The organism is Pseudarthrobacter sp. W1I19 (assembly GCF_030817835.1).
GTDB lineage: Bacteria > Actinomycetota > Actinomycetes > Actinomycetales > Micrococcaceae > Arthrobacter.
In genome coordinates, this window is record NZ_JAUSZR010000001.1 from 1,198,234 (window position 1) to 1,255,904 (window position 57,671).

Sequence of the window (57,671 nt, forward strand, 5' to 3'; positions counted from 1 at the left end):
AGGATCCCGGCAGGCCCGCCAGATCCGTGGAGAGGCCTACATCCACATCCGCCGAGACTTCGGCTTTGGAAGAGCTCCATGCATCACGAAGGGCGTGACCGCGCCCCTTAACGTCCAGACGTCGATAAGTAACGTTGGGGACAAGCGCAGCCAGACGTGCGGCATTAGCTGGTTTGTGTTACCTGTGCTGGCGTTGTCGGCGATGGTAATCTGCCACGTGTTGGCATTTCCAGTTTCAAATAATTCGCGAGATCTCTGATGCTCTTATCGAGTACAGATTCCTCATTGAAGACCGGTACAACAATTTTAAGCCCCAGGCCCCCATGGCTTGGATTCATGCTATATATGCTTTAGATGCCAGTGGAGGGCATACTAGGGATGCGCGGAAACCTGTGGGATTCTTATGAATTCCTTAAGGAATCCTTGATGAATTGGGGAAATCCTTGATGAATTGGCTTGCTGCACTGCCGGGTCTAGCAGGGGCAATCGCAGTGCTCATGATTCCCGGGCTGCTCTTGGGCTGGGCGCTAGGATTTCGGCACATATGGGTGATTTCATTTGCACCCGTCCTGACGGCGTCAGTTGTTGCAGTGTCCACGCTGGCCTGTTGGTGGTTGCAGATCGACTGGCACATCGGCATCTTCGGTGTCGCCACCGTGCTGATTGCTGGAATAGTTCTCTCGGTGGTCCGTTTGGCGGGCAGACGATGGCCGGAGAGCTTTGCATGGAAACCGGTGGGTCACTCAGCGGGGAGAGCGTACTGGATCGCTCTCTTGACGGGCGGGGTCTTGCTGACATTGCGTTATGCCCAGATTGTTGAGCACCCAGGCAACATCAATCAGGGCATTGATACACCGTTCCACCTTAATTTGGCGCAGCAAATTATAGATTCTGGCGATGGATCGCCCTTCTCTGTGCAGGAGCTTATGGGCGGCTCGGATGAATTTTATCCACAGGTTTGGCACGCGCTCGCAGCTTTGATCGCTGAAGCGACGCGATTGCCAGTGGTTGAATCCTCGAACGCCCTCAACCTAGCGATAGTGGCGGTCGCTTGGCCGCTGGGCGTCCTTCTTTTTGTCTATGTGGTTATCGGGCCCAAAATTATTGCCCTTCTATGTGCCGCTGTTGCAAGCACGGGCTTTTTCGCCTTTCCTTTCACAGTCATGCAGAGCCAAAAGAGCGACTTCGGACCACTCTTTCCCTACATGCTGGCGGTGACGTTTTTGCCGTCGCTCATTACGGTCCTGGCGGCGGTATTGAAGTTCGGCAAGACCACACACTTACCATGGCCTTTGGCCGCAATTACGCTGGCCATCGGGCTGCCGGGACTTGTCTGCACGCATATGTCGGGCCTGGTGGCTCTTGTTGGCCTTTCATCGATTTTTTCGGCCATGGCTGCATGGCGATCGTTCCGGGAGCTCACGCAACGTCGGTCCGGACTCTTCAAATATCTGCAGTGGACAGCCCTGTGGATCAGTCTGTGCCTCTGTAATTTGCTAATTTGGGCAGTCGTACGCCCTTGGACCTACTCGTGGGATCCCATTGATTCGCTTCCTGCCGCAGTCGGGAGTGTGCTCCTGACCGCACCTACGCACGGTGACGTTGCTTGGGGCCTGGCTGCGCTCGTCGCAGCGGGAACGGGCTTGCTGATTCGCAGGTCAACCGAACGGTGGTTTCTGGCGTCCTACCTGGGTGCAGTTGCGCTGTACATAGTGGCGGCGGCGGTTCCTCATTCACTTCTCAGAGCGCTTGTTATTGGCGCCTGGTATGGTGATCCACCTCGCCTTGCTGCTCTCCTGCCAATGTTCTGGGCCGTATTTGCCGGTGCAGCTGGCGTATGGATTTTCGAGAGCGTCTCCCGGTACCGAATCAAATGCATTGTTCCGATGGGCATCGCAGTGTTGGCCGCGTCCGTCATCATTTGGCCGACGAATTCCGACACGACGCCTGGCCGAGAACGCACGTACGCTCTCAATGAGTCTTCACCTCTGTTGACTCCGGACGAGCTCGAATTGTTGAAGCGGCTCCCTGTCGATGTACCAGAGGGTGCCGTCATGGCAAATAACCCATGGGACGGAAGTTCCACGGCGTATGCCATAGCCGATCGACGGGTTCTTTTTGTCCACGCAGCTACGGGTTCCAACGCAGACAAGCTGCTGGTGTCAAAGGAGCTGAATCAAGCCACCCGCGGGTCCGAGGTCTGCGCGGCAGCCAAGCGGGAAAACATTCAATTCCTCCTGGATTTCGGGGGTCGCTATATAGATCCGAAACGAAAGGAAGTAAATGACTTCCCAGGTTTGGACGGCGCCGAGAGCTCATCAGCATTCCAGAAAGTTGACCAGCAGGGCTCGGCGGTTCTCTATAAATTCATCGGTTGCGATAGCTAGAAACTCTCAGCCTCGGCACCGTGAGCTTGTGAGCTTAGGCCAACGCCCTCACGCCGCTCATCCTCTACACTTGACCGGTGTCTAGATTATTTGGAACTGATGGTGTCCGGGGCCTGGCGAACGGTCTGTTGACTGCGGAGCTGGCCATGCAGCTGGCCCAGGCGGCCGCCGTCGTACTCGGCCACGACCGCAACTCCAACGGGTCGCGGCCGCGCGCCGTGGTGGCTCGCGACCCGCGTGCCAGCGGCGAGTTCATCGCCGCCGCCGTGGAAGCAGGGCTCTCCAGCTCAGGTGTTGACGTCTACGATGCCGGCGTCCTTCCCACTCCTGCGGCGGCCTACCTGGTGGCCGATCTGGACGCCGACTTCGGTGTCATGATCTCGGCCTCGCACAACCCGGCGCCGGACAACGGCATCAAGTTCTTCGCCCGCGGCGGCCAGAAGCTCCCCGATGACGTGGAGGATGCCATCGAGGCGCAGATGACCAAGGAAGCTGTCCGCCCGGTCGGTGCCGACGTCGGACGCATCCAGCGCTTCTCCGACGCCGAGGACCGCTACATCGTCCACCTCCTCCAGACCCTGCCGCACAACCTCGAAGGACTCACCGTCGTCCTCGACTGCGCCCACGGCGCCGCGAGCGGCTGCTCGCCCCAGGTGTTCAAGGACGCCGGCGCGAATGTCATCGTCATCGGCGCCGATCCGGACGGCCACAACATCAATGACGGCGTCGGCTCCACCCACCTTGGTCCGCTCAAGGAAGCGGTGGTGAAGTACGGCGCCAACCTGGGCATCGCCCATGACGGCGACGCCGACCGCTGCCTCGCGGTGGACCACGAGGGTAATGAAGTGGACGGCGACCAGATCATGGCCATCCTCGCCGTCGCGCTGAAGAACTCAGGCAAACTCAAGGACGACGTCCTGGTTGCCACTGTGATGAGCAACCTTGGCCTCAAGATCGCCCTCCGCGAAGCCGGCATCAGCATCCGTGAAACCGCGGTGGGCGACCGGTACGTCCTCGAGGAAATGCGCGACGGCGGCTTCAACCTCGGCGGCGAACAGTCGGGCCACGTCATCTTCGCTGACCACGCCACCACGGGCGACGGCGTCCTCACCGGGCTGCAGCTCGCCGCCCAGATCGCCCTGACCGGGACCCCGCTCAAGGAACTCGCCACCGTGATGACCAAGCTTCCCCAGGTCCTCATCAACGTCAAGGGCGTGGACCGCACCAAGGTAGGCAGCAACGACGTCCTGGCCCAGGCAGTGGCATCGGCGGAAGCCGCTCTGGGCGACACGGGCCGCGTCCTGCTCCGCCCCTCCGGTACGGAGCCCGTGGTGCGCGTGATGGTGGAAGCCGCCGACGAAGAGACGGCGCAGTCCATCGCCGAGCACCTCGCCCAGGTTGTCCGGTCCGAGTTGGCCCTGGAGCAGCTCGTCAGCGAGTAACCAAGACAAAAACAGTGGCCCGCCTCCATTGAACTGGTCCCCGATAGTTGGACTGGCCAAATAAGATCCTAAGCCGCGAGGGCCTGGGCACGGTATTGCACCGGGCTCAGGCCCTCAAGCTTTGTCGAGATCCGTTCGGTGTTGTACCAGTGGATGTACTCGTGCAGAGCTGCTTCCAGTGCTTCAACGGTGAGGAACCGGACGTGATGGAAGAGTTCTTCCTTGAGGTGTCCGAAGAAGTTCTCCATCACGGCGTTGTCGTAGCAGTTGCCCTTGCGGGACATCGACTGGACCGCGCCGGCGCCGGTCAGCAGCCCGCGCCAAGAGGTGTGCTGATACTGAAATCCCTGGTCTGAATGCACGAGCGGGTTTTGGCCGTCGTCGAGCAACGCCAGGGCAGCACGGAGTGAACTGTTGGTCAGCTCCAGGTTTGGCGATAAGCCAACGGAGTAGGAGATGATTTGCCGGTCGAAGAGGTCCATGACCGGTGAGAGGTAGAGCTTCCGGTCACTGACGCTGAATTCCGTCAGGTCGGTGACCCACTTCTGGTTTGGGGCGGTGGCGTCGAACTCACGGTCCAGCAGGTTCGGGGCAATTCTGCCCTGTTCTCCCTTGTAGGAGTTGTAGCGCTTCTTCCGCCTGACTTTACAGAACAGCCGAAGGACGCCCATCAGCTTCAGCACGGTTTTCTTAGCAACCTTCCACCCCTTCTTGAGCAGTTCGCTGTGCACGCGGCGGTGCCCGTACCTACCATGACTCCACTTGAAGATGTCCAGGATGGAAGACTTGAGTTCTTCTTGCGGGTCAGGGGCCGCGAGCCGGGCCTGGTGATAGAAAAACGTGGATCGGGCAAGACCCGACACCTGAAGCAGAACCGAAAGAGGGAAATCAGCCTTGAGGGCGATGAGAGCCTGAACCTTCACCGTTGTTTTTGAGCCCTCAAGGCCCGTAATTTTCCCAGATAAGCCACTTCCGCCCGCAACCGCTCGTTCTCCCGCCGCAAGCGCTCCAGCTCGGATATCTCCACCGGAGGTGGGGCGTCGGGTTTCCGAGGTCTACCTTTAGGCTTCGGGCGCAAGGCTTCCGCGCCTTCGCGACGATAGACCTGCGCCCACGTCCTCAGGAGCACCGGCGAGGACAAACCAGCCTCCACTGCCAGGTCCGTCGCGCTCTCACCCGCGAGGAACCGTTCCACCAACGCGAGCTTGAAATCGAACGAGTACGACCGTTTCGTCGGTTTGGTCACCAGCGCTCCTTCACCATGGATCTTCCACCGCCGATGAAGCCTCTTGACGGGCCAGCGGGACACGCCCAGCAAGGTGGCTGTCGCCGTATCCGCAAAGCCTCTCTCAAACCACGCTACAGCGGCCTGGCGCTGATCCTCGGTTAACGAACTGTTTGCACGCAAAACTGCTCCCCAGCGTTGTAACTGAATTTCTCAGTCCAACTTCTGGGGAGCAGTTCACATCAGGAGACGGGCCACGGTTATCAGAGAAAATTACGGCGTGCGCTCCTTCAGCGCATCACGGATCTCGGTGAGCAGCGCCACCTGCGGATCCTCTGCCGCATCCTCTTTAACGTCTTTGTTAATCCCCAGCCGGCGGTTCCGGCGCTCGATCATCAGGTTCATCGGCATCACCACCACAAAGTAGATGGCCGCCGAGATCAGCAGGAAATTAACGATCGCCGTCAGCAGGACGCCAAACTCGATGGCGTTGCCATTGAGCTCAACCTTGGCGAAGCTGTCGAAGTTGGGGGAACCCACAATGGCCGCGACGAAGGGCATCAGTACCTTGTTCACCAAGGCAGTGACCACCGCCCCGAAGGCGGTGCCGATCACGACGGCAACGGCAAGGTCAACAACGTTGCCCTTCATAATAAAGTTCTTGAATCCAGTCAGCATAGGAACCAAGCTAGCGCATGTCCCACGGCCTGGATTTCAGTTCTTCCGGGTCCAAGGGCCGTCACGCGGTTTTGCAAGACACGACAGAACGTTTCAGGCAGCGGCTGCAGGATTCTTTTGCGCCTGGAAGGTTAGGTCCAGAGCCCAGTCTTGGGGAGCTGAGGGGCCAAGCTGCCAAACGTACTCGTTTTTGAGTTTCGCCCCATCAGATTTGAACGGGCCGGTGCGCATCGCATAGAACGCAACTGTGGGCAGGCTTGAGTCCGCCGATGTCAGGATTGCATTGTTGAAATCACCGTTCATTGCTCTCAGTTGCTTGAGGATGTAGTTCCTGTACGCAACCTCGTCCAAGGTGCGCTCGTGGGTGGCTTTGGCAGTAAGCTGCAACGCGATGTGCAGTTGCCGGTTGCCCTGCTCATCTTCGAAACTGACGAGTCGATGGTTTTCTACTGCAGCGAGAAGGCTCCGGTCGCCGCTGAGGACGTCGCGCAGCGCATCCGGCGCGACGACGGCCCCGTTGAAGTCGACGGACATGTCGCTCCTCCCGTAGTGGAAGAGCAGGGGGAGATCGAGGAACTGTTGACGAATGATGTGTGCGAGCCCGAATTCCTTGAGCACGGCGTTGAGGTCGCGCACCCGCAGCACGTGCCCGCGGTCATGGATGTTGTAACGGATCCGCGGATTGACGTTCTCCTTGCGCACGATCGTGACGACGAGTTCGCCGTTCTCGTTCGTTTCCATCAGGTAGTCGTACGGATTGAACTGGAAAATCATCGGGAGCACACCGTACTCTGCCTGCTTGGTGAGCCTCACGGACAGTTCAGCGTTAGAAGCGATGGCCTGCCGGAGCGCCACCGTGTAGTCAGTTTCGATTGCGATGTTGATTTCAAGGTCAGAGGCCCCGTAGGAGCCGAAGGCGCTGTGGGCGTACTTCGTGATGTGCGCGCGCATGTTTTCGCTGATGCCCTCGCCGCCGAAGGCCGCCACGATGTCGTAGTCTTCCCAATTGATGCGCTCATCTTCGAACAAAGCCTTCAGGAAGGGCGGGTAACTCAGGATGATGTACGTGTAGTCCACGCCAAACTCGAGCATCGTGGCGATTACCTTGTTGCGGTCCGGGCCTATGGACTTGATCATTGTGACATCCGTGAGGGAGGTGCTGACGTTCATCCCGGTCGCCCACGCTCCGAGCGAGAAGCAGTTGAGCACGAACGGCTGCTTCTTGAGGGTTTCCGCAGTCCGGGAAAAGCCAACTTGGAGCAACTGCCGTGTGGCGAGGCGTTCCTCCAGGCCTCGAACCCAGCTGGTGGGAACGCCTGAACTCCCAGAGGATTCGTCGACTACCACGCCGTGGCGGGGAAGTACGCCGTCGACGCTGCGGGCGGGAATGGTCCAGCGCTTGATATAGCTGTCTTTGTCCATCTCTGGCAGCGCTGCGAAGGCCTGGGTAAGTGTTTTGCCCCCGAGGGAAAGCTTGCCAGGTACTCCCTGTTCGGCGAGAAACTCGCGGTAGGCAGGGACGCGTTTGGCTGCCCTTTCAAAGGTCCGCCATGCCCTCCAGCGTCCGGCGGTCCACCGGAACGGTTCGATGCCCGGCATCAGCAGTATCCGGTGCGTGGAAATTCTCGGGGTGAACAGTCCAACAAACCTGTCCATCAGAAACACGAATACGAATATGAACCTTTTATTCACGGAGGGGCTCCTGTAGTGACGTGTCCTCGGGCAATGGACTAAGCAAGGTTGAGGTGGCGGGTCGGCGGTGTGCGGCTGGAGGGCGTGCGCTGTAGCCGAATCTGAAGAGCATCCAAGCCATTCTGTCCGCGTCTTCGTGAATTCCCGCCGCCCGAACGAATTCGGCGTGAGAAGCCGGGTTGGTGATGACCGTGCCGAAGGGATGAAGGCACACGCCTTTTTCAGTGAAGAAAAGCCAGACCCGCATGAACGTACGTCCGGCTTCCAGATAATCGGCGGGCCCGGCGAACGAGCCTTCCAGCCACCCGAGCTGCCGCACCCCGCGCATCGTCCGCAAGTAGATGGCTCTAATTAAGCCGCCGATCAAGGGGAATGACCACAAGCCCCGGTGCCTCATCGCGAAACGAAGCACCGGACCCGGCATGATCATGGTTTCTGCGCTGAGGCCGTCCGCCAGTGCGGCCGCTTCATCTTTTGAGAACCGCAACCAGTGCATAATTTCGGCGTAAACGGCATCATTGCGCAAGTCCGAAAATAGAGTCTTCTGGTTGATTTGCACGAGTAAAGAAACAATGTGGGCATCAGTGGTGGAGCGAAATTCGTATCCTTGCGCGGCGGCGATCGAAGAAGCTGACGCAAGTAACTCATTGCCCACAATCTTGCTGTCATAGGGCAGGCGGGACGTTCGCCTGGACCGGAATGCGGCAAGCCGCTGTTGGGCCGTAGACTGCACCTCGTCGTCCCCGGCGGTGGGTTCCAATCGCACCGTGCCAATAAGATGCAACCGGTCCGCGGCTGCGAAATCCATGTCCGAATGTTCAAGGGTTTCTATTATCCGGTAGCCGCGGGCAGCGGCGACCACGGACAACGACTCCAAAAAGACGCCCGCACAAACATGGCCGAAAGGGATACCAAACGATTCGGCGGGCAGTCCGAGGTCAAGATCGTAATAGACAACTGCCGCCGTGTCACTGATGGCCCTCAGCTTGATCGGCTGGGAGTTATGGGGTGAGGGATACCAGCGAACGTCATCAACGAGATCGAGCCAAAGGGCTCCAGTATCCATAACCATGTGGTCAATCTATGAGACGCAGATAACAATATCCGTCTAGGTGCGCATATCCTTCGCAAGACTTGAGGAAACAACGGCGTACGGCGCTTTCTGACCTGGCGGGACAGTGAGTATCCTTGTCACGGATACCCCGGCGCCGCCTCCACGCCAAAGTACTCCTCCAGCGTGTTGATGCCGCGGTTCAGCATGTCCGTAGCCGCCTCCACGCCGACGTACCGCAGGTGCCACGGCTCGTAGTAGTACCCCGTGATCGGGTGGAACATCCACGGATACCGCACCACAAACCCGAAGCGGTGCCCGTTCGCCTTCGCCCACACAGCCGCGGGCTGGTCTGCGAAGCACGGCTGGAAACTGCATGCGCCCCCGCCGTCCGCGATATCGAATGCCCAGCCGGTCTGGTGTTCCGAGTAGCCCGGCCGGGCGCTGGCCGTGTCAGCGTCGGCCTGGCCGCGCGAGGCGACGTACCCGTTGTAAGTCGCCACCTGCGTCGAATAGGAGCGGTACCCACTCGCCAGGACCATCGCGACGCCATCCTGCGCCGCAGCCGCGAACATCGCCTCGGCGGCGGCCGCCGCCGTGCTGTTCAGCAGCGCCGCTTCACCGGACGCGGTAGTCGCGACGGCGGGTGGCACCAGGTCAGCCGGCACGTAGTCCGCGGGCACCAGCGGCCGGTGCTTGTTGACCACCAGCCACGGACTCGCGGGATCCGTGAGGGAGAACTGCCGCGGCAGCGCCGAGGAGGGCGACGGCGTGGGGGACGCCTCCGAAGGCGGGGGAGCCGCCGTCGCGCCCTCCGCCGTCGTGATTGTCGCGGAGACGGAAGGCGACGGTGGCGCAGTGGGGGAGGCCGACGACGGCGCCACCGCCTCAGGTGCCGCCGGCGTGCAGGCAGCCAGGACGGTGAGCCCTGCTCCCGCCGCGAGGAAGCGGGTGAAGCTGCGCCGGCTGGGCGCCGTCCCTGCAGGTCCGGCAGCAGGAGCGCAGTCGTAGCACACCTGTGCTAGACCTTCCGCAGCAGCATGCGGCGGATCGAGTGGTCCGCATCCTTGGTGAGCACCAGCTGCGCCCGGCCGCGCGTGGGGAGGACGTTCTCCTCCAGGTTGGGCTCATTGATGCGCTTCCAGATGTCCCGCGCGGTGCTCTCGGCCTCGTCATCGGACAGGCTCGCATACCGGTGGAAGTAGGACTCGGGCTGGGCGAAGGCTGTGCTGCGCAGCTTGCGGAACCTGTCCACGTACCACTCTTCGATGTAGGAGGTCTTGGCGTCCACATAGATGGAGAAGTCAAAGAAATCGCTCAGCGCCAGCCCCTGCTTGCCGTCATGCCGCGGCCGGGCCGGGGCCAGGACGTTGAGCCCCTCCACGATCAGCACGTCCGGGCGGCGGACCACCACTTCCTTGCCCGGAACAATGTCGTACGTGACGTGGGAGTACCAGGGCGCCCGGACTTCCTCGGCGCCACTCTTGATTTCGCTCACAAAACGCAGCAGCGCCCGGCGGTCGTAGGACTCCGGGAAGCCCTTGCGTTCCAGCAGCTGCCGGCGTTTCAACTCTGCCAGCGGGTACAGGAAACCGTCCGTGGTGATCAGTTCAACGTTCGGGGTGCCGGGCCAGCGCCGCAGCATTTCGCGAAGCACGCGGGCAATGGTGGACTTGCCAACCGCCACTGAGCCCGCCACGCCGATCACAAACGGGGTGCGCTGGGTCTGCTCGCCCAGGAAGGTGGTGGTGGCGGCGTGCAGTTGGCCGGCTGCCTCAACATACAGGTGCAGGAGCCTGGAGAGCGGCAGGTAGACCTCCCGGACTTCCTTCAGGTCCAGGGGATCGCCAAGGCCGCGGAGACGGAAGATATCCTCCTCGTTAAGAGGCTGTTCCATCTCGTCTGCGAGCCGGGACCAGGTCTGCCGGTCCAGCTCGACGAACGGGGAGACACCCTCTCCGTTCGCTTCGTTGCGTTGCACAGTCACTTTAGAGATTCTGCCCCCAGCCCGGCTGAGAGCGAAATGCATGTGCGCTGGAGCACACTCTCCTGCGCAACAGAAGCGGCCGGTGCGCCGCGTCCCGGTTTAAGTCCCGGGCACCCCTGCCGATAGTCTTGAGGCTATGTGTGGAATCGTAGGATACGTGGGCCGTTCTGGTAACGGCGGAAGTCACAGTGCGCTGGATGTGGTCCTTGAAGGACTGCGCCGCCTGGAGTACCGGGGCTACGACTCCGCAGGGGTCGCTGTTGTGTCCCAGGGTTTGATTGAATCCCGGAAAAAGTCGGGCAAGCTGAGCAATTTGATTGCCGAGCTGGAAGCCCGTCCGCTGCCGGACACGGTCACCGGGATCGGCCACACTCGCTGGGCCACCCATGGTGGTCCCACCGACCGCAATGCGCACCCGCACCTGGCGGACGACGGCAAGCTCGCCGTCATCCACAACGGCATCATCGAAAACTTTGCCGAGCTCAAGCTTGAGCTGCTGGACAAGGGCGTGACGTTCCTTTCCGAGACGGACACCGAGGTGGCCGCGGCCCTGCTGGGTGACATCTTCCGGAACAAGCTCGGCGGCGACGTTTCCGACGGCGGCCTGACCCGGGCCATGGAGCTGGCCTGCCAGCGCCTGGAGGGCGCCTTCACCCTGCTCGCCGTCCACGCCGACCAGCCCGACGTGGTGGTGGCCGCCCGCCGCAACTCACCCCTGGTGGTGGGCCTGGGCGACGGTGAGAACTTCCTCGGCTCGGACGTATCCGGGTTCATCGACTACACCCGCCGCGCAGTGGAACTGGGCCAGGACCAGATCGTCACCATCACCGCGGACACCGTGCAGATCACGGACTTCTATGGCAAGCCGGCCGAGGGCAAGGAATACCACGTGGACTGGGACCCGGCGTCCGCGGAAAAGGGCGGGTTCAGCTCGTTCATGGAGAAGGAAATCCATGACCAGCCCGACGCCGTGGCGCAGACCCTGCTGGGCCGCTCGGACATCAACGGCAAACTGACGCTGGACGAGCTGCGGATCGATGTTGAGCGGCTGAAGCAGGTCAACAAGATCATCGTGCTGGCCTGCGGCACGGCCGCCTACGCCGGCACCGTGGCCAAGTACGCCATCGAGAACTGGTGCCGGATCCCCACCGAGGTGGAGCTCGCGCATGAGTTCCGCTACCGCGACCCCATCCTGGATGAGAACACCCTGGTGGTGTCCATCAGCCAGTCCGGCGAGACCATGGACACGTTGATGGCCGTCCGCTACGCCCGCGAACAGGGCGCGAAGACCATCTCCATCTGCAACACCAACGGCTCCACCATCCCGCGTGAGTCCGACGCCGTGCTGTACACCCACGCCGGCCCGGAAATCGCTGTGGCCTCCACCAAGGCATTCCTGGCCCAGATCACCGCCGCATACCTGCTGGGCCTGTACCTGGCACAGCTGCGCGGGAACATCTTCTCCGGCCAGATCAAGGACGTCCTCGCGGACCTGAACAAGATCCCGGCGAAGATCCAGAAGATCCTGGACAACGCCGGCCCGCTGCGCGAGCTCGCCCGGAGCATGGCCAACGAGAAGTCCGTGCTCTTCCTGGGCCGGCACGTGGGCTATCCGGTGGCCCTCGAGGGCGCTTTGAAGCTCAAGGAAATCGCGTACATCCACGCCGAAGGCTTCGCCGCCGGCGAGCTCAAGCACGGCCCCATCGCCCTGATCGACGAAGGCCAGCCGGTGTTCGTGGTGGTCCCGTCCCCCCGCGGCCGCGACTCCCTGCACGCCAAGGTGGTCTCCAACATCCAGGAAGTCCGGGCCCGCGGCGCCCGCACGCTGGTGATCGCCGAGGAAGGCGACGAAGCCGTGAAGGCCTACGCCGAGCACGTCTTCTACGTCCCCGAAACGCCCACCCTCCTGATGCCCCTGCTGACCACCGTTCCGCTGCAGATCTTCGCCGCGGAACTCGCCGCAGCCAAGGGCTACGACGTGGACCAGCCCCGCAACCTCGCCAAGAGCGTCACGGTCGAGTAGCAGGCCTGTTGTCTGACAGCGAAACCCCGGGTTCACCAACCCGGGGTTTCCGCTTTTAACTCCTCCTGCGCAGCGCCGTGGTCCGGCCAGTAACGTGCGTCACCGTAGAATAAGCCGCATGATTGTTGGCATTGGCGTAGACGTTGTAGACATCGAGCGGTTCGGCCGCCAGCTTGAGCGCACCCCCGGCCTCCGGGACCGTTTGTTCGTTCCCGCCGAGCGCGAGCTGAACACCAGGTCCTTGGCCGCGCGGTTCGCCGCCAAGGAAGCTGTGGCTAAAGTCCTCGGCGCGCCGGCCGGCATGAACTGGCAGGACTGCTGGATCGGCCTGGACCACAACGGCCCCACGGTCCAGGTCAAGGGCACTGTGCTGGCCGTCGCCGAAGCCAAAGGCGTCAAGCGCTGGCACCTCTCCATCAGCCACGACGGCGGCATTGCCACCGCCACAGTCTTGGCCGAAGGCTGAACCGGCGTCCCGCGCCACTGACGCCGTGATCAGCGCCTACACCGGAAAACAGATCCGGCAGGCCGAGGAACCACTTCTCGCTGCCGGGCTCGGTGATGTCCTGATGCAGCGCGCCGCGCACGGGTTGGCGAACGCCGTGATCCGGGAACTGAGATTCCGCGGCCTCCGGACGTACGGTGCGGGCGTTGTGGTCCTCGCCGGTAAAGGAAACAACGGCGGCGACGGGCTGTATGCCGCAGCGTTCCTCGCCGCCCGCGGGATGCGTACGACGGCGATACTCACCTCCGATTCAGCCCATCCCCAGGCATCGGCTGCTTTTGAGCGGGCCGGCGGGCGGGTCCGTCACCTTAGTGAGGCGGCGCTCGGCGAGCTGGCAGCAGAAACGGCCCGCGCCGACGTCGTGATTGATGCGGTGCTGGGGACGGGGGCGAAAGGTGGGCTGCGGGGGAGTGCCGCCAGCTTGGTCGACGCCATAAACGAGGCCCGTGCTCAAGCCGACGCCGCGGGCTTTGTGGTCGCGTGCGACCTGCCCAGCGGCGTGGATGCGGATACCGGCGGGGTCTGCGAACCGGTCCTCTCCGCAGACCTCACGGTGACCTTCGGAGCAGCCAAAACGGGCCTGCTCGCCGACCCCGGCGCGGATCATGCCGGCAGGGTGGACGTGGTACCCATTGGCATCGATGAGCACCTCGGCAGGCCGGAGTTGCGCAGGCTCGAGGATGCTGACGTCGCCCGCCTCCTGCCGCATCCCGCGCGGCGGGCCCACAAATATTCACGTGGAGTGCTGGGAGTGGTGGCCGGCTCGGCAAACTATCCCGGCGCAGCCGTCCTTGCCTGCCGGGGCGCCCTGGCCGCTGGCGTGGGGATGGTCCGGTACCTGGGGCCGCCCGAGGTGGCGGATCTGGTCCGCCAGTCCTGCCCCGAAGTGGTTTGCAGTACCGGCGCGGTGGCGGACAACCGGGTCCAGGCCTGGCTGGTGGGCTCAGGAATGGGGCCGGATGACCATGACCAGCTGCAGCGCGCCAGGGACGCCGTCGGGTCCGGCCTGCCCGTGGTGGCCGACGCCGGGGCGCTGCCCGCCCTTCCCGACCTCCTGGCGCCGCACGTGGTCCTGACCCCGCACGCCGGTGAGCTTGCCGCACTGCTGAAGAGGCTGGGCGGCGACGAGGACCGTGCGGCAGTGGAAGCCGGAACCCTTGCCGCCGCCCGGCGGGCGGCCGCCCTGACCGGTGCAACGGTCCTGCTTAAGGGGGCCACCACGCTGGTGGCCGCGCCCAGCGGGGACGTGTTCAGCCAGGCCGACGGCACTCCGTGGCTCGCCACTGCAGGCAGCGGCGACGTCCTGGCCGGCGTCATCGGTGCACTGCTCGCCCAGTTGGGTCCCGACGTCGGACGCTACAGTGAGGCGGGCGTGGAACCTGAGGTGCGCTGGGCTGCCGTGGCCGCGCTGGGAGCGGCGCTGCACGGCAAAGCCGGGAGGGCGGCGTCGGACGCTATCAGCGGCGGCCCGATCGCTGCTGGCGGAATCGCGGCGGCCTTGCCTGGCGTATGGGGTAAAGTAAGCACGCTTAGTAACTCTGGGGTCCGGAAACGTAATAGTCACACCTTGCCGTTACGGTAGGCATTAGTTCGCACCTGCAGTAGGGGCCCTGGGTTTTTGCTGTGGAATCAAAAAGAGGAGCATTATGGAAGTCTGGCCTGGATCGGCTTATCCCCTTGGCGCCACGTACAACGGAACCGGCACCAACTTTGCCCTGTTCAGCGAACGAGCAGAAAAAGTCGAACTCTGCCTCTTCGACGACGACGGCAAGGAAACCCGCATCAACCTGGATGAGGTGGACGGGTACGTCTGGCACTGCTACATCCCGCAGATCCAGCCCGGCCAGAAGTACGGCTACCGGGTCCACGGCCCCTACGACCCCGCGTCCGGCAACCGTTTCAACCCCAACAAGCTCCTGTTGGACCCGTACGCCAAGGCCGTCCACGGCCAGGTGGACTGGGACCCGTCGCTGTTCACCTACAACCTGGGCGAGCCGGACTCCATCAACAACGAGGACTCCGCCAGCCACATGATGATGGGCGTGGTGATCAACCCGTTCTTCGACTGGGACGGTGACCAGAACCTTCGGATTCCTTACCACCAGTCCGTCATTTACGAAGCGCACGTCAAGGGCCTCACCCAGCTGCACCCGGAAATTCCCGAAGAGCAGCGTGGCACGTACGCCGGCGTGGCCCACCCGGCCGTTATCTCGCACCTGCAAAAGCTCGGCGTCACTGCCATCGAGCTCATGCCCGTGCACCAGTTCGTCAATGACGGCACCCTGCAGGACAAGGGCCTGAACAACTACTGGGGCTACAACACCATCGGGTTCTTCGCCCCGCAGAACACCTACAGCTCCACCGGCGATACCGGCCAGCAGGTCCAGGACTTCAAGGCGATGGTCCGCTCGCTGCACAAGGCCGGGATCGAGGTCATCCTGGACGTCGTGTACAACCACACTGCCGAAGGCAACCACCTGGGCCCCACGCTGTCCTTCAAGGGCATCGACAACGCCGCCTACTACCGGTTGATGGAGGGCGACGAAAAGCACTACATGGACTACACCGGCACCGGCAACTCCCTGAACGTCCGCCAGCCGCACTCCCTGCAGCTGCTGATGGACTCGCTGCGCTACTGGGTTTCCGAAATGCACGTGGACGGCTTCCGCTTCGACCTCGCCTCCACCCTGGCCCGCGAGTTCTATGACGTGGACAAGCTCTCCACCTTCTTCGAACTCATCCAGCAGGACCCGGTTGTCTCCCAGGTCAAGCTCATCGCCGAGCCATGGGACGTGGGTCCCGGCGGTTACCAGGTGGGCAACTTCCCGCCGCAGTGGACAGAATGGAACGGCAAGTACCGCGACACCGTGCGCGACTTCTGGCGTGGCGAGCCTGCCACGCTGGGCGAGTTTGCCTCCCGCATCACCGGTTCTGCGGACCTGTACGAGCACTCCGGCCGCCGCCCCGTGGCGTCCATCAACTTCGTCACCGCGCACGACGGCTTCACCCTTTCTGACCTGGTGTCCTACAACGAGAAGCACAACGACGCCAACGGCGAGGGCAACAACGACGGCGAATCCCACAACCGTTCCTGGAACTGCGGCGTCGAAGGCCCCACGGATGATCCCGAGGTCCTGTCCTTGCGGGCCCGCCAGCAGCGGAACTTCATCGCCTCGCTGCTGCTGTCCCAGGGCGTGCCCATGCTCCTGCACGGCGACGAGCTGGGACGCACCCAGCAGGGCAACAACAACGGCTACTGCCAGGACTCCGAGCTGACCTGGATCAACTGGGAATCCATTGACCAGCCGCTGGTCGAGTTCACCGCCGCCGTCAACGCCCTCCGCGCCAAGCACCCCACCTTCCGTCGCAGCCGGTTCTTCGACGGCCGGCCCGTCCTGCGGGGCGAGGGCGAGCGGCTGCCGGACATCGTATGGCTCGATCCCGACGGTGAAACCATGAAGCCGGAGGCTTGGGAAGCCGGTTTTGGCCGTTCGGTGGGCGTCTTCTTGAACGGGGACGGCATCCAGGGCAAGGACGCGCGCGGGCGCAGGATTACCGACGTCAACTTCCTGCTGTACTTCAACGCCCACGACGACACCGTCAAATTCACCCTGCCTTCGGATGAGTACGCCCCGGCCTGGGACATCATTATCGACACTGCCGGGCAAAACGCTGATACCGAACCCGTTAATGCCGGACAGCCGCTGCCCGTGGAGGCCAAGTCCCTGGTGGTCCTGCGCGCGCACACTGTCGAGGAAGTTGAGCCGGACCACTCGGTCGCGGCATCCCTGGCTGCCCTGACCCAGACCTCCACCAGCGAGACTGAATCCCTCAGCACCCCCATGGTGGCAGAGCCAGGGAAGACCACCAAGATCGGAGCGCGGAAGGTAGGGGGAAAGTGAGGGTGCCTGCCTCCACCTACCGGCTGCAGATCCGCCGCAGCTTCACCCTGTTCGATGCTGCCGGGCAGGTTCCGTACCTGAAATCGCTTGGCGTGGACTGGGTGTACCTTTCGCCGATCCTCACTGCGGAGCAGGGCTCGGACCACGGCTATGACGTGACCGACCCCTCCGCTGTGGATCCGGAACGCGGCGGCCCGGAAGGACTGCTGGCCCTGTCCAAAGCTGCCCGCGAGCACGGCATGGGTGTCCTGGTGGATATCGTGCCCAACCACGTGGGCGTCGCAACTCCGGCGCAGAACCCCTGGTGGTGGTCCCTGCTCAGGGAAGGGCAAGGCTCGCCGTACGCCGAGGCGTTCGACGTCGAGTGGGACCTCGCCGGCGGAAAGATCCGGCTGCCCATGCTGGGTTCGGACCAGGACCTGGACAAGCTGGAGATCAAGGACGGCGAGCTCCGCTACTACGACCACCGCTTCCCGATCGCCGAAGGCACCTATGCCGACGGCGACACTCCCCAGGAGGTGCACAGCCGCCAGCACTATGAGCTGATTGGCTGGCGCCGGGCGGATGCCGAACTGAACTATCGGCGCTTTTTCGCGGTCACCACGCTGGCAGGGATCCGGGTGGAAACTCCCCGCGTTTTCGAGGAAGCCCATGCCGAGGTGGGCCGCTGGTTCCGCGAGGGACTGGTGGACGGGCTGCGCGTGGATCACCCGGACGGCCTCGCCGATCCGGGCGGCTACCTGCGCTGGCTCAAGGACCTCAGCGGCGGGGCCTATATCCTCGTCGAGAAGATCCTGGAGCCGGGCGAGACCCTGCCGCAGGATTTCGCCACCGAAGGAACCACGGGGTACGACGCCCTGGCTGACGTGGACCGGGTGTTTGTTGACCCCGCCGGAGAACAGGCGCTCAATGAGCTTGATGCCAAGCTCCGGGAGTCTGCAGCCCCCGCGGACTACGCCGAAATGATCCGTGGCACCAAGCGGATGATCGCCGACGGCATCCTCCGCTCCGAGGTGCTGCGCCTGGCCCGCCTGGTTCCCGAGTCCCACGGGCTTCCGGTGGATCAGGCGGCTGACGCCCTGGCGGAAATCATCGCGGCCTTCCCGGTGTACCGGAGCTATTTGCCCACTGGGGCGGAGATCCTCAAGGAAGCCTGCGAGTCCGCCGCGGCCTACCGGCCCGAGCTGCAGGTTGCGGTGGGAACGTTGCTGCCGCTGCTCCTGGACCCGGCCAACCCCATCGCGGTCCGGTTCCAGCAGACCTCGGGGATGGTCATGGCCAAGGGCGTGGAGGACACCGCTTTCTACCGCTACACCCGGCTTGGCACGCTGACGGAGGTGGGCGCCGAACCTACCGAATTCTCCGTGTCCACCGAGGAGTTCCACCAGCGGATGCTGCGCCGGCAGGAACACCTTCCGCTCTCCATGACCACGTTGTCCACGCATGACACCAAGCGCAGCGAGGACGCCAGGGCCCGGATTTCGGTCATCGCCGAACTGCCCCGGGAGTGGGCGGCCACCCTGAACACGCTCCGCGAGCTGGCGCCCATTCCGGACGGCCCGTACGAAAACCTGCTCTGGCAGGCCATCGTGGGAGCCTGGCCCGCGAGCAGGGAGCGGCTCCAGGGCTACGCCGAAAAGGCTGCCCGGGAAGCAGGCAACTCCACCAAGTGGACGGACCCCAACGAGGAGTTCGAGTCCAGCGTCAAGGCTGCGGTAGATGCGGTGTTCGACGAGCCCCGGGTCACCCAGGTGGTGGAGGATTTTGTTGCACGGATCGATTCCTTCGCCGCGTCCAACTCCGTGTCCGCCAAGCTGGTCCAGCTGACCATGCCCGGCGTCCCGGACGTGTACCAGGGCAGCGAGTTCTGGGAACGCTCGCTGACTGACCCCGACAACCGGCGTCCCGTGGATTTCGCGGCCCGGCAGCAGGAGCTGGCAAAGCTCGACGGCGGCCAGCTGCCCGAGGCGGGAACGGAAACCAGTAAGCTTCTGGTCACCTCCCGCGCACTCCGGCTGCGCCGCGACCGGCCGGAGCTGTTCCAGGGCTACACGCCGGTGGCCGTCACGGGCGCAGCGGCCGGGCACCTGCTCGCGTTCCACCGCGGGGCATCGGATGCTCCGGGAGCGCTGACGCTGGCCACCCGGCTGCCTGCAGGACTCGCGGCCGGCGGCGGCTGGCGGGACACCGCCGTCGAACTTTCCGCTGCCACGCGTGACGAGCTGACGGGCGCCGCATACGGTCCCGGCAGCGTTTCGGTGGCAGAGGTCCTGGGTACCTACCCGGTGGCTTTGCTGGTACCGGCGGATGGAGAAAAAGCATGACCCTCGTCAACAGCGGGCCCGGACGTTTCGACGTCTGGGCCCCGGAGGCGCAATCGGTGATCCTGCAGGCGAACGGCCGGCAGTATCCGATGCTGAAGAAGGAGACGGCGCCCGGGCACGAAGGGTGGTGGACCGCGCCGGACGCACCCGGTGAGGGCGAGGTGGACTACGGTTACCTGCTGGACGGAGACGGCCACCCGCTGCCCGATCCCCGGTCGCGGCGGCTGCCCGCCGGTGTCCACGAGCTCTCCCGTACCTTTGACCCGGCCGCCTACACCTGGCAGGACGCAGGCTGGAGGGGCAAGGACCTGCAGGGCTCGGTCATCTACGAGCTGCATGTGGGCACGTTCACTCCCGAAGGCACCCTGGACGCCGCCGCCGGAAAGCTGGGCTACCTGGTGGACCTGGGTATCGACTTCGTGGAGCTGCTCCCGGTCAACGGCTTCAACGGAACCCACAACTGGGGCTACGACGGCGTGCAGTGGTACGCGGTCCACGAGGGGTACGGCGGGCCAGAGGCCTACCAGCGGTTTGTGGACGCAGCCCACGCCGCCGGGCTCGGCGTCATCCAGGACGTGGTGTACAACCACCTCGGTCCCAGCGGCAACTACCTGCCAAAGTTCGGCCAGTACTTGAAACAGGGGGATGCCAACACCTGGGGCGACTCCGTGAACCTGGACGGCCCCGGCTCGGACGTGGTGCGCGAGTACATTCTGGACAATCTCGCGCTGTGGCTCCGGGATTACCACGTGGACGGGCTCCGGCTGGATGCCGTGCATGCCCTGCGCGATGAGCGGGCCGTGCACATTCTGGAGGACTTCGGTGCCTTGGGGGACTCGATCTCGGCGGAAACCGGGCTGCCTAAAACCCTGATCGCGGAGTCGGACCTGAACAACCCGCGCCTGATCTACCCGCGGGACGCCAACGGCTACGGCCTGGACGGACAGTGGAGCGACGACTTCCACCACGCCGTGCACGTCAATGTCAGCGGCGAGACCACCGGGTACTACTCCGACTTTGAGTCCCTGGCGGTCCTGGCGAAGGTCCTGAAGGACGGGTTCCTGCATGACGGCAGCTACTCCAGCTTCCGCGGCCGGCACCACGGCAGGCCCATCAACGCTGCCCTCGTGCACCCCGCGGCGCTGGTGGTGTGCAACCAGAACCACGACCAGATCGGCAACCGGGCCACCGGGGACCGGCTCTCGCAATCGCTCTCTTACGGGCAGTTGGCCGTGGCCGCCGTGCTCACGCTGACGTCACCGTTTACACCCATGCTGTTTATGGGCGAGGAATTCGCCGCGAGCACGCCGTGGCAGTTCTTCACCTCGCACCCGGAACCGGAGCTGGGCAAGGCCACCGCGGAAGGCCGCATCAAGGAGTTCGAACGCATGGGGTGGGATCCCGCCGTCGTGCCCGATCCCCAGGATCCGGAAACCTTCCGCCGGTCCAAGCTCAACTGGGACGAAGCGTCGGGCGGGGACAACGCGCGCCTCCTGGAGCTGTACCGCTCACTCACGGCGCTGCGCCGGAAGCATTCGGAGCTTGCCAGTCTTGGCTTCGGGGAGACGGACGTGACGTTCGACGACGACGCCGGCTGGCTGCGGTTCCGACGGGGAAGCGTCGAGGTGCTGTTGAACTTCTCCGACGCCAAGCTGCGGCTGGACGACGTTTCGGGGACAGTCCTGCTCGCCACCGACGAGGGAACCGGCCTTGACGGCGAAGCCCTCGCCCTGGCGCCGTGGAGTGCAGCAGTCCTGAAATCCTGATTCCTGCTGGAAAGTTACGCCGCCGGCTGCGCTCTGTCAGCCCGCGGCGTAACTTTTCCCGCCACCCTCTGTAGCGCCGGTCACAACTGGCAGGATGGAACGTATGACTTATTCCGCGGCGGAAAACCGCTACGAATCCATGCCCTACCGCCGGGTAGGCCGCAGCGGCCTGAAACTTCCGGCCATCTCGTTGGGGCTCTGGCACAACTTCGGCGACGACAAGCGCTTTGACGAACAGCGCGCCATCCTCCGGCGTGCCTTCGACCTGGGCGTCAACCACTTCGACCTCGCCAACAACTACGGCCCGCCGGACGGCTCAGCCGAAACCAACTTCGGCCGGCACCTCAAGGACGACTTCAAGCCGTACCGCGACGAGCTGGTCATTTCCACCAAGGCCGGCTACTACATGTGGCCCGGCCCCTACGGTGAATGGGGCTCCCGGAAGTACCTGATCTCAAGCCTGGACCAGTCGCTGCAGCGCATGGGGCTGGACTACGTGGACATTTTCTACAGCCACCGGCCGGATCCCGAAACTCCACTGGAAGAGACCATGGGTGCCTTGGATTACGCCGTGCGTTCGGGCAAGGCCCTGTACGCGGGGATCTCGTCCTACACCCCGGAACAGACCTTGGAGGCAGCCCGGATCCTGAAGGAACTCGGCACGCCGCTGCTGATCCACCAGCCCAGCTACTCCATGCTCAACAGGTGGACCGAGAACGGCAGCCCCAACCTGTACGAGGCACTGGACCAGGTGGGGGCCGGTTCCATCGCCTTCTCGCCGCTGGCCCAGGGCATGCTGACCAACCGCTACCTCAACGGCATCCCCGCTGACTCGCGCGCCGCCAAGGCCCGGTTCCTGTCCGAGGACGCCATCACGGACGAGAAACTGGAGCGGATCCGCGGCCTGCACACCATCGCCGAGGGCCGCGGCCAGACGCTGGCACAACTGGCCATCGCCTGGATCCTGCGGGACCAGCCGAAGGGCTCGCCGGTGACGTCAGCACTGGTTGGTGCGTCCAGCGTTGCCCAGCTGGAGGACACCCTGTCCGCCATCAACAACCTCGAATTCACTGCTGACGAGTTTACTGCCATCGACGAGTTTGCCGTGGAATCGGACATCAACCTCTGGAAACAGCCGGTCTGATTTCCGTCCTGCCATTCCAAAAGGCGGGACGAGGGAACAAGCCCCCGTCCCGCTGTGTTGGGTACTATGGAAAGGCGCCGCGCGGCGCCGAGCCTGCCGGCCGTCGTCGTACTTCCCTCGAAGCCGATCCGGCCGGCTGACGTTTGTCCTAAAGGAGTTCCGTGTCTTCACATCCGATTCGTGTTGCAATCGTCGGCGTAGGAAACTGCGCCGCTTCGCTGGTCCAGGGCGTCCACTACTACAAGGACGCTGACCCCAAGGCCACGATTCCGGGCCTGATGCACGTTGAGTTCGGCCAGTACCACGTGGGTGACGTTGAGTTCGTCGCCGCGTTTGACGTCGACGGCAAGAAGGTCGGCGTTGACCTGGCCGACGCCATCCTGGCAAGCGAAAACAACACCATCAAGATCGCTGACGTGCCGCCCACCGGCGTCACTGTCCAGCGCGGCCACACCCTCGACGGCCTCGGCAAGTACTACCTCGAGACCATCGAACAGTCCACCGAAGAGCCCGTGGACGTGGTCCAGGCCCTCAAGGACGCCGCTGTAGACGTCATGGTCTGCTACCTGCCCGTTGGCTCGCAGCAAGCTGCCGAGTTCTATGCCCAGGCCGCAATCGACGCCGGCGTAGCGTTTGTCAACGCGCTGCCTGTGTTCATCGCCGGCACCAAGGAATGGGCGGACAAGTTCACCGCCGCGGGCGTGCCGATCGTGGGCGACGACATCAAGAGCCAGATCGGCGCCACCATCACGCACCGCGTGATGGCCAAGCTGTTCGAAGACCGCGGTGTCACCCTGGACCGCACGTACCAGCTGAACGTCGGCGGCAACATGGACTTCAAGAACATGCTGGAGCGCGACCGCCTTGAGTCCAAGAAGATCTCCAAGACCCAGGCCGTCACCTCCAACGTCGAAGCCGAACTGGCTGCCAAGGACGTCCACATCGGCCCGTCCGACTACGTCCAGTGGCTCGATGACCGCAAGTGGGCCTTCGTCCGCCTCGAGGGCCGCAACTTCGGTGACGCCCCTGTCTCGCTCGAGTACAAGCTGGAAGTCTGGGATTCACCCAACTCTGCCGGCGTGATCATCGACGCCATCCGCGCCGCCAAGATCGGCCTGGACCGCGGCATCGGCGGCCCGCTGCTCTCCGCATCGAGCTACTTCATGAAGTCCCCGCCGGAGCAGTTCAACGACGACCTCGCCCGCGAAAAGGTGGAAGCCTTCATCCGCGGAGACCTGGACCGCTAAACTCCTTATTTCCTGCAGTTGCCCTATCACTTTTGGTCCTCAAACCCCCTGTTTGGGAACCAAAAGTGATAGGGCAACTGGCTTTTAAGCGGCCAGGAGTGCCAGCCGTACCTGGTTTGTGGCACGCCTGAAGTCCTGGGCCAGGTCATCCGCGTTGAACTTGAAGTACCTCCAGCCCGCCGAGTTAAAGGCTTCGTCCCGCCGATTGTCCCTGGACTGCTGTTCCCGCGTCAGGTGGTGGCCGCCGTCGTACTGAATGGCGATACGCTCCCGCCGGTATCCCATGTCAGCGGCGGGGGAGTAGGCATCATCGGGAACGATCTTTACTTGCAGTTCAGGTTCCGGAAGACCGGCCTCAGTAAGCGCAAGGCGCAGGAAAGTTTCAGGGGCAGAGTCAGCCCCGGCGCGCAGCAACAGCATTGCCTCGCGGGCTTTGACGATCCCTTTCATCTTCGGGTGCCGAATCAGCATGCAGCGCAACTGCTCCGGGGTGTTCCAGGGCTCCGTTCGTTCTTCCAAGCCGTATCGTGGTTGTCGCACCAATTGGTCGCCGACAGCCACCAACTCCTGCAGAGGCAACGAAGCGGCAAGATCCAGCCACGTCCGTGCGGGGGTGGATATGCGGATGCCATTCAAAACGGTGATTTCGTCGTCGAAGGCTAAGACGGTATGCCCGACAACACCTGCCCGCCGCACTTGGGGCAGTACTTTTGGCTTACTGAGGTGCAGACTTCTGGAGCCCTGCAGCCAGCTCGGAAGCCATAATCCCCACAACGCTGCTGCCGTTATGTGTGAGATCCATGCCCCCGGAGTTGCGGCCGAAAGCGCGCGGGCCAGCCCGGCAAGTTCGAATTGCCATCCTGCGGGCATATAGAGCAGGCGGCCGGCGGATGCCAGGTCAGACGAGCGTAGCCGAGCCGTGCTCAGGCTCGCTGCCTGTGCCTCATGGACTGTGAACGGAACCGAGGAAAGGTGGGCCGGCAAAGGCGCGGGAAGCTGCATGCGGACCATTGTTACCCGGCGGCCGGGTCGGCCGCAGAAGATATCCACAGCCCTCGTTTGCGCTATCAGTTTTGGTCCCCAATACCCCCGTATGACCGCTAAAACTGATAGGTCAACGCCGGCTTGGGGGTCAGGTGAGGCCGATGGGGTTGCCGGCGTCGTCCACGTCCATGCGCATCGCGGCCGGGGCGGGAGGCAGGCCGGGCATGGTCATCACCGCTCCGGTCAGCGCCACGATGAACCCTGCGCCGGTCTTGGGCAGCAGGTCCCGCACATGGATGGTGAAACCTTTGGGTGCGCCGAGGCGGGAGGCGTCGTCGGTGAAGGAGTACTGCGTCTTGGCCATGCATACCGGCAGCTGGGACCAGCCATTGCGTTCGATATCGGCCAGCCGCTTCAGGGCAGGCACGGAAAACTCGACGCCGTCCGCGCCGTAGATCTCTTGCGCGATGGTCCGGATCTTCTCCTCCACAGGCATGTCCAGGGGGTAGAGGTGCCGGAAAGTGTTGGGGCCCGCCACAACCTGTGCCACGAGGGCCGCGAGTTCGTCACCGCCGTCGCCCCCGCCGCCGCGCCCCCACACGTCGGCGACGGCTGCCCGGACGCCTTCGGCCGCGCACCAGGCCAGCAGCCAGTCGAGCTCCTCCTGGGAGTCGGAGGCGAACTTGTTGATGGCCACCACCGGCGTCACCCCGAATTTCTCCACGTTCCGCACGTGCCGGCGCAGGTTCTCCACTCCGGCCTCCAAGGCGGCCAGGTCCGGGGTGGTGAGCTGGCCCTTGGCCACCCCGCCCTGCATCTTCAGCGCCCGCACCGTTGCCACCACCACCACCGCTGACGGGGCCACCCCGGCGGACCGGGCCTTGATGTCCATAAACTTCTCCGCGCCGAGGTCGGCCCCAAAACCGGCCTCGGTGACAACAATGTCCGCCAACCGCCTGGCCGTCTGGGTGGCAATCAGGGAGTTGCAGCCATGGGCGATATTGGCGAACGGACCGCCGTGGACCAACGCCGGGGTGCCGGCGATGGTCTGGACCAAATTGGGTTTGATGGCCTCCTTGAGCAGCAGTGTCAGTGCCCCCTGCACACCGAGGTCGGCCACCGTGACAGGGGAGCGGTCAAAGGTGTAGCCGAACGTGATGCGGCCCAGGCGCTCGCGGAGGTCGGCCAGGTCCGTTGCCAGGCAGAAAACGGCCATGATCTCGGACGCCACCGTGATATCGAAGCCGTCCTCGCGCGGGACCCCCTGGGACGGCCCGCCGAGGCCGATCACCACCTCACGCAGAGCCCTGTCATTCATGTCCAGAACCCGTTTGAAGGTCATCCGCCGGGGGTCGATGTTCAGCTCGTTGCCCTGGAAGATGTGGTTGTCCACCAGCGCCATCAGCGCGTTGTTGGCTGAGGTGATGGCATGGAAGTCGCCGGTGAAGTGGAGATTGATCTCGTCCATCGGCAGCACCTGCGAGTACCCGCCGCCGGTGGCTCCGCCCTTCATCCCCAGGACCGGGCCCAGCGACGGCTCGCGCAGGGCGATCATCACCCTGTGCCCAGCCCGGGCAAGGGAATCGCCGAGTCCCACCGTGGTGGTGGATTTGCCTTCGCCGGCCGGTGTGGGGGACATGGCCGAGACCAGCACCACTTTCCCGTGCGGGGCCAGCGCGGCGAGGCCGGCCGGGTCGATCTTCGCCTTGTACCGCCCGTACCGCTCCAGGGCTTCCAGGTTGATCCCCGCAGCCGCGGCAATTTCGTCGATGGGCCGGATCCTGGCAGCCCTGGCTATTTCGAGATCAGTTGGAAGACGAGACATCGTTGCCCTTTCCTGCACCGGCCCGCGCCGGACACCTGCCCCTAAGCTAACAGGTGCGCCCGGGCAGGGTGGCATGTTCAGGAAGCCGGAAGGGCAGTGGCCAGGTGGGGCCGCACAAAATTGTCGACGGCGGCATGGTAGCTTTCGAGCGTGATGGCGGCAGTGCGCTGCCATCCCGAGTTCTGCGCCCGGATCGCCGCGGCCCGGCCCATGTCGTCGCGGGTCACGGGGTCGTCGTACAAAGCCTCCAAGGCATCGGCCCAGTCGGCGGCGTGGTGGCCGTCCACCAGCAGCCCGGTCCTGCCATGGAAGATGGCCCGCGACAGCCCGCCCACCCGGGTGGCCACAACAGGCGTACCGCAGGCCTGGGCCTCGAGCGCCACCAGCCCGAAGGACTCGCTGTAGGAGGGCATCACCACCACGTCCGCCGCGCGGAACCAGCCCGCAAGCTCAGGTGCCTTCACCGGCGGAAGCTGCGTGACGACGTCGTCCATTCCTGCCTCCGCCACCAGGCGCCGCAGGTTGAATTCCTTGTTGCCGCTCAGCGAGCCCAGGATGGTGAGCCGGAGGTCGATGTCAGGGCGTCGGTGCGGCTGCGCAGCAGCGCGGCTGCGTTCACCAGCACCTGGGGCCCTTTCAGCCGCTGGATCCGCCCCGCGAAAACCAGGTGGAACGTGTCCGGGCTGATGCCGCGCTTCGTCCTTGACCGGGCGCGGAAGGCCGGCGTGAAGGTGCTCAGGTCCACCCCGGGCGGGGCAATGTCGATGCGGTCGTACGAGGCCCCGTAATGCGACACCAGCTCGGCGGCCTCCGCACTCGTGTTGGCGATCAGCCGTGCGGCTCCGTCCACAATCCGGTGCTCACCCAGCTCGCGGCGGCGCGGCTCGGGCTGCTCCCCGGACTCGAGCAGGAGGTTCTTGACCTTGGCCATGGTGTGCATGGTGTGGACCAGCGGCACGCCCCACAGGCCGGACAGCTCCAGTCCCGCGATCCCCGAGACCCAGTAATGGGAGTGGATGACGTCGTAGTGCCCGTGCGGCTGCCGCTGACGGATCTGCTCGATTTCCTCCACCATGTGGTGCAGCAGGCCGGGAAGCTCTTCTTTCGGGATCTTCGTGGGCGGACCGGCCAGGACATTGTGGACGCACACGCCGGGGTCCGGGTGCTCCACCGCAGGTTGGCCGGCGTACGTGGAACGCGTGAAGATCTCCACTTCCACGCCGGCTTCGGCCAGCGCGGAGGCCAGCTCACGGATGTAGACGTTCATGCCCCCGGCGTCGCCGGAACCGGGCTGTTCCATGGGGGAGGTGTGGAGGGACAGTAATGCCACCCTGCGGACAGGCGCCACGGGACCTCCTTCCGGCCGCCGGCGCGGATCAACGCGCCGGGTCAGTGCTGGGCATTCGATAAAACACTACTCCTGTGTCAACGCCAACCGCCGCGCCACATCTTCCCCAAGGCAGGAAACGCCTCCTCGTAACCTGCCAGGAGGGCCGAACCGAGCTCGTCGGACCCCACCAGGGGGTGCCGGGCGAAGGCCTGGAGCGCCGCATCCCGGTCACCGTCCACCACTGCCCGGACGGTCAGCCGCTCCACCTCCTTCACCCGCTGCAGCAGTCCGAGCTGATCCGCGCCGGGAGCCTGCTGGGGCAGCGGCAGCGCGCCGTCGGCCGTCACCCTGCAGGGAAGTTCGACGACGGCGTCCGCCGGCAGCCCCGGAATGGCCGCTTCAGGGGCGGCGGCCGGAGCTGTGGCTTGCTGCGGAGCGGACGTCGCCGCTGGTGAAGGCACGGTGTTGCGGGTATTGAGGATCAACTGAGCCTCCCCGGAACCGGAGAGGGCCCGCATGGCTGCCAGTGCCACCCGCTCATAGCCTCCGCCGGCGAGGTCGTCCTCGTTCCGGTGCTCGTCCTTCCCCCGGGCTTCGGCCAGATACCCCTCCTCGCGGGAGCGGCGGGCAGCCTCCCACAAACTGAATGCACCGGAACCCGCAGCGGCCAGCCGGGGGTAGAGCTCCTGCTGCTGGGCGTGAATGGACTCGCCGCGGGTCTGGGCCATGACCCGCATCGCCTCCCGTGCATGGTCCTGCTCGTAGTAGTAATACAGGTACTCGTTGGGGAGGGCGCCCAGGCGCTCAAGGAACGGTTGGGGGAACAGCCGGCCCTCTTCAAAGGACTGAAGGGCGCGCGGGTCAGACAGCAAGGCAGGCAGCATGTCACGCCCCCCGGACTCCAACCGGTACAGCCAGCCCAGGTGGTTCAGCCCGTAGTAGCCCACGCCGTCGAGCGTTCCCTCAGGCAGCCTGACGCCGGCCGCCCGCGCCGCGCGGTGCACCAGGCCGCCCGCTGAGTCGCAGATTCCAATGACGCGCCGCCCAAGGACGGGCATGAGCGCCTCGGTGACCATACCGGCGGGGTTGGTGAAGTTGATCAGCCATGCGTCCGGGCAGTGTTCCTTCATCAGGCGCGCGAGGTCCAGCATGTGCGGGATGGTCCGCAAGGCGTAGGAGATGCCGCCTGCCCCGGTGGTTTCCTGGCCCAGCACGCCCAGGTCCTGGGCAACCTTTTCGTCGGCCACCCGGCCAGCGGTGCCGCCGGGGCGGATGGCGGCAAACACCATCCGGGTGCCCGTCAGCGCCTCGACGAGGTCAGTGGTGGGATGGATCTGCAGGTGGGCGGCCGGGGCGGGCATGCTGCGCAGGACCGCCGTGACCGCGGCCAGGCGCGGGAGGTCCACGTCATACAGCACCAGTTCGCTGACTAGGCCGGAGAAGGAACCGGAGACCAGCGCGCGGTAGATCAACGGAACCCGGAAACCCCCGCCGCCCACAATGAGAAGCCGCATAACCAGCAGTCTAGGTGCGGCTGTCCACAGCACCTACGGCCGCCCCTACCGCCTGTGCATGGCAGGGCGTAGTGTGCGGGCATGGACGCGATACCAGCACGCCCTTTCGATCCCCTGGCTGCCGTCCGGTCGCCCTCGGACCCTGGCTTTGATGTGCTGCTTGCCGGCACGGTGTTCCAGGACATTATTTTTACCGGCCTGCCCCATGGGCCGGAACCGGGCACGGAAATCTGGAGCGACGGCATGGGCAGCTGCCCGGGCGGCGTGGCCAACCAGGCCATTGCGGCGGCACGGCTGGGCTTGCGGACGGGCCTCGCGGCGGCGTTTGGCGACGACGGATACGGGGACTTCAACTGGAAGATCCTCTCCGGCCAGGAGCACGTGGACCTCAGCCTGTCGAAGAAGGTTCCCGGCTGGCACTCGCCGGTCACGGTCTCGCTGTGCGTGGACAAGGACCGGTCGCTGGTGACCCACGGCCACGCCGCCCCCGTGACATCCTCCGAGCTCATCGGCGATCCGCCGCCTGCGCTCGCCGGGATCGCGGAAGTGGGACTGGAAGTGGAGCCTTGGGCCAAGGCGGCTCACCAGTCCGGGGTGAAGCTGTTCGGCGATGTTGGCTGGGATCCCAGTGGCGTGTGGGCGCCGGTCCGGCTGGAGAACCTGCAGTACTTTCACGCGTTCCTGCCCAACCAGCGCGAAGCCATGGCCTTCACCGGCAAGGACGATCCGTGGACCGCGTTATATGCGCTGGCCGACCGCGTTCCGGTGGCAGTGGTGACTTTGGGGCCGCAGGGTGCCATGGCCGTGGATTCGGAAACGGGGGAGGAAGAGTGGGTGCCTTCGCTGCCCGTGAAGGCTTTTGATCCCACCGGCGCCGGTGACTGTTTCGACGCCGCGTTCATCGTTGGGAGCCTGGCCGGCTGGCCGCTGGGGAACAGGCTTCGTTTCGCGAACCTTTGCGCCTCCCTGGCGGTGCAGGAAGTGGGCGGCTCACTGGCCGCACCGGGCTGGGGTGACATTGCCGACTGGTGGAAGCGGGCCAACGCCCGGCCGGAACGGCAGACCAGCCAATGGTTGCGGCGGTTCTCGTTTTTGGCTGACATCGTCCAGGACGTTCCCCTCGCCGCCCAGCGCAGGGCAGCAGCCACTATCGCACACCTCTCCGACGCGTGATTATTCGGCCCGTAGCGCCAGCACTAGAATCACTAGGGTGACTTACCCCGCTACAACCGGTGATTTCGACGCTGCGCCCGCACAGGACCACCGCCACGAAAGGTCCGCCGTGATCGACCTTGATGCCATCCGGCACAACGTCCGCCGGCTGGCCGGAGCAGCATCCCCGGCGAAGGTCATGGCCGTGGTGAAGGCTGACGCTTACGGCCACGGTGCAGTCCCGGTGGCCCGTGCCGCCCTCGAAGCCGGTGCAGCATGGCTGGGCGTCGCGCACATCTCAGAGGCACTGGCCCTGCGCGCCGCCGGCATCGACGCGCCGCTGCTCGCCTGGCTGCACACCACGGAAAGCAACTTCGGGGCGGCGGTGGCTGCCGGCGTCGACATCGGATGCTCAGGCTGGGAGCTGGACCGTATTGTGGCAGCGGCCCGCGAGCAGGAGCGCCCGGCACGGATCCATCTCAAAGTGGATACCGGCCTGGGACGTAATGGTGCCACTCTTGATACCTGGGACCACCTCGTGGGCGAAGCCATGGAATACCAGGACCAGGGGCTGCTGCGCGTGGTGGGAATCTTCTCGCACCTCGCCGTCGCTGACGAGCCGGAGCGGCCGGAGACCGACCAGCAGCTTGCCGCGTTCCGGGAAGTGCTGGCGGTTGCCGAGGACGCCGGAGTGGACCCCGAGGTGCGGCACCTCGCCAACACTCCGGCTACGCTCTCCCGTCCCGATACCCACTTCGACCTGGTCCGCGTGGGCCTGGGCATTTACGGGCTTTCGCCCTTTGACGGCCAGACCTCGGCCGAGCTGGGACTCCGCCCGGCCATGACGCTGAGGACCGTGGTGTCCCAGTGCAAGGAAGTGCCGGACGGTCAGGGCGTGTCCTACGGCCTCCGGTACCACACGAGCGGCCCCAGCACCCTGGGCCTGATCCCGATGGGCTACGCCGACGGGATTCCGCGCGTTGCCACCGGCGGCCCGGTCCGGGTGGCCGGCAGGACCTACCCCGTGGTGGGGCGGATCGCCATGGACCAGATGGTGATCGACCTCGGTGACATTGGCCCCGGGGGTGCCGGCCTCCTGGGTGCCGAAGCTGAGCTTTTTGGCGACGGATCCGACGGCGGCCCCACGGCTGACGACTGGGCCCGCGCCGCCGGAACCATCAACTACGAGATCGTGACGCGGATCAGCCCGCGGGTTCCGCGCCGTTTCGTCAACGAACAGTCCGCCAGCGCACACGCTGGAGAGGGGGCCGCATGAGTGCGTCAAACCAGCCTGCGGATGGCCGCCCTGAGGTCTCGTCGGAGGACAGCCCTGGTGTCCGGCCCAACTGGGAAAAAACGTTAACGGCGACGACGGCGGAAGAGACCCACAACCTCGGCGTGCGCCTTGCGGGGGTCCTTGAAGCCGGGGACCTGCTGGTGCTTTCCGGCGAGCTGGGTGCCGGGAAAACCACCTTCACGCAGGGGCTGGGTGAGGGGCTGGGCGTGCGTTCCGGCGTCATTTCCCCCACGTTCGTCCTGGTCCGCATCCACCCCAACCTGCCGGACGGGCCGCGCCCCGGTGGGCCGGACCTGGTGCACGTGGACGCGTACCGCCTGGGTTCAGCAGCCGAAATTGACGACATCGATCTGGAGAACACGCTGGACTCTTCCGTCACAGTGGTCGAATGGGGACACGACCGGGTGGAGCACCTGAGCGAGAGCCGGCTTGAAATCGACCTGCACCGTGCGATAGGGCTCGGCGCCGGTGGGGGAGACGCCTCGACTCCCGGCGGAACCACTGAGGGGACAGCACTTGACTTCGACAATGAGGACACCGACGAGCCCCGAACCATTGTGATGCGCGGCTATGGTCCCCGCTGGGCCACCGTTCCGGAACCGGTGGCCACCCTTGAAGGGACATTTTGATGCTGATCCTCGCCATCGACACCTCCGCCGTGGCCAGCGCCGCACTGGTCTCGGACGACGCACTGGAAGGCGTGGTGGGCAGCTTCTCCACTGAGGACACCCGGAGCCACGCGGAAGTCCTTGCACCGGAAATCCAGCAACTGCTGCTTGACGCGGGTGTCAGCGGGAACGATATTGACGCCCTCGTGGTGGGCGTGGGGCCGGGTCCGTTCACCGGGCTGCGGTCCGGAATCGCCACCGCGCGCACCCTGTCGTTTGTCTGGGGCAAACCCCTGTACGGGATGATGAGCCTGGACGCGGTGGCCCTGGAAGTCGCGGAATCCACTACCGCCGCCCCGGAATTCCTGGTGGTCACGGACGCGCGGCGCAAGGAAGTCTACTGGGCACGGTACAGCCTCACCGAAGGCCAGTTGCCCGTTTTGGAGGATGGCCCGCACGTCAGTTTCGCCTCAGACCTGCCGGATCTTCCCGCCTACGGTGCCGGCGCCGGGCTCTACGCAGACACCCTGAAGGCGAACGCGGAATTCGCCCATGAACAGCCGGACGCCCTCTACCTGGGCCAGTTCGCGCTGGCCCAGCTCGCCGCCGGCGCTGACCTCCTCGATTCCACGCCCCTCTACCTGCGCGAATCCGACGCCCAGGTTCCCGGACCACGGAAGAGGGCGCTGTGAACCCCGCTCCGGACCCCAGCAACCACGGAATCTCCGTGCGGGAGATGACACCCAACGATGTCATCGCCGTCAGCGTTCTGGAGCAGCGGCTTTTCCCTGTGGACGCCTGGCCGCTGCACATGTTTTACGACGAGCTGGCCCAGCCCGATACCCGGTGGTACCTGGTGGCCGAGGGCAGCGAAGGCATCGTGGGCTACGCCGGGCTGATGTGCATCGAACCCATCGCGGACGTACAGACCATCGCCGTCGTGCCTGAATACGAAGGACGGGGGGTCGGCACCACGCTGCTGACCCGGCTCATCGAGGAGGCCCGCCGCAGGTACGCGGCGGACCTCCTGCTGGAGGTCCGCGCCGACAATCCCCGCGCCCAGCAGCTCTACCTCCGTTTCGGCTTCGAACAGATCCACGTGCGCCCCGGCTACTACCGCGACGGCGTGGACGCCCTCATCATGCGGCTCCAGCTCACCGGCGATGCCGCACAGGAGGCCAGTCAGGAAGAAGGCCAGGAAAAGGGAGACGACACATCAACGGAAGCAGGCCGGCCATGAACCACGCTCAGCCCCTGGTGCTCGGCATCGAATCCTCCTGCGACGAAACCGGCGTTGGCATTGTCCGGGGGACCACCCTCCTGACCAACACCGTCTCTTCCTCCATGGACGAGCACGTCCGGTTCGGCGGGGTCATCCCGGAGATCGCATCGCGGGCCCACCTCGATGCTTTTGTCCCCACCCTCGAGCAGGCGCTGTCCGAGGCCGGCGTAACCCTTGACGAGGTGGATGCCATCGCCGTCACCTCAGGCCCTGGCCTGGCCGGCGCCCTCATGGTGGGGGTCTGCGCGGCCAAGGCCCTCGCTGTGGCCACTGGCAAGCCGCTGTACGCCATCAACCACCTCGTGGCGCATGTCGGGGTGGGCCTGCTCGACGGCAAGGACGGACAGGCGCCGGAGCTGCCGGACAACCTCGGCGCCCTGCTGGTCTCCGGCGGGCACACCGAAATCCTGAAGATCAACAGCATCACCGACGACGTTGTGCTCCTTGGTTCCACGATTGACGACGCCGCCGGCGAAGCCTACGACAAAGTGGCCCGCATCCTCGGCCTTGGCTACCCGGGCGGCCCCGCCATCGACAGGATGGCCCGCACCGGCAACGCGAAGGCCATCCGCTTCCCCCGCGGCCTCAGCCAGCCCAAGTACATGGGCACCGCCGATGACCCCGGCCCGCACCGCTACGACTGGTCCTTCAGTGGCCTCAAGACGGCGGTGGCCCGGTGCGTGGAGCAGTTCGAGGCGCGCGGCCAGGAAGTTCCGGTGGCGGACATCGCGGCGGCTTTCCAGGAAGCCGTGGTGGACATCATCTCCTCCAAGGCCGTGCTGGCATGCCGCGAGCACGGCATCAAGGATGTGCTGATGGGCGGCGGTGTGGCGGCCAATTCACGGCTCCGGGAGCTGACCGGACAGCGCTGCGCCTCGGCGGGGATCAGGCTGCACGTCCCGCCGCTGGACCTGTGCACGGACAACGGTGCCATGGTGGCGGCGCTGGGCGCGCAGCTGGTGATGGCAGGAGTGGCACCGAGCGGCATTGGTTTTGCCCCGGACTCATCCATGCCGGTCACATCGGTATCGCTCTCCGCCTGAAACCCCACTTGACCCATCACTTTTGGTTCCCAAAACACCTGTTTGGGGACCAAAACTGATAGGTCAAGGCAGGGGAGATCAGGCGGTGGGGCCGTTCCGCATCTGCTTCACCAGATCCAGGACCACGGCCTGGAGGTCACCGCCGTGTTCTTCGGCCACCCGGCGCTGGCGCTGGTAGCCGGCGCCGCGGCGGATGATCTTTTCGACGTCGGCCAGCTCATCCGGGCAGCCCAGCTTGGCGGCCACCGGCTCCAGCCGGTTCAGGGTCTCCAGCAGGTGGTCCGTGACCAGCTGTTCCTTGCCGGCGGCGTCGAGGATGATGATGGCGTCCATTCCGTACCTGGCGGCACGCCACTTGTTCTCCTGCACGTGCCACGGCGGCATGGTGGGAATGGTTCCGCCGTTGTCCAGGGTGGTGGAGAACTCATCCACCAGGCACTGGGTGAGAGCGGCGATGGCACCCACTTCCTCGAGCGTGGCCAGGCCGTCGCAGATGCGCATTTCGATGGTGCCCAGGTTCGGCACGGGCCGGATGTCCCAGCGGATTTCCGAAAGGGTATCGATCACCCCGGTGGTGAACATGTCCTGCACGTAGGACTCGTACTCTTCCCAGGAACCGAACTGGAAGGGCAGGCCGGCCGTGGGGAGCTGCTGGAACATCAGGGCCCGCTGCGATGCGTAGCCGGTATCCTCGCCGCCCCAGAACGGGCTCGACGCCGAAAGCGCCTGGAAGTGCGGGAAGTAGTTGACCAGCCCGTCCAGCACGGGAAGTGCCTTCTCGCGGCGGTCCAGTCCCACATGCACGTGCACGCCGTAAATCACCATCTGGCGGCCCCACCATTGCGTGCGGTCGATGAGCTTGGCGTAACGTTCCTTGTCCGTCACAGGCTGCAGCTGCGGCGGGCTGAAGGGGTGGCTTCCGGCGCAGAACACTTCCACGCCCATGGGATCGGTGATTTCCCGGACCGCAGCCAAGGACCGGCTGAGGTCCTCCTTGGCTTCGCCGGCGGTTTCGCAGATTCCAGTGACCAGCTCAACCGTGTTCAGCAGCAGTTCCTGCTTGATGTGCGGGTGCTCGTCATCCTCGTTCAGCTCGGGGTGCCGGGAGGCCACGCCGCGCAGCACCTGGTTGGCAACGGAGGCGAGTTCGCCGGTCCGGCCGTCCACCAGCGCGAGCTCCCATTCCACACCGAGGGTCGATTGCCTCGATGAAGCGAAGTCAATCTTCACGCGTTTCCTCACTGTCCGGGTTGCCGCTGGGCACGCCGCTGGCAGGCTGTTGCTGGCGGGCGCGCGGTGGTTCAAGTCTAGTGCAGGGGTAGCATCGTATTGATGGCCTCGTTCCAACACCTGCGTGACAGTTTTCACAAAACCTTCCCCGTCCTGGCTGCAGCCTCCGCTGCGGTGGCACTAGCCTCCTGCTCTGCCGCCCCGCCGGCTGCCCCTTCACAGGCACCCTCCACGCCTGCCGCGCCTTCGGCAACACCGCGTACGACGCCGGCACCTGGCACTGCTTCCCAGTCACCTTCCGCCACGGAAGACCCCGCGCTGCGGCCATTGGGATGGGGACCCCAGCAACAGGACCAGGACGCCGCTGCCGCGGCGGTTGCCGCGATGTCGCCCGAACAGAAGGCGGGCCAGGTCCTCCTGCCCTTCTTTGCCGGGACGGACCCAGCCGCTCATGCCGCCGTCGTCGAACGCCTGCACCTGGCCGGTTCCATCATCATGGGCGACAACGTCCCGCTGGATCCTCAGGGAAAGGTGAATGTTGCCGCGATGACCGCCATAAACCAGCGGCTCGCGCAGGCCTTCAGGGCTGACGGCAGGCCATGGCCGGGGATCATTGGAGTGGACCAGGAGGGCGGGATAGTGGCCCGGCTGGGGGCGCCGCTGACGGAATGGCCGGTACCCATGAGCTACGGCGCCGCCGGCAGCGGCCCCCTGGCGCGCGAAGCCGGGCAGGGCCTGGCCGGCGAACTGGTGCCGCTGGGCTTCAACACGGATTTCGCCCCGGACACCGACGTCACCGTCGGGCCGAAGGATCCCACCATCGGTGCCCGTTCCATGTCCGGCGATCCGGACGCCGTGGGCAGCCTGGGTGTGGCGTTCTCCCAGGGCATGCTCGCCGCGGGCGTCCTTCCGGCCGTCAAACATTTTCCGGGACATGGCTCCGTCACTGCTGATTCGCACCTGTTCCTTCCCTCGCAGCCGGCCTCCGTGGCGGAACTCCAGGCGCGCGACTGGAAGCCCTTCCAGGCTGCCATCGCCGCGGGTGCCCCCATGATCATGACAGGGCACATCGCCGTGCCTGCCCTGGAACCCGGTGTGCCGGCGTCGCTCTCCGCCCCTGCCTATGCCGCGCTGCGGGGGCTCGGCTTCAAGGGTGTGGCCGTGACTGACGCCCTGAACATGGGAGCGGTGAGCAAGCAGTACCCGGGAGGATCCGCCGCGGTGAAGGCCCTGGCCGCGGGAGCCGACCTGCTGCTGATGCCCGCGGACGTCCAGCAGGCCCACGCCGCCATTGTTGAGGCCGCAGCCTCCGGTGCCCTGCCCGCCGCCCGGCTCGATGAAGCCGCCCTGCGGGTGGCCACCATGATGACCTGGCATGCCAGGACAGCAACCCCCCAGGCAGGCGCCCCGGCCGGGAGCGGTGGCGCGCTGTCCGCCAAGGTTTCGGCCGCCGCGGTGACGGTTCTAACGGGCCAGTGTTCCGGCCCCCTCACGTCCGGCGGAGTCCAGGTGGCGGGCGGCAGTGCTGCGGACAGGGAACGGTTCGCGGCTGCTGCCGCCCGCGCCGGGCTCACCGTCGGTTCCGGGCCTGTCGTCAGCCTTATCGGGTACGGCGGCCGCCCCGCAGGAGGGGACATCGCCGTGGCCCTCGATGCCCCGTGGCCCCTGCAGGATGCCACCGCGCCGGTGAAGATGGCCCTGTATGGGCGCAGCCAGGGGGCGTTCGACGCGCTCGCCGCCGTCCTGGCCGGAAAGGCGACCGCCCCGGGGAAGCTGCCCGCCGCCGTCGGACGCTTCCCGGCAGGCACCGGCTGCCCCTAAATTCGCACTGACTCGCATTTAACGCAGTCATTAGTGGAATTCGGTGCGTTTTCTGCGAGTCAGTTCGGAGGGAACGCGTTTAATGGTCTGGTGCCCATTCTGAATAAAGACATGACCCTCTGCATCTCGCTCTCGGCCCGGCCCAGCAACAACGGGACCCGGTTCCACAACCACCTCTACGGGCAGCTGGACCTGAACTGGATCTACAAGGCCTTCGCCCCCACCAACTTGAAACAGGCCATTGCCGGGGTTCGCGGGTTGGGCATCCGCGGGTGCGCCGTGTCCATGCCCTACAAGGAAGACGTGATCGCCCTCGTTGACGAGATGGACCCCTCAGCGAAGGCCATCGACTCCGTCAACACCATCGTGAACACGGACGGGCATCTCAAGGCCTACAACACCGACTACACCGCGATCGAGCAGCTGCTGGCGTCCAACCACGTCCCCACCAGCTATTCCGTGCTGGTCCAGGGTGCCGGCGGCATGGCCAAAGCAACGGTGGCCGCGCTTCGGGACGCCGGGTTCACCGATGTCACCGTCCTCGCCCGGAACGAAACCACGGGCCGCGCACTTGCCGAACAGTACGGGTTCCAGTGGCGTCCGGAGCTCGGCGGCGGGACAGCGGACCTGATCATCAACGTGACACCCCTGGGGATGGCCGGCGGACACGACGCGGACACCCTGGCATTTCCGGCGGAAACCATCGACGCCGCCCGCGTGGTCTTCGACGTGGTGGCCCTGCCCGCCGAAACCCCGCTGATCAAGGCAGCCCGTGCCGCCGGAAAGCCGGTCATCACCGGCGCGGAAGTGGCCACCATCCAGGCGCTGGAGCAGTTTGTCCTCTACACCGGGGTGCGGCCCACCCCGGAACAGGTCCGCGCTGCCGAGGAGTTCATGCGCGCCCAGTAGGCAGCATCCTTCGGAAAGCTAGACCGGCTCCACCACGATGGCCACCCGGTCCTCCCCGATGCGGGTCAGGACCAGGGTGGCCGTTTTGTTGCCGGCCTTCTTCGCAGCTGCCTTCCCGCCGGGGAGCAGCTGCTTGCGCAGTTCCTCGGGCGTCACGGCGGTGCCGCGCTTTTTGATGTCCAGCACGCCGATGCCCTCCGCCTTCACCCACGCTTTGAGAGCCTTGACGTTGTAGGGAGTGACTTCCAGGATCTTGTAGGCCCGCGCGAAGGGAGTGTCCACCAGCTGCGGGGCACAAATGTAGGCGATGTGCTCATCCACCAGGTGCCCGTCCAGTTGAAGAGCGACGTCGGCCACCAACCCTGCGCGGATCACCGCACCATCGGGCTCATACAGGTAGCCCTCTGCCGGACCAACGGGAGCGGCGGGGCCGGCGCCGAAGTCCTCAGGGCTTGTCAGCTCGGCCGCGCCGGCCGCACCCAGGACCAGGGCGGCCCTGCGGATTCCGGCCCGGCGGACGGCGTTGAACCAGAGCGCCACCTCGGTCACGTCCCCGGCCACCGAAACCCATTGGGCTTCACAGCCGGCCGGTACGGAGTCGTGCGGCATGCCCGGGCCCATCTTGACGCCGACTGCCTTGCCGGATGCGGCGAGGGACTCCACAAAGGACAACGGAGGCGAAAAGGCCTCCGGGTCCCAGATGCGTTTGGTGCCGGACGTGGAGGTGACCCGGCGGGCAGGATCCAGCCAGACGCCGTCGATCCCGTCCAAGGGAACAGCTGTGGCATCGGCGTGGACCACCGTGGCATTGGGGAAGGGGATGAGGTTCACTGTGGCGCAGGCCGCCGTCGTCTCATCCATCTCCACCGCGGTGACGTTGATGTCCATGGACGCCAGTGCCATGGAGTCGGCGGCGAGGCCGCACCCCAGGTCCGCCACGTGACTGATGCCGGCCCCGGCGAACCTCTGGGCGTGGCGGGCTGCGACGTTAAACCGGGTGGCCTGCTCCAGCCCGGCCTGGGTGAACAGCATCTGGCGGGCGAACTCGCCGAACTTGGCTTCGGCTTTGGTGCGGAGCCGGGACTGGGTCAGGACGGCGGAGACCAGTTCGGGGGAGTGCCCGGCCTTACGCAGCGCAGAGTTCAACTCAAAGGATGTCTCCTCCTTGTAGGGGCCCAGGGACGCCAGCAGGTCCCAGCCTTCGGGAGTAAGCAGTGGCGCGATCTGGTCCTGGGGAGCGTGAGACATGCGTTCCAGCCTAGTGGAGGAGACCGGTGGGGGATGCGGGATAGTGTTGAAACCATGGAAGAGAGCGCAGGTCCCCGGCAGTCCGAAGAACCAGCCAAGGACAGGGGTCCCGCCAGATACGCCCGGACGGCTCTGATTGCCGGCGCCCTGGTGGCCGTGGTGTGCCTCGGGCTCCTGGTGGTGATCTTCTCCCTGGACACGTTCAACGCCACCGTCTATTCAGTGGGCGGCAACGACATCGCCGGTGACACGCAGGAAGCCCGGGACATCCGCGGGTTGTACGACGGCGCCCGCGCCGGAAGCATCGCCGTGCTGGTTGCCGCGCTGCTGGTGACGGCCGGGGCGGGGGCCCTTCTTTACCGCGCACGGAACTCTGGAGCGGGTGACGGCGAAGGCGGGGAAGACGTCGATTTCGAGGACCTCGGCCGCTGAGGCCCGCCAGCGCTGGTCAGCAGGACTCCGGAGATCACTAAAACGCCGCCCAGGATCTGCGGCAGTGTGATCGACTGGCCCAGGGCGACGGTGATCAGGGCGGTGAAGACCGCAATGAGGTTCAGGTAGTTGCCCGCGTTCGCGGCCGTTGTGCGTTTCAGGGCAAGGTTCCAGAGCAGGTAGGAACCCAGTGATGGGAACAGCGCAATAAAGGCAAGGGACCAGCCCTCGTAGGATGTCTGGGGCAGCCCTGAGCCCGTGGCCAGGGCCAGCGGGCTGAGGACGACGGCGGCCATCGCCACCTGGAGCGCCGTGGACGTGACCGCGGGGATATCCACCCTCCGGGCAATGATGGTGTAGAGGCCCCACACGGTGATGGCCGCGAGGATCAGCAGTTCCCCTTTGTTGATGGAGAACGTCAGCAACCGGTTGATGTCGCCGCCGGTGAGGACCAGCAGGACGCCTGCCAGGCCCAGGCCGATGCCCGCCCAGCCCAGCGGACGCGGCCTGTCCCGCAGCAGGATCACGGCCAGCACCACGATCAGCGCAGGGTTGGCCGCCGTCACCAGTGAGGCATTCAGGGCGGAGGTGTGGCCGAGTGCGCTGTAGAGCAAGAGCGTGTAGGCGCTCATGCCCAGGGAACTCAGGAGCAGCAGGATGGGCCAGCGGCGCAGGACGCCCCGCCAGTCCGGGCGCTCCACCAGCTGTGCGAGGACCAGCAGCGGCACCGCTGCGAGGGTCCAGCGCCAGTAGGTCAGCTGCAGCGGCTGCATGGTTTCCATGGCGGCATGGCCGACGACGAAGTTTCCGGCCCAGAAGAGGGTGGCGAGGATCAGATAGACAGCGGCACGCACCGGTCAAATGTACACATGGAGGGTTCGCAGATGACGAAACTCTGGCACTCGCCTTGACCGAGTGCTAACCCTTACATAGAGTCTTCATTAGCACTCTCCCTAGGAGGGTGCTAATACATGAAGAGCTGCCAGCCAGGCTGCTGCCGGCACCGCGACGACGGTTTGCCAGCCAGGGCGGGAAGCTTTCCAGTCCACGAATTTGCTGACGAAAAGGAGAGGTCCGAGTGTCGGTCTCTATTAAGCCTCTTGAGGATCGTATTGTTGTCCGCCCGCTCGAAGCCGAGCAGACCACGGCTTCCGGCCTGGTTATCCCGGACTCCGCGCAGGAGAAGCCCCAGGAAGGCGAAGTTGTTGCAGTAGGCCCCGGCCGCTTTGACGACAACGGCAACCGCGTCCCGCTCGACGTTGCCGAGGGCGACGTTGTTATCTACTCCAAGTACGGCGGAACCGAAGTCAAGCACAGCGGCACCGAGTACCTCGTGCTGTCCGCCCGCGACGTTCTGGCGATCGTCGTAAAGTAACTCTTTCGGATCCCCGTGCCGCTGGTCATGCCTATTGCTGGTCAGCTGCACGGGGTTCTGTCTTGAAAGGACTGAATCATGGCAAAGCAGCTTGCGTTTAACGACGCTGCACGCCGGTCTCTTGAAGCCGGCATCGACAAGCTCGCCAACACCGTCAAGGTGACGCTCGGCCCCCGCGGCCGCAACGTTGTCCTGGACAAGAAGTGGGGCGCGCCCACCATCACGAACGACGGCGTCACCATCGCCCGCGAAGTCGAGCTCGACGACCCGTACGAGAACCTTGGCGCCCAGCTGGCCAAGGAAGTTGCCACCAAGACCAACGATGTTGCCGGCGACGGCACCACCACCGCAACGGTCCTGGCCCAGGCACTGGTCAAGGAAGGCCTGCGCAACGTTGCAGCAGGTGCTGCCCCCGGCCAGATCAAGCGCGGCATCGAGGTTTCCGTTGAAGCCGTCGCCGCCCGCCTGCTGGAGAACGCCCGCCCCGTAGAAGGCACCCAGGTGGCCAGCGTTGCAGCCATCTCCGCCCAGAGCGATGAAGTTGGCGAGCTCCTGGCCGAGGCTTTCGGCAAGGTTGGCAAGGATGGTGTGATCACCATCGAGGAATCCTCCACCACGCAGACCGAACTGGTCCTCACCGAGGGCATGCAGTTCGACAAGGGCTACCTGTCCCCGTACTTCATCACGGATGCGGACCGCCAGGAAGCAGTCCTCGAAGACGCACTCATCCTGATCAACCAGGGCAAGATCTCCTCGCTGCAGGACTTCCTGCCGCTGCTGGAGAAGGCCCTTCAGGCCGGCAAGCCGCTGTTCATCATTGCCGAAGACGTCGACGGCGAGGCCCTGTCCACGCTGATCGTCAACCGCATCCGCGGCACCCTGAACGTCGTTGCCGTCAAGGCTCCGGGCTTCGGTGACCGCCGCAAGGCCATGCTGCAGGACATCGCTACCCTCACCGGTGCGCAGGTTGTGTCCCCGGAGCTGGGCCTGAGCCTGGACACCGTTGGCCTCGAGGTGCTGGGTACCGCCCGCCGCATCACGGTCACCAAGGACAACACCACCATCGTTGACGGCGCCGGTACGGCCGAGGACGTGGCAGCCCGCGTGGCACAGCTGCGTGCCGAGCTGACCCGCACCGACTCCGACTGGGACAAGGAGAAGCTCCAGGAGCGCCTGGCCAAGCTGGCCGGCGGCATCGGCGTGATCAAGGTCGGCGCAGCCACCGAGGTTGAGCTGAAGGAAAAGAAGCACCGCATCGAGGACGCTGTGTCCTCCACCCGCGCTGCCCTCGAAGAAGGCATCGTGGCCGGCGGCGGTTCGGCCCTGATCCACGCCCTCAAGGCACTGGATGAGGACCCCGCGGTCAAGGCCCTCGACGGCGATGCAGCAGCTGCTGTGGGCATCGTCCGCCGCGCGCTGGTCCAGCCGCTGCGCTGGATCGCCCAGAACGCCGGCTTCGACGGCTACGTCATCACGGCCAAGGTTGCCGAACTCGAAACCAACAACGGCTTCAACGCCAAGTCGGGCGAGTACGAGGACCTGATCGCCGCCGGCGTGATCGACCCCGTCAAGGTCACCCGCGCAGCCCTCCGCAACGCAGCCTCCATCGCTGCCCTGGTTCTCACCACCGAGACCCTCGTTGCAGAGAAGCCTGCCGACGAAGACGAGCACGCAGGCCACGGCCACAGCCACTAATCCCCACCGGCCCAGGCCCGTACTCACAAAACCGGTCCAGCATCAGCTGGGCCGGTTTTTTGTGCCGTCGGCCGCATGTGGACCCGCCATCACGTCCTGCAGAAATTGGGGCAACCCTCCATCACCATCGGGGTGAACCGAAGGTGCCGAAGGCATAACGCCGGCGGAAGCACCGCCGCCGGACTTTCCCTGTAAGTGATGGCGCGATGAGTCAAAAGCCGCAGGAGCTGATGGAGCATGGGATGGAAGACGGCAAAAGCTGATGGCGCGTTGGTGCATTTGTCCTAATTACCGCGAGTAAGCCCTACTTCTTTACGGCGTAACGCACATGGGTGGCAAATGTGGAGCTGACTGTTTTGATGATTTCAAGGTCGACGTCGCGATCGAAGCCGTCGAACAGGCGCTTGCCCGCTCCCAGGATCACGGGTGCCGTGGACAGCACGAGCTCGTCCACCCGCCCGGCGGCCAGCGCCTGCCTGATCACGTCCGCGCCGCCGCCGATCGACACGTCTTTGCCTCCGGCCTCCGCAATAGCCCGCGCCAGGGCGTCCTCAAGCCCGGACACAAACGTGAAGCCGGACTCGGCGGCAGGTTGGTCCTGCACACGGTGGGTAAGCACCATCAGCGGGCCCGGGAACGGGTTGGTCCCGCCCCATGCTCCGGCAGCGTCGTACATCCCGCGGCCCACAATGCCGGCACCCAACCCTGCAACAAGTCCGTCATAGAAGTCTTTGTCGGGGCCGTTCATTGCGAAGTCGTGTCCGCCGTCGTAGGTCCAGGGGCCGCCCATCACCCAGTAGTGCAGCCGTTCGCCGCCCTTGCCCAGGCCGTAGGCCGGCCCGTCGTCGGGGCCGGTAATAAAACCGTCAACCGAGGTGGTGATGGCTGCGATGACCCTGGCCAAGGCGCTAGCCCATCTCCCGGGTCTCAACGTCGCCCGCGCGCTCGTAGACCAGGGACACTGCGCCTTTCGGGAAGCTTCGTGCGGGCTCGGCGAGGCGGAAGGAGGCGGGGATGGTCCCGGCGTCGAAGAGGCGTTTTCCCTGCCCCAAGGTCACCGGATAGAGCCAGATGTGGAGGCGGTCCAGCACGTTGGCCGCGAGCAGCGAGCGGATGAGGACGCCGCTGCCAAACATGTGCACCTCGCCGTACTCGTCACGGAGCCTACCCGCGGCGGTGGCATCCGGCAGTACCGTGGTGCCCTCCCAGCCAGGGGATGTAATGCCCTTGGACACAACGAACTTGGGCACCCGGTTCAGTGTGCCCCCGATCTCGTCGGACTGGTGGGGCCAGTAGGCGGCGAAGATGTCATAGGTCTTCCGGCCCAGAAGCAGGGCGTCAATCTTGGCGATCTCCTCGCCGATGGCGGCCCCGGCGTCGTCATCGGACACCGGCGCCTGCCAGCCACCGAAGGCGAAGTTGCCCTCGGTGTCCTCTTCGCGGCCGCCGGGCGCCTGGTACACGCCGTCAAGGGTAAGGAACAGGTTTGCGACTATGATTCCCACGCGTCCAGTGTGGGGCAGCCTCCGGGCGCTGTCCAGAGTCCGCGTGGCAGACTGATGCCATGCTGCTCGACGAGCTCGTGAAGACCACGGACGCCGTCGCGTCCACCCGCTCCAGGCTCGCGAAGGTGGAGGCGCTGGCGGACCTGCTGCGCCGGCTGGACCCGGCGGCGATCACGACGGCGGTGGGCCTGCTCAGTGCCAAGCCGCGCCAGGGCCGGGTAGGGATCGGTTGGCGCGGTATGTCGGCGGCCATGGGAGAGCCCGCCGCTGCACCCAGCCTCACCGTGGCCGACCTCGACGCCGCACTGGACCGGCTGCTCGCCAGTGCCGGCGCCGGATCCGCCGCGGAACGCGCCGCCACCCTCCGCACACTGACCGCGGCAGCCACCGAACGCGAGCAGGCATTCATCGCTGGAGTGCTGCTGGGCGAGCTGCGGACCGGCGCGCTGGAGGGCGTACTGACTGATGCGGTGGCGCGTGCCGCGGACCGGCCGGTTGAGGCAGTTCGCCGCGCGGCCATGCTCTCCGGCGATCTCGGCGGTACCGCCCTGCTGGCGCTGACGGGCACGGCGGCCGAGCTGGACGAGGTGGGCCTCGTCGTCGGCCGTCCCGTGCAGCCCATGCTCGCCGCCACCGCGGCCAGCGTGGGCGCGGCGCTGGAGGTCACGGGCGAAGCCTCCGTGGAATATAAGCTCGACGGCGCCCGCATCCAAGTGCACCGCGTTGGCGACGACGTGCGCATCTTCACCCGAACGCTCGCCGAAGTGACCCACCGCCTGCCCGAGGTGGTGGAGGTGGTGCGTGGTTTGCCGGTGCGCGACGTGATCCTCGACGGCGAGACCCTCGCCCTGGACGAGGACGGCGGGCCCCGGCCATTCCAGGAGACGATGTCCCGTTTCGGGGCGGAGGCGGCGCGCACCACCCTGCTGCACCCATGGTTTTTCGACGTGCTGCACCTGGACGGCCGCGACCTGTTGGACGAGCCGCTGGCCACGCGGCTCGCGGTGCTCGAACGCATCGCGCCCGGGCACAGAATCCCCGGAACAATCACCGCTGATGCCGCTGTTGCCGGGCAAGTGTCCAGCGATGCGCTCGCCGCCGGCCACGAGGGCGTGATGGTGAAGGCCGTGGGATCGGCCTACGCGGCCGGTCGGCGTGGATCCAACTGGATCAAGGTGAAACCGGTGCTCACCTACGACCTGGTGGTGCTCGCCTGCGAGTGGGGGTCGGGGCGGCGCACCGGGCTTCTGTCCAACCTGCACCTGGGCGCGCTTGACCCCGCCGGAGAGTTCGGGCCGCCCGGCGGGTACGTGATGGTGGGCAAAACCTTCAAAGGCCTCACCGACGCGTTGCTGCAATGGCAGACCAAAAGGTTCCAGGAGCTCGAGGTGCGCCGCACCGCCGGAACCGTGTGGATGGAACCCGTCACTGTCGTCGAGATCGCAATCGACGGCGTGCAGCAGTCCACGCGCTATCCGGGCGGGATCGCGCTCCGCTTCGCCCGCGTCAAGCGCTACCGCGACGACAAAACGGCGGCGGAGGCAGACAGCATCCAAACACTCCGCGGGCTGCTCCGCTCCTAGCCGGTCAGGCTGTTGTCTCAGCTGCGCCGCGGGCGTACGGTGGCGCTTAAGCACGGCCGGCCGTGAATTGTGGGATGTCCTGCAGGCGCCGGGATGGCGGCCGGCAGGGTGGTATCCGAAAGGAGGCCAGGTGACAGCTGAGACAGGCCTGGACCAGGGCCGGTCAGCCTTTCGTGAGCACCGCTGGACCGATGCGTTCGAAAACTTCCGCGATGCGGACCAGCGTGGCGGACTGCCGGCAGCGGACCTTGAACGGCTGGCCACAGCGGAGATCCTTACCGGCAGCGCGGTCACCGGCCTTGAATCGCTCACCCGGGCCCACGAGGAGTACCTGGTCATGGGCGACATCGTGGGCGCCGCCAGGTGTGCAGGCTGGATGGCGATGCACCTAACGCATCTGGGGGAGGGGGCGCGGGCCGGAGGCTGGCTGGCACGCGGCCGGAGGCTGGTGGATGAACTCGGCGAACCGGCCGCGGTGCAGGGCTTCCTGCTCATCCCCCAGTGCCTGGGAATGCTGTACGGCGGGGACCCCGCAGGAGCCCTCAAGCTGTTTTCCGAGGCTGCGCAGATCGGCCAACGGTTCCAGGACAGGGACCTGTCCGCGCTCGCGCTGCTCGGCACCGGCCAGGCCACCCTGGAACTGGGCCGGTCCGAGGAAGGCCTGCGGATCTTCGACGAAGTGATGGTGGCTGTCACGGCGGGCGAACTTTCAGCAGTGCCGTCAGGGATTGCCTACTGCGCCGTGATCGGAAACTGCCACATTGCCTTCGACCTGGAGCGGGCCTTGCAATGGACGGCCGCCCTCGACCGCTGGTGCCGGGACCGCCCCGACATGGTCGCCTTCAGCGGACAATGCCAGGCCCACAGGGCAGAGCTATTCCGGCTGCACGGGGCCTGGGCGGAAGCGCTTGAGGCAGCCGCCGCGGCCCAGGAGCGATCCGGCCGGGGTGATCCCCAGGCGATGTACGGGGGCCATTACCAGCAGGGCGAAGTAGAGCGGTTGACCGGAAAACTGGATCTGGCTGAAACTTCCTTCACGCAGGCGGCGCGCAGCGGTTATGAGCCGCAGCCCGGACTGGCCCTGGTGTCCTTGGCGCGCGGCGACGTGCAGCAGGCACAGGCAATGATCCGCCGCGCGGCTGGCCTGGCTGACGCGGCTACCCGCCGGCATCTGCTGCCCGCGCTGGTGGACATCGAGCTGGCAGCGCCGGACCTGCCCGCGGCGCGGCAAGGAGCCCAGGAACTGGCCCGCTTCGCGCAGGAGTGCCCCCTGCCCATGGTGCGGGCGGTCGCACACCAGGCTGATGGAGCGGTCCGGCTGGAGGAAGGTGATCCGGGCGGTGCGTCCCAATCCTTGCGGCAGGCCTGGCATCTCTGGTTTGAACTTGGCGTGCCGTACGAGGCTTCACGCTGCCGGGTGCTGATCGGGCGGGCCTGCCGGGACCTTGGCGATGAAGCGTCAGCCCGCATGGAGTTCGAGGCGGCGCATGCGGAATTCCTGGAATTGGGGGCGGCTCCGGCTGCGGCCTGGGCGGCGTCACTCATGCCAAGGGACGAGGGCGGGACTGCCGGGCCCCTGACCCCCAGGGAAGCGGAGGTGCTGCGCCTCGTGGCCTCCGGGCAGGGCAACCGGGCCATTGCGGCAGGCCTGTTCCTGAGCGAGAAAACCGTGGCCAGGCACATCAGCAACATCTTCCTGAAGCTGGGCCTGTCCTCGAGGGCCGCGGCCACCAGGTATGCCTTTGAACACGGGCTCGCCGGCTGACGGGATCTGCACACAATTACCCAGCCGTTCCTGCCAGACGTTTGCATATTTTGCCCGACGCGTACCTCATGCCCGCGCCCATAGCCTCAAAGCATGAACCTTCCAGTCCTTGCCGGCACGCTTTCGACGGTGCTGTTCGCCGCAGGAATGCTGCCAATGCTGGTGAAAGCCGCACGCACCCGCGACCTCGCTTCCTACAGCCTGGGGAACCTGGTCCTGAGCAATGTAGCCAACGCCGTGCACTGCGTCTACGTTTTCAACCTCCCGGCCGGGCCCATCTGGGTCCTCCACCTGGCCTACGTCATGGCGTCCGCGCTGATGCTGGCATGGTGGCTGCGCTACCGGGAAGCGGACAGCGACGGCCGGAGCACCCGGACAGCAGGACACCAGGAACGTTCAACAGCAGGCATCCGCGTTAAAGAAGCAGGAGCAACGCCATGAACAACAACAACGTGACCGGCATGCTGGACACGATCATCATCGGCGGCGGCCAGGCAGGCCTCACTTTGGGCCATCACCTGAAGAAGCAGCAACGGAAATTCCTCATCCTGGACGCGAACCCGCGCACGGGAGACGCATGGCGCCAGCGCTGGGACTCGCTCCGGGTGTTCACCCCCGCCAAGTACGACGGACTGCCGGGCGAGCCGTTCCCGGCAGACCCGCTGTCCTTCCCCACCAAGGATGAGGTGGCCGGATACCTGGAAGAATACGCCGAACGGAACGCCCTGCCCGTGCTGCACGGCACCCGGGTGGAACGCTTGTGGCGGGAAGGCGGGCACTTCATCGCAGCAGCCGCCGATGGACGCCGATGGGAGGCGCACAACGCCATCGTCGCCACCGGAGTCAGCCAGGCCCCCAAGGTTCCCGCCTTCGCCGCGGAGTTGGCACCCTCCACGTTCCAGCTCCATTCGGCCGCTTACCGGAATCCGGGACAGCTGCAGGACGGCTCCGTCCTGGTGGTGGGGCTGGGAAACTCTGGTGCGGAGATCGCCTTCGAAGTGAGCAGGACGCATCCCACCACTGTCGCCGGAAAGCCCGGCGGCGAACTGCCGGTGAAGCACGGGCGGGCCGCCGCCCGTTATGTGCTGCCGGTGGTGCGTTTCCTCGGCCTGCACGTCCTGAACCTCAACACTCCGGTGGGACGCAAAGTGGCGCCCGCATTCAAGGCACACGCCGCGCCCCTGATCAGGACCAAAACCAAGGATCTGGCCGCGGCCGGGGTGCGCCTGGTGCCACGGGTCACTGGCGTGCAGGACGGGAAGCCGGTCCTGGCGGACGGCACCCGGCTGGACGTTGCAAACGTGATCTGGTGCACCGGTTTCCGTGACGACTTCAGCTGGATCGATCCGGACCTGCTCGTGGACGGTGAGCTGCCGCGGCAGCACCGTGGCGCGGCGCTCGATACGCCGGGTTTGTTCTTCCTGGGGCAGGAATTTTTGTACGCCGCGGCATCGGCAACGCTGCCGGGAGCGGGCCGCGACGCGCGGTACTTGGCCGGAAAAATACCCGCCCTGGGTAGAATCGATGTTTTGCCTATGCGCCAGTGAGGTCTATTTGTGTCCGTAGCGAGAACAGAGGCTGCAGCCAAACCGCTGCCCGGAGCCAGTACCAAAAGCCGGAAACCCACCTTCCGGCCCGAGGTCCAGGGGCTCCGGGCGCTCGCCGTGCTTATGGTGGTTGCCTACCATGTGTGGCTTGGCCGGGTGTCCGGCGGCGTGGATATTTTCCTGCTGATCTCCGCCTTCCTGCTCACACTGTCGTTCGTCCGGAAAGCCGAGGCCGGGCGTCCGTTCGGCCTCGTGGCGCACTGGCTGCACCTGTTCAAGCGGCTGTTGCCGGCCGCCGTCGTGGTGATCCTGGGCGTCCTCGCCGGAACCTGGCTGATCCTGCCGCAGAGCCGCTGGCCGGAGGTGCTGGACCAGGCATGGGCCTCCCTCCTGTACAGCCAGAACTGGCTGCTCGCCAACACCGCCGTTGACTACTACGCCCAGGACCACGCGGGGGCCAGCCCCCTCCAGCACTTCTGGTCGCTCTCCATCCAGGGCCAGGTGTTTATCCTCTGGCCGCTGGTCTTCGCCGGCGCCGCAGGGCTGCTGGTGCTCCTGCGCCGGATTCCTGCCTGTGCCGGCATGACCTACCGCGGGCTGCTTGCGGTGGTCTTCGGCACGGTCTTTGCCTGGTCGCTCGCCTACTCGGCGGAGCAGACCGCCACCAACCAGGCGTACGCCTACTTCGACACCCGCGCCCGCCTCTGGGAGTTCGCCCTGGGGTCCCTGCTGGCCCTCGCGCTGCCCTACCTCAAACCCGCACGTGGGCTGCGGGTAGTGCTGGGCTGGGCCGGGCTGGCGGCCATGGTCTCGTGCGGCCTGCTGCTGACCGTGGACCGATCCTTCCCCGGATACGTCGCGCTGTGGCCCACGCTGGCCGGCGCCGCCATCATCACGGCCGGGCAGACCGGGAGCCGCTTCGGCGTGGACAGGATCCTCAGCAGCAAGCCGCTGGTGGCACTGGGCGACAATTCCTACGCGTTGTACCTGTGGCACTGGCCCGTCCTTGTCCTTGCGCTCGCCGCCACCGGCGTGGAGGCACCCAACCTGATCCAGGGCCTCGCCATCGTCGGGGCCTCCGTGGTCCTGGCCGTCCTCACCACCCGCTTCGTGGAGAAGCCGCTGCGGGACTGGCACTGGCCGAAACTGCGCGCGTGGCGCACCGCCGTCGTGATTGTTGCCTGCGGCGCCCTGCTGGCAGGCCCCGTGGCCATCTGGCAGACCACGCTCACCGCTGAGGAAAGCGCGACGGCGGCACAGCCCCGCGAGCTGACGCCGGGGGCGGCGGCGCTCACCCCCGGGAACGCTGCCATGCCGGCTCCCGACGCCAGGATCATCCCGGGCCCCGCCGCCCTGGACAACGACTGGGCCGGCATCCAGGATCCGTGCGTCGGTGCCAATGCCACCCTCGATCCCATCCTCGAGGGCTGCCGGCAGGCGGTCCCGGAGGGGGAGGTGACCAAGCGCATTGTGGTCCTCGGGGATTCGCACTCGCAGCAGTACCTGGGCGCCCTCGCTCCCATCGCGGCAGCACGCGGCTGGGAACTGGTAACGCTGCTGATGCCGGCCTGCCGCTTCGGGGCCGAATCCGAAACCCGCAACGCTGAGTGCAACGCCTACAACCAGGCCAGTGCAGCCTACGTCCTGGAACACCGGCCGGATGCCGTGTTCACCGTGGCGTCGCTGACGCACGAGGAAGCGCCGTTCGAGACCGAGGTGCCTGGCTACCTGGACGGCGTCCGGCCGTTCGCCGACGCGGGCATCGAGATCATCGGGATCCGGGACAACCCGCGGTTCACCTTCAACATGCCGGAGTGCGTGCAGCGGAACGGCACTGAAGCCCACGAGTGCAGCGTGCCCCTGGACGAGTCCCTGGCGGACCCGTCACCGCTGGAGGGCTACCGGGGCAAAGTTGAGGGGCTCCACCTGATGGACCTGAGCGACTTCATCTGCGCCCGCGGCATCTGCCCAGGCGTGGTGGGAAACGTGTACGTCTACAAGGACGACAACCATCTCACCCGTACCTATGTGGAGACCATGATCCCCATGTTCGAACAGCGCCTCCTCGCCGCCACAGGCTGGGACTGATTTGTGAGCCCGCGGCTGGGAAGTCAGGGAGCGGGTGGGGCGTGCGGTTGCTCACATTGGCTGCATGGAATAGGGGGATCGGCGCCGAGGTTCTAATATTTACTCAACACTTTCTGACCTCCGGACGGCCGCTTCGCGCGGTGGTCTGCACAACTTCCTGCACAGGCCAGTCCCGTAATGACGGGCTGGTCATCGGCTGCAACCCCTACCCGCACGCAACCAAGGTAAGAGGCGCACTCATGACCGAGCCCGAACACAACCCCTTTGGCTTCATCGGCCTGACCTACGACGACGTCCTGCTGCTTCCCGGCCACACCGAGGTCATCCCTTCGGAAGCGGACACGTCTTCCCGTATTTCCAAGCGGATCACCGTGCAGACGCCCCTGCTGTCGGCCGCCATGGACACTGTGACCGAGTCGCGGATGGCTATCGCCATGGCGCGCCAGGGCGGCCTGGGCGTGGTGCACCGCAACCTGTCCATCGCTGACCAGGCGGACCAGGTGGACCGGGTCAAGCGCAGCGAGTCGGGGATGATCACCAACCCGCTGACCATCAGGCCTGAGGCCACGCTGCGCGAACTCGATGACCTGTGCGCCCAGTACCGTGTGTCCGGCCTGCCGGTTGTTGACGAGGACAACCGCCTTTTGGGCATCGTCACCAACCGCGACACCCGCTTTGTGCCGGAGTCCGACTTCCCGCTGCGGCTTGTCAGCGACGTCATGACCAAGATGCCCCTGGTTACCGGGCACGTGGGCATCAGCCGCGAAGAGGCCTCGCACAAGCTGGCCACCAACAAGATCGAAAAGCTGCCCCTGGTGGATGAGCAGGGCCGGCTGAAGGGCCTGATCACCACCAAGGACTTCACCAAGGCGGAGCAGTACCCGCTGGCCACGAAGGACGATGAAGGCCGTCTCCGCGTAGGCGCTGCCATCGGCTTCTTCGGGGACGGCTGGGAGCGCGCCATGGCTCTGGTTGATGCCGGCGTCGACGCCTTGTTCGTGGACACCGCGAATGGCCACTCGCAGGGCGTGCTGGACATGATCCGGCGCCTGAAGTCCGATCCCGTGGCAGCACATGTGGACGTCATCGGCGGTCAGGCGGCAACCCGTGAAGGCGCCCAGGCTCTGATCGATGCCGGCGCTGACGGCATCAAGGTGGGCGTGGGACCGGGCTCCATCTGCACCACCCGCGTGGTGGCAGGTGTGGGCGTCCCGCAGATCACGGCCATCTACGAATCCGCCAAGGCAGCCATCCCTGCCGGGGTGCCCCTGATTGCCGACGGCGGGCTGCAGTACTCGGGCGACATCGGCAAGGCCCTGGTAGCCGGTGCCGACACCGTGATGCTCGGCTCCCTGCTGGCCGGTTGTGACGAGTCCCCGGGGGAGCTGATCTTCGTCAACGGCAAGCAGTTCAAGTCGTACCGCGGCATGGGCTCCCTTGGCGCCATGCAGTCGCGGGGCAAGAACACGTCCTACTCCAAGGACCGTTACTTCCAGGCGGACGTTTCCGGTGACGACAAGCTCATTCCTGAAGGCATTGAAGGCCGTGTGGCGTACCGCGGGCCACTGGCTTCCGTGGCCTACCAGCTGGTGGGCGGCCTGCGCCAGACCATGTTCTACACCGGTGCGCCCACCATTCCCGAACTGAAGGCGCGCGGCAAGTTCGTCCGGATCACCCCGGCCGGCCTGAAGGAATCGCACCCGCATGACATCCAGATGACGGTCGAGGCGCCAAACTACGGCTCCCGCTGACCAACCAGGAGGGATGGGCACTACTGCCCATCCCTTCTTTTTGAGCCAGAAAGTACATTCGATAGATATATATCCGGCAATTGGGGGACGGTTTGGGCGGCGGATTCTATGGGGCCGATATTGACCAGCTGCGGCAGCTCGCAACCGCGATGCGCACGGCCTGCCGGAAACTGGATGGACAACGCCTGGCATTGACCGGCAGAGTGGCCGGCACGGCCTGGCCGGGCCCGGATGCGGAGGCCTTCCGCCAGGAATGGAAGAACGTCCACAGCCGCTCGCTCGGGGTGGCCGTCACGCTCCTTCAGCAGGCCGCAGAGGACCTGATGCGGCAGGCCGATGAACAGCAGTCTGCGAGTGCGGCAGGCGGTGCTTCAACGCTGCCGTCTCTGCCCGGCGTCGAGCGGTTGCCGGAGCCGCGGCCGGAAGACCTTGACGGCAAGTCTTCTGCCGAGGTCAGAACCTGGTGGCTCGGGCTGACCAGCGACCAGCAGGAGGCATTCATCCGCAACCACCCGCAGCTGGCGGGAAACACCAATGGAATCCCGTTTGATGCACGGATCGAGGCCAACCAACACAACGCCCAGGCCCGGATTGACTGGCTGGAGAACAACGATCCTGAGCCCCGGCTGAATCCCTGGATCCTTGACTCAAGCTATCCTGCACGCTTTGCTGCCGAACACGATGCGTGGCAAAAACGGCAGGATGGACTCCAATACCTTCAAAAGGTGGTCGACGGCAAGGTGCAGCTGGCGGCGTATGACCCAGCCAACAGTTCGATCGTGGAGATGATCGGCAGCTACGGTCCCGGTACCTCCACGGCCATCACCTATGTCCCGGGTACCACCACGAATGAAGCCTCCTTCCACGATGGAGGTCCACAGGCGGTTGGGCGGTACCTGGTGGAGTCCGACCCCACCAACGGCACGGTGGCCTTCGTCTACAAGGGAACTGAGTTCCCTGACGGTGATTTCGTTGAGGCGTTCCTCGTCGAGGCTAAAAGCGACGAATTTGTGGCGTCCACCGCACCGGCGCTGCGTGACTTCCAGGCGGCGGTGGACCTTGAACTGGCGCCCAACGCCCAAACGGTGGGAATCGGTCACAGCTGGGGACTGCGCAACGTCACGGGCTCTGAGGTTGCGGGCGCGCAGTATGACAAGGTGATTGCCTTGTCCGGCGCTGCTATGCCCCTTGGCTGGTCGCCTAACCAGGACACAAAGTACTTCAGCTACACCTACCCTGACATCCTCCTGACCGCGGAACTGAGCGGCGCCGTGGGGGACAACTACCCTATGAAGGAGCCAGCCTTTGAGAAGCACGTCTATACGCCGCCGGGAGGGACCGATTGGACGGACGCTTACGATATCGGCAACCACAGCCTCGTTGCGACCACCGGCCCGGATAATGAGGCTGCTTTGGAAGACGTCCGCAGCGCTATCAACAGCCGGTAGCAGAAGAGGGCGGCCGTCCGCGCGGATGCGATCCGCCGGATTTGCCCTCACGCTGGGTCTGGCGCTGTCAGCGTGCGGGACAGGAACCGGAGCAGGAACAAGGTCACAGGAAAGCGGAACAATGCCGTCAATCTCACTCGAATCTGCCAAGTCCAAGCTCCTGGCCGCGCAGCACGAAATCATCGAGATGGTGCCGGGAGAGCTGGCCATCTCGGTTTTCGAGAGCGACACATCGAGCCTGATGTCTTGTCGCGGGGAACAGAAGAAGTGGGTCGGAACCGGGCAGGTGCAGCTGCGTCCCGGCCTCGATCGGGACGATTTTCTCGACGGCGTGAAGGCCTCCTTCTCCGACCGGTCCGGCTGGTCCGCCAAAGACTCGAAGGACAACGAAGGTAAACGTCGGGTTGATCTTCTGCACGAAGACGGAACCCACCTGCTGGTCTCGTTCTGGGATGGCCCCGAGAGCCTTCAGATTGGAAGTTTCAGTGCCTGCTTCGACTTCCCGGAGTACGAATACGGGGAAGAGTACTGACCCGCCTTGCCGGGCACGGCACTAGGCTGATTCCATGCCCCCACCGCGCCACCCCGCTGAACTGACCCCCAATCGGGAACCCTCGCGGCGGCTGGCCCTTCGCCCGTATGCCCGGGCCGTGGCACAGGTACTGCGGGTCAGCTTCCGTGCCTCTCCGGGCGCTGTGGTCATGAAAGTGCTCGGCTCGCTGATTTCGGCGGTGCTTCCCCTGGTGACCACGTACTTCGCCGCGCTCACCACCACGGCACTGGCAGCCGCCTACGCCGGTGACGCCGGGGCGGGCCAAGTGGCAATTGTCTACGTCATTATCACCGCCGCGCTGGGCCTCTTCTGGGGCGCCTTCAACAGTGTGGACCGCTACATCCAGCAGCTGATGAGTTTCAAAGTGGGCGCCATCGTGGGCGACCAGATGTACGAGCGGTTCCTCGCGCTCGAGTTCTGGCGCTACGACGACAAAGAAACCGTTGACCTGTACGACCGCGCCAAGCGGTTCTCCGACTCCTACGCCCGCGTACTGGACCGGATTGCCGCCATCTTCACCCAGCTCGTCTCGGTGGTCCTCGCCGTGGGAGCCCTGCTGCTGGTCAGCTGGTGGATCGCGGTGATTGTCCTGGTGGCCATCGTGCCCAGCGTGTATCTGCAGTTCAAGCTGTCCCGGGAGCAGATCGCGCACTGGAACACGCAGGTGGACTCCCGGCGGCAGCGCCGGATGATAGAACAGAACCTGCTCCGGCCGCAGCACATTGCCGAGATGCGGCTGTACGGCATCGTGGGCTTCCTGATGGATCTCCGCTCCCGCCTTCGTGATGCCGATGAGCGCCGCCGCCTTGATTTCCAGCGCCGCTACATCCCCAAGCAGCTTGCCGCCGACGCCCTTCAGTACGGCGCAGAAGTGGTCTCGCTGATCTGGGTGGTGGGGCAGATCATCACCCGCGCACAGCCGGTGGGCCAGTTCCTCTACGTGCAGCAGATCGTCAGCCGGGCACTGTCCACGGCCAACAACCTGGTCTCCTCCCTCAGCTCCATTGACGAGGATCTGGCCAATCTCAAGGACTACGAACTGTTTATGGCGTTGCCAGTGCACTCGGAACAAGCCCCGCCGCTGCTGCAATCCCCGAAAACCGTTGAGCTGAAGGACATCCGCTTCACGTACACTGGCAGCGACATCGAGGTGATCCGCGGCATCAGCCTGACCATCCGCGAAGGCCAGCACATCGCCATCGTGGGGGAGAACGGTGCCGGGAAGTCCACCCTGATCCGCATCCTCGCCGGCCTCTACCGCCCCGACTCCGGGCAGGTAATGCTCGACGGCGTGGACCTGGCCGCCGTCGACGTCACCTCCTGGCACCGGCACCTGGCCGTGCTGAGCCAGGAGTTCCTCAAATACGAGTTCGCCACGGCAGCGGAAAACATCTACTTCGGCGACGTCGACTCGGCCCGGGACGAGGTCCGCATCCGCAGGGCCGCCGCGGACGCTGAGGCGCTGGACTTCATCAATAAGCTCCCCAACGGACTGGACAACCACGTCAGCAACTGGATGGAAGACCCGCGCGGACGTAAGGGCAGCGGCCTTTCGGGCGGCCAGTGGCAGCGGCTGGCGATGGCCCGGAACTTCTACCGGGATGCCTCATTCATGGTGATGGACGAGCCAACGTCGGCCATCGACGCCCTGGCTGAGCACCGCATTTTCACCCGCCTTTTCGCGGACCGGAGCAGCACCATCATCGCTATCAGCCACCGCCTGGCCACCATCGAAAAGGCGGACATTGTGTACATGCTGGAGGACGGCCGGATAGTGGAGCAGGGCACGCACAAAGAACTGGTGTCACTTCGGGGCCGCTACTTCCGGATGTTCGAATCCCAGATCCCCGCCAGCCCCCTGACCTCGCAAGCTCGGCTGGGGAACCCTGCTGGCGTGGGCCCTGAGGACGCCGAGGCCGAAGGGGTGTAGCTTCCTCCACGGTGGTGTGCACCCCGACGATGCCGTGCCGTACGTGGGCCCGGCCTTCAGACGAGGACACCAGCCTGGCTGGGATAACCTAGAGCAGTGACTTACGAGATCGAGATCGGCCGTGGCAAGCGTGGGCGTCGTGCCTACTCCCTGGATGACATTGCAATTGTCCCTAACCGTCGTACCCGCGACCCTAAGGACGTCTCCGTCTCGTGGCAGATCGATGCCTACCAGTTCGAAATGCCCGTCATCGCGGCCCCCATGGACTCGGCCATGTCTCCGGCAACAGCCATTGCCCTGGGCAAGCTCGGCGGCCTGGGTGTGCTGGACCTTGAAGGGCTCTGGACCCGGTATGAGGACCCGCAGCCCGTCCTCGACGAGAT

46 protein-coding genes and 1 pseudogene (1 of these 47 running past the window's edge) are annotated in these 57,671 nt (G+C 65.4%); 31 read left to right on the plus strand and 16 right to left on the minus strand.

The window, feature by feature from the left end:
* The first annotated feature begins 446 nt into the window (after window positions 1-446).
* Window positions 447-2,387, plus strand: coding sequence for a DUF6541 family protein (locus QF038_RS05680; RefSeq protein ID WP_307609272.1), 1,941 nt, complete (start codon window positions 447-449; stop codon window positions 2,385-2,387).
* 77 nt (window positions 2,388-2,464) lie between these two features.
* Window positions 2,465-3,829 (plus strand): phosphoglucosamine mutase, encoded by a 1,365-nt coding sequence (gene glmM, locus QF038_RS05685; protein ID WP_307609273.1) that lies wholly within the window; start codon window positions 2,465-2,467, stop codon window positions 3,827-3,829.
* Window positions 3,830-3,897: 68 nt separating this feature from the next.
* Here the strand turns inward: glmM and QF038_RS05690 are convergent, their stop codons facing one another.
* The 7 genes from QF038_RS05690 to coaA form a co-directional block, all read right to left on the minus strand.
* Entirely contained in the window at window positions 3,898-4,752 is an 855-nt protein-coding gene (locus QF038_RS05690; RefSeq protein WP_307609274.1) for an IS3 family transposase, read from the minus strand.
* Window positions 4,749-5,075 carry a helix-turn-helix domain-containing protein gene (locus tag QF038_RS05695; RefSeq protein WP_307609275.1) on the minus strand — a complete coding sequence of 109 codons (327 nt, stop codon included), beginning with the start codon at window positions 5,073-5,075 and terminating at the stop codon, window positions 4,749-4,751. The genes QF038_RS05690 and QF038_RS05695 overlap by 4 nt, the downstream gene beginning before the upstream one ends.
* 252 nt (window positions 5,076-5,327) lie before the next feature.
* Window positions 5,328-5,732: a large conductance mechanosensitive channel protein MscL gene (mscL, locus tag QF038_RS05700; protein ID WP_307609276.1), complete on the minus strand. Its 405-nt coding sequence runs from the start codon at window positions 5,730-5,732 to the stop codon at window positions 5,328-5,330.
* Between the two features lie 93 nt (window positions 5,733-5,825).
* A complete protein-coding gene (locus tag QF038_RS05705; protein WP_307609277.1) occupies window positions 5,826-7,424 on the minus strand; it encodes a phenylacetate--CoA ligase family protein in 1,599 nt (532 codons plus the stop codon).
* The gene (locus tag QF038_RS05710) at window positions 7,417-8,496 is read right to left on the minus strand and encodes a hypothetical protein (protein WP_307609278.1); all 1,080 of its coding nucleotides are present in this window, start codon (window positions 8,494-8,496) and stop codon (window positions 7,417-7,419) included. The genes QF038_RS05705 and QF038_RS05710 overlap by 8 nt, the downstream gene beginning before the upstream one ends.
* Window positions 8,497-8,615: 119 nt before the next feature.
* Window positions 8,616-9,491: a D-alanyl-D-alanine carboxypeptidase family protein gene (locus tag QF038_RS05715; protein ID WP_307609280.1), complete on the minus strand. Its 876-nt coding sequence runs from the start codon at window positions 9,489-9,491 to the stop codon at window positions 8,616-8,618.
* Window positions 9,492-9,496: 5 nt separating this feature from the next.
* Window positions 9,497-10,504, minus strand: coding sequence for a type I pantothenate kinase (gene coaA / locus QF038_RS05720; RefSeq protein ID WP_307609282.1), 1,008 nt, complete (start codon window positions 10,502-10,504; stop codon window positions 9,497-9,499).
* Window positions 10,505-10,598: 94 nt separating this feature from the next.
* On the opposite strand from coaA, the gene glmS reads away from it, so the two are divergent.
* The 8 genes from glmS (at window position 10,599) to QF038_RS05760 (ending at window position 23,373) form a co-directional block, all read left to right on the plus strand.
* Entirely contained in the window at window positions 10,599-12,485 is a 1,887-nt protein-coding gene (glmS, locus tag QF038_RS05725; protein WP_307609283.1) for a glutamine--fructose-6-phosphate transaminase (isomerizing), read from the plus strand.
* Window positions 12,486-12,603: 118 nt separating this feature from the next.
* Entirely contained in the window at window positions 12,604-12,951 is a 348-nt protein-coding gene (locus QF038_RS05730; protein WP_013601780.1) for a holo-ACP synthase, read from the plus strand.
* A gap of 25 nt (window positions 12,952-12,976) precedes the next feature.
* Window positions 12,977-14,572 carry an NAD(P)H-hydrate epimerase gene (locus tag QF038_RS05735; protein ID WP_307609284.1) on the plus strand — a complete coding sequence of 532 codons (1,596 nt, stop codon included), beginning with the start codon at window positions 12,977-12,979 and terminating at the stop codon, window positions 14,570-14,572.
* A 64-nt stretch (window positions 14,573-14,636) separates the two neighbouring features.
* Window positions 14,637-16,892 (plus strand): glycogen debranching protein GlgX, encoded by a 2,256-nt coding sequence (gene glgX, locus QF038_RS05740; RefSeq protein WP_307609285.1) that lies wholly within the window; start codon window positions 14,637-14,639, stop codon window positions 16,890-16,892.
* Window positions 16,889-19,216, plus strand: coding sequence for a malto-oligosyltrehalose synthase (treY, locus tag QF038_RS05745; RefSeq protein WP_307609286.1), 2,328 nt, complete (start codon window positions 16,889-16,891; stop codon window positions 19,214-19,216). The genes glgX and treY overlap by 4 nt, the downstream gene beginning before the upstream one ends.
* A complete protein-coding gene (treZ, locus tag QF038_RS05750) occupies window positions 19,213-20,982 on the plus strand; it encodes a malto-oligosyltrehalose trehalohydrolase (RefSeq protein ID WP_307609287.1) in 1,770 nt (589 codons plus the stop codon). The genes treY and treZ overlap by 4 nt, the downstream gene beginning before the upstream one ends.
* A 103-nt stretch (window positions 20,983-21,085) precedes the next feature.
* On the plus strand, window positions 21,086-22,126 hold the full coding sequence (gene mgrA, locus QF038_RS05755; RefSeq protein WP_307609288.1) for an L-glyceraldehyde 3-phosphate reductase: 1,041 nt from the start codon (window positions 21,086-21,088) through the stop codon (window positions 22,124-22,126).
* A 161-nt stretch (window positions 22,127-22,287) separates the two neighbouring features.
* Window positions 22,288-23,373, plus strand: a complete 1,086-nt coding sequence (locus tag QF038_RS05760) for an inositol-3-phosphate synthase (RefSeq protein ID WP_307609289.1) — start codon at window positions 22,288-22,290, stop codon at window positions 23,371-23,373.
* Window positions 23,374-23,457: 84 nt separating this feature from the next.
* Here QF038_RS05760 and QF038_RS05765 read toward each other — a convergent pair whose 3' ends face one another.
* From QF038_RS05765 to QF038_RS05780, 4 genes and pseudogenes are all read right to left on the minus strand, one after another.
* Window positions 23,458-23,823 carry an endonuclease domain-containing protein gene (locus tag QF038_RS05765; RefSeq protein WP_307609290.1) on the minus strand — a complete coding sequence of 122 codons (366 nt, stop codon included), beginning with the start codon at window positions 23,821-23,823 and terminating at the stop codon, window positions 23,458-23,460.
* A 682-nt stretch (window positions 23,824-24,505) separates the two neighbouring features.
* Entirely contained in the window at window positions 24,506-26,182 is a 1,677-nt protein-coding gene (locus tag QF038_RS05770; protein ID WP_307609291.1) for a formate--tetrahydrofolate ligase, read from the minus strand.
* 77 nt (window positions 26,183-26,259) lie between these two features.
* A pseudogene (gene mshA, locus QF038_RS05775) lies at window positions 26,260-27,530 on the minus strand (D-inositol-3-phosphate glycosyltransferase).
* 77 nt (window positions 27,531-27,607) lie between these two features.
* Complete coding sequence (locus QF038_RS05780; RefSeq protein WP_307609292.1) at window positions 27,608-29,026, minus strand: 6-phospho-beta-glucosidase; 1,419 nt, start codon at window positions 29,024-29,026, stop codon at window positions 27,608-27,610.
* Between the two features lie 81 nt (window positions 29,027-29,107).
* Here QF038_RS05780 and QF038_RS05785 point away from each other — a divergent pair, with 81 nt between their 5' ends.
* From QF038_RS05785 to tsaD, 6 genes are read left to right on the plus strand one after another with little or no spacing between them, the layout of a single operon-like run.
* The gene (locus QF038_RS05785) at window positions 29,108-30,199 is read left to right on the plus strand and encodes a carbohydrate kinase family protein (protein ID WP_307609293.1); all 1,092 of its coding nucleotides are present in this window, start codon (window positions 29,108-29,110) and stop codon (window positions 30,197-30,199) included.
* A 37-nt stretch (window positions 30,200-30,236) separates the two neighbouring features.
* A complete protein-coding gene (gene alr, locus QF038_RS05790; protein WP_307609294.1) occupies window positions 30,237-31,454 on the plus strand; it encodes an alanine racemase in 1,218 nt (405 codons plus the stop codon).
* Window positions 31,451-32,104, plus strand: a complete 654-nt coding sequence (gene tsaE / locus QF038_RS05795; RefSeq protein ID WP_307609295.1) for a tRNA (adenosine(37)-N6)-threonylcarbamoyltransferase complex ATPase subunit type 1 TsaE — start codon at window positions 31,451-31,453, stop codon at window positions 32,102-32,104. The genes alr and tsaE overlap by 4 nt, the downstream gene beginning before the upstream one ends.
* Window positions 32,104-32,775, plus strand: a complete 672-nt coding sequence (gene tsaB, locus QF038_RS05800) for a tRNA (adenosine(37)-N6)-threonylcarbamoyltransferase complex dimerization subunit type 1 TsaB (protein ID WP_307609296.1) — start codon at window positions 32,104-32,106, stop codon at window positions 32,773-32,775. The genes tsaE and tsaB overlap by 1 nt, the downstream gene beginning before the upstream one ends.
* A 44-nt stretch (window positions 32,776-32,819) precedes the next feature.
* Entirely contained in the window at window positions 32,820-33,323 is a 504-nt protein-coding gene (gene rimI, locus QF038_RS05805) for a ribosomal protein S18-alanine N-acetyltransferase (RefSeq protein ID WP_307613409.1), read from the plus strand.
* Window positions 33,320-34,408, plus strand: coding sequence for a tRNA (adenosine(37)-N6)-threonylcarbamoyltransferase complex transferase subunit TsaD (tsaD, locus tag QF038_RS05810; protein WP_307609297.1), 1,089 nt, complete (start codon window positions 33,320-33,322; stop codon window positions 34,406-34,408). The genes rimI and tsaD overlap by 4 nt, the downstream gene beginning before the upstream one ends.
* A 78-nt stretch (window positions 34,409-34,486) precedes the next feature.
* Here the strand turns inward: tsaD and QF038_RS05815 are convergent, their stop codons facing one another.
* Entirely contained in the window at window positions 34,487-35,638 is a 1,152-nt protein-coding gene (locus QF038_RS05815) for a glutamate--cysteine ligase (protein WP_307609298.1), read from the minus strand.
* Between the two features lie 384 nt (window positions 35,639-36,022).
* Between QF038_RS05815 and QF038_RS05820 the strand changes: the two genes are divergently transcribed.
* Together QF038_RS05820 and QF038_RS05825 are read left to right on the plus strand one after the other, a co-directional pair.
* The gene (locus QF038_RS05820) at window positions 36,023-37,459 is read left to right on the plus strand and encodes a glycoside hydrolase family 3 N-terminal domain-containing protein (RefSeq protein WP_307613410.1); all 1,437 of its coding nucleotides are present in this window, start codon (window positions 36,023-36,025) and stop codon (window positions 37,457-37,459) included.
* 90 nt (window positions 37,460-37,549) lie between these two features.
* Entirely contained in the window at window positions 37,550-38,368 is an 819-nt protein-coding gene (locus tag QF038_RS05825) for a shikimate 5-dehydrogenase (RefSeq protein ID WP_307609299.1), read from the plus strand.
* Window positions 38,369-38,386: 18 nt separating this feature from the next.
* On the opposite strand, the gene QF038_RS05830 is transcribed toward QF038_RS05825, so the two are convergent.
* The gene (locus QF038_RS05830) at window positions 38,387-39,616 is read right to left on the minus strand and encodes a class I SAM-dependent methyltransferase (RefSeq protein ID WP_307609300.1); all 1,230 of its coding nucleotides are present in this window, start codon (window positions 39,614-39,616) and stop codon (window positions 38,387-38,389) included.
* A gap of 54 nt (window positions 39,617-39,670) precedes the next feature.
* Between QF038_RS05830 and QF038_RS05835 the strand changes: the two genes are divergently transcribed.
* On the plus strand, window positions 39,671-40,048 hold the full coding sequence (locus QF038_RS05835) for a hypothetical protein (RefSeq protein WP_307609301.1): 378 nt from the start codon (window positions 39,671-39,673) through the stop codon (window positions 40,046-40,048).
* Here QF038_RS05835 and QF038_RS05840 read toward each other — a convergent pair.
* The gene (locus QF038_RS05840) at window positions 39,973-40,902 is read right to left on the minus strand and encodes a DMT family transporter (protein ID WP_307609302.1); all 930 of its coding nucleotides are present in this window, start codon (window positions 40,900-40,902) and stop codon (window positions 39,973-39,975) included. The genes QF038_RS05835 and QF038_RS05840 overlap by 76 nt on opposite strands.
* Before the next feature lie 224 nt (window positions 40,903-41,126).
* Between QF038_RS05840 and groES the strand changes: the two genes are divergently transcribed.
* Together groES and groL are read left to right on the plus strand one after the other, a co-directional pair.
* Entirely contained in the window at window positions 41,127-41,423 is a 297-nt protein-coding gene (gene groES / locus QF038_RS05845) for a co-chaperone GroES (RefSeq protein WP_050054380.1), read from the plus strand.
* Between the two features lie 78 nt (window positions 41,424-41,501).
* Window positions 41,502-43,118, plus strand: coding sequence for a chaperonin GroEL (gene groL, locus QF038_RS05850; protein ID WP_307609303.1), 1,617 nt, complete (start codon window positions 41,502-41,504; stop codon window positions 43,116-43,118).
* 304 nt (window positions 43,119-43,422) lie between these two features.
* Here groL and QF038_RS05855 read toward each other — a convergent pair whose 3' ends face one another.
* Both QF038_RS05855 and QF038_RS05860 read right to left on the minus strand, forming a co-directional pair.
* Complete coding sequence (locus tag QF038_RS05855) at window positions 43,423-44,022, minus strand: dihydrofolate reductase family protein (RefSeq protein WP_307609304.1); 600 nt, start codon at window positions 44,020-44,022, stop codon at window positions 43,423-43,425.
* Window positions 44,023-44,026: 4 nt separating this feature from the next.
* Entirely contained in the window at window positions 44,027-44,623 is a 597-nt protein-coding gene (locus QF038_RS05860; RefSeq protein ID WP_307609305.1) for a dihydrofolate reductase family protein, read from the minus strand.
* A 59-nt stretch (window positions 44,624-44,682) separates the two neighbouring features.
* Here QF038_RS05860 and QF038_RS05865 point away from each other — a divergent pair, with 59 nt between their 5' ends.
* From QF038_RS05865 to QF038_RS05910, 10 genes are all read left to right on the plus strand, one after another.
* Window positions 44,683-46,206, plus strand: coding sequence for an ATP-dependent DNA ligase (locus QF038_RS05865; RefSeq protein ID WP_307609306.1), 1,524 nt, complete (start codon window positions 44,683-44,685; stop codon window positions 46,204-46,206).
* A 130-nt stretch (window positions 46,207-46,336) separates the two neighbouring features.
* Complete coding sequence (locus tag QF038_RS05870) at window positions 46,337-47,971, plus strand: helix-turn-helix transcriptional regulator (RefSeq protein WP_307609307.1); 1,635 nt, start codon at window positions 46,337-46,339, stop codon at window positions 47,969-47,971.
* A 93-nt stretch (window positions 47,972-48,064) separates the two neighbouring features.
* Entirely contained in the window at window positions 48,065-48,412 is a 348-nt protein-coding gene (locus tag QF038_RS05875; RefSeq protein ID WP_307609308.1) for a hypothetical protein, read from the plus strand.
* A complete protein-coding gene (locus tag QF038_RS05880) occupies window positions 48,409-49,518 on the plus strand; it encodes an NAD(P)/FAD-dependent oxidoreductase (protein WP_307609309.1) in 1,110 nt (369 codons plus the stop codon). Before QF038_RS05875 ends, QF038_RS05880 begins: the two co-directional genes overlap by 4 nt.
* 9 nt (window positions 49,519-49,527) lie before the next feature.
* A complete protein-coding gene (locus tag QF038_RS05885; RefSeq protein WP_373461521.1) occupies window positions 49,528-51,606 on the plus strand; it encodes an acyltransferase family protein in 2,079 nt (692 codons plus the stop codon).
* A gap of 239 nt (window positions 51,607-51,845) precedes the next feature.
* Window positions 51,846-53,357, plus strand: coding sequence for an IMP dehydrogenase (gene guaB, locus QF038_RS05890; RefSeq protein ID WP_163162037.1), 1,512 nt, complete (start codon window positions 51,846-51,848; stop codon window positions 53,355-53,357).
* 92 nt (window positions 53,358-53,449) lie between these two features.
* Complete coding sequence (locus QF038_RS05895) at window positions 53,450-54,805, plus strand: WXG100 family type VII secretion target (RefSeq protein WP_307609310.1); 1,356 nt, start codon at window positions 53,450-53,452, stop codon at window positions 54,803-54,805.
* A gap of 121 nt (window positions 54,806-54,926) precedes the next feature.
* Entirely contained in the window at window positions 54,927-55,337 is a 411-nt protein-coding gene (locus QF038_RS05900; protein WP_307609311.1) for a hypothetical protein, read from the plus strand.
* A gap of 34 nt (window positions 55,338-55,371) precedes the next feature.
* Window positions 55,372-57,288 (plus strand): ABC transporter ATP-binding protein, encoded by a 1,917-nt coding sequence (locus QF038_RS05905; RefSeq protein WP_307609312.1) that lies wholly within the window; start codon window positions 55,372-55,374, stop codon window positions 57,286-57,288.
* A gap of 96 nt (window positions 57,289-57,384) precedes the next feature.
* Window positions 57,385-57,671, plus strand: the beginning of a protein-coding gene (locus QF038_RS05910; protein ID WP_307609313.1) for a GuaB3 family IMP dehydrogenase-related protein. It continues 850 nt past the right edge of the window; 287 of the gene's 1,137 nt are visible here — the first part of the coding sequence; the start codon lies at window positions 57,385-57,387; its stop codon lies beyond the right edge, outside the window.

Bases quoted from the DNA above. Each gene is read 5' to 3' on its own strand.
- glmS (WP_307609283.1), top strand. From the start codon at position 10,599: ATGTGTGGAATCGTAGGATACGTGGGCCGTTCTGGTAACGGCGGAAGT.
- QF038_RS05770 (WP_307609291.1), bottom strand. From the start codon at position 26,182: ATGTCTCGTCTTCCAACTGATCTCGAAATAGCCAGGGCTGCCAGGATC.
- glgX (WP_307609285.1), top strand. From the start codon at position 14,637: ATGGAAGTCTGGCCTGGATCGGCTTATCCCCTTGGCGCCACGTACAAC.
- QF038_RS05880 (WP_307609309.1), top strand. From the start codon at position 48,409: ATGAACAACAACAACGTGACCGGCATGCTGGACACGATCATCATCGGC.
- QF038_RS05820 (WP_307613410.1), top strand. From the start codon at position 36,023: ATGTCGCCCGAACAGAAGGCGGGCCAGGTCCTCCTGCCCTTCTTTGCC.
- guaB (WP_163162037.1), top strand. From the start codon at position 51,846: ATGACCGAGCCCGAACACAACCCCTTTGGCTTCATCGGCCTGACCTAC.
- tsaD (WP_307609297.1), top strand. From the start codon at position 33,320: ATGAACCACGCTCAGCCCCTGGTGCTCGGCATCGAATCCTCCTGCGAC.
- rimI (WP_307613409.1), top strand. From the start codon at position 32,820: ATGACACCCAACGATGTCATCGCCGTCAGCGTTCTGGAGCAGCGGCTT.
- mscL (WP_307609276.1), bottom strand. From the start codon at position 5,732: ATGCTGACTGGATTCAAGAACTTTATTATGAAGGGCAACGTTGTTGAC.
- QF038_RS05730 (WP_013601780.1), top strand. From the start codon at position 12,604: ATGATTGTTGGCATTGGCGTAGACGTTGTAGACATCGAGCGGTTCGGC.
- tsaE (WP_307609295.1), top strand. From the start codon at position 31,451: ATGAGTGCGTCAAACCAGCCTGCGGATGGCCGCCCTGAGGTCTCGTCG.
- QF038_RS05835 (WP_307609301.1), top strand. From the start codon at position 39,671: ATGGAAGAGAGCGCAGGTCCCCGGCAGTCCGAAGAACCAGCCAAGGAC.
- QF038_RS05905 (WP_307609312.1), top strand. From the start codon at position 55,372: ATGCCCCCACCGCGCCACCCCGCTGAACTGACCCCCAATCGGGAACCC.
- QF038_RS05785 (WP_307609293.1), top strand. From the start codon at position 29,108: ATGGACGCGATACCAGCACGCCCTTTCGATCCCCTGGCTGCCGTCCGG.
- treZ (WP_307609287.1), top strand. From the start codon at position 19,213: ATGACCCTCGTCAACAGCGGGCCCGGACGTTTCGACGTCTGGGCCCCG.
- QF038_RS05765 (WP_307609290.1), bottom strand. From the start codon at position 23,823: ATGAAAGGGATCGTCAAAGCCCGCGAGGCAATGCTGTTGCTGCGCGCC.
- QF038_RS05865 (WP_307609306.1), top strand. From the start codon at position 44,683: ATGCTGCTCGACGAGCTCGTGAAGACCACGGACGCCGTCGCGTCCACC.
- QF038_RS05830 (WP_307609300.1), bottom strand. From the start codon at position 39,616: ATGTCTCACGCTCCCCAGGACCAGATCGCGCCACTGCTTACTCCCGAA.
- QF038_RS05780 (WP_307609292.1), bottom strand. From the start codon at position 29,026: ATGCGGCTTCTCATTGTGGGCGGCGGGGGTTTCCGGGTTCCGTTGATC.
- groL (WP_307609303.1), top strand. From the start codon at position 41,502: ATGGCAAAGCAGCTTGCGTTTAACGACGCTGCACGCCGGTCTCTTGAA.
- mgrA (WP_307609288.1), top strand. From the start codon at position 21,086: ATGACTTATTCCGCGGCGGAAAACCGCTACGAATCCATGCCCTACCGC.
- QF038_RS05875 (WP_307609308.1), top strand. From the start codon at position 48,065: ATGAACCTTCCAGTCCTTGCCGGCACGCTTTCGACGGTGCTGTTCGCC.
- coaA (WP_307609282.1), bottom strand. From the start codon at position 10,504: ATGCATTTCGCTCTCAGCCGGGCTGGGGGCAGAATCTCTAAAGTGACT.
- QF038_RS05710 (WP_307609278.1), bottom strand. From the start codon at position 8,496: ATGGTTATGGATACTGGAGCCCTTTGGCTCGATCTCGTTGATGACGTT.
- QF038_RS05900 (WP_307609311.1), top strand. From the start codon at position 54,927: ATGCCGTCAATCTCACTCGAATCTGCCAAGTCCAAGCTCCTGGCCGCG.
- QF038_RS05680 (WP_307609272.1), top strand. From the start codon at position 447: ATGAATTGGCTTGCTGCACTGCCGGGTCTAGCAGGGGCAATCGCAGTG.
- tsaB (WP_307609296.1), top strand. From the start codon at position 32,104: ATGCTGATCCTCGCCATCGACACCTCCGCCGTGGCCAGCGCCGCACTG.